We start from the raw sequence: 56713 nt of genomic DNA, 5'->3' as shown, positions 1-56713 counted from the left end.
TGGCAGAGCCGCCACTGACAGACGTGCCGGCGGGTGAGCAGGCCCCTTCTCTCACGCCAGGGCGCGGGCGGCCACCTTCAGGTCCGCGACCAGACCCTCGTACGCCACGTCCCGGTTGTCCGCGCGCAGCACGGCGGACGGGTGGATGGTGGCCAGCAGCTGGGCCTCCGGGGCGTCGGCCACCTTGCCGGCCTGGTCCACCGGCACCCGCTTGAAGTCCTGCGGGCGCTGCGCGGCGTCCGGCCAGGGCAGCAGCTCCCCGCGCTGCTTCGTTACCCGGAACGCCGGCCCGAGCAGCGCCTTGGCGGCCGTGGCGCCGAGCACCACGACGACCTCGGGGCGCAGCCGGGCGAACTCGGCGACCAGCCAGGGCCGGCAGGCGGTGATGTGCACCCGGTCCGGCGTCTGGTGGATCCGCCGTTTTCCGCGCAGCTCGAACCGGAAGTGCTTCACGGCGTTGGTCAGGTAGATGTGGCCCGGGTCGATGCCGGCCTCGTCCACCGCGCTGCGCAGCACCCGCCCGGCCGGGCCGACGAAGGGCAGGCCCTTCTGGTCCTCCATGTCGCCGGGCTGCTCGCCGACGAAGACCACCCGGGCGCTCTCGTCGCCCCGGCCGAAGACCGTCTGGGACGCGTTCCGGTAGAGCTCGCAGCCCTGGCAGCCGGCCGCGGCGGCGCGCAGCTGGTCGATGGTGTCCGCCTGCGGCGGGATGAACTCCTGCGCTCCGGGCGCGCTCTCGGTCTCGGCCATGCCCGACTTTATATACCGGTTTCGTCTTCGACGCCGGATGCCGCCCGCATCAGTAGCCGCCCCCTCCGCCGCCGCCACCGCGCGAGGCCAGCGCGATCGCGATGATCACCAGGATGATCACCAGCACCGCCACCCCGATCCAGACGCCCTTCCGGGACCTGTTCGCCACCGTCACCCACCTCCCGGCCGGGCTCACTGCGTCGTGGTCACTTGCCTGCCCCCGCCGCTTTACCCATGCGCGGCCGCGCCATGCCGCCGGGTTTGTCCGGGCGCGGCTGCTGCGCCGGCGGTCCTGTCCCGGGCGCTCCGCCACGGCGGCCGGGATCAGGCGGTGAACGGGGCCGGCCCGGCGGGACGCACCGCCCGCACCACCGCGTCGGCCAGCGGCGCGAGGTCGGTCTCGTCGAGGGGGCTGACGGTGATCCGGACGCCGGGCGCGGCGGCGATCCGGTTCAGCGCGCCGGGGGCCACCGACCAGCCGGCGTCGCGCAGGGCGGTGACCACCACGGTCTCGTCGGGGACGGGCACCCACACGTTGATCCCGGTCCGCCCGTGGGCGGCCAGCCTCCGCGCGGCCAGCGCGTCGACCAGCCCATCCCGCCGCCGCTCGTAGCTCTCCCCCGCCCGCCGCACCAGCTCCGCCGTGCCCGGGTCGCGCCAGAGCGTCAGGACGAGGCGTTGCAGCACGGTGGAGACCCAGCCGGCGCCCACCCGGGCGCGGCCAGCCACCCGGGCCACGGTGGCCTCGTCGCCGGCGAGCACCGCGAGCCGCAGGTCCGGGCCGTAGGGCTTGCTCACCGACCGGACGAAGGCCCACGCCGAGGTCGCCCCGGCGAGCGGGTGCAGGGGTACGCGGGCCAGCTCGGCGGCGTGGTCGTCCTCGATCAGCAGCAGGTCGGCGCGGCCGGCGAGCAGCGTACGCAGGGCCTCGGCCCGATCGGCGGAGACGGCGGCGCCGGTCGGGTTCTGGGCGCGGCTGGTCACGATCAGCGCGCGCGCCCCGGCGGCGAGGGCGGCCCGGACGCCCGGCTCGGTGGGGCCGTCGTCGTCAACGGGCACCCCGATGGCGCGCAGCCCGAGCGCGGCGAGCAGATCGAGCAGGTTGGCCCAGCCCGGGTCCTCGACCGCGACCGCGTCACCGGGACGCAGGTGGGCGGCGAGCAGCCGCTCGATGCCGTCCAGTGCGCCTCCGGTGACGGTGATCTCCTCGGCCGGCACCCCGTCGGCGGCCAGCCGCTCGCGGGCCGCGGCGGCCAGTTCGGGCAGGACGGCGGTGGTCGCGTACCCGCTGGGCGGGCCGAGCTCGGCGGCGAGCGCGGCCAGGTGCGGGCCGAGCGGCGGCAGCAGCCGGTTGTCGGGCTGGCCGGCGGAGAGGTTGCGGGCACCGGGCAGCGGCGCCGGCATCATCCCGGCGCGACGGGTGGCGACGGGTGGGCGGGGGCGGACCCGGGTGCCGTGCCGGCCGGCGGTGACCACCAGGCCGCGCTGCCGCAGCTCCTGGTACGCCTTGGCGACGGTGGCCGGGCTGACCGCCAGCTCGGTGGCGAGGGCGCGGACGGCCGGCAGGGTGTCGCCCGGGGCCAGGGCGCCGGTGCGGATGCCGGTTTCCACGCTGGCCGAAATGGCCGCCGACGACGACCCGGTGATCTGATAATGTGCTGCCACAGTTTAGGAATTGTACTAGAATAAAGGTGGGACTGCCGCATGTACCCCCCGACCGAACGGACCACCGCCACCCGCATGCGGGACCGGATGAGCTACGACGAGGGCGCCGCGCACGCCGTGCTGGACGAGGCGTACCACTGCGCGCTCGGGTTCACCGTGGACCGCGAGCCGCGCGTGCTGCCCACCCTGCACGTCCGCGTCGGGGACACCCTCTACCTGCACGGCTCCACCGGCAGCCGGCCGCTGCTCGCCGCCCGGGGTGATGCCGGGCTGCCGGTCTGCGTCACGGTGACCCTGCTCGACGGGTTGGTCTTCGCCCGGTCCCAGTTCAACCACAGCGCCAACTACCGGTCCGTGGTCGTGCACGGCACCGCCCGCCTGGTGACCGACGAGCGGGAGAAGGCCGAGGTGCTCACCGCGCTGGTGGAGAAGGTGGCCACCGGCCGCAGCACCGACAGCCGCCCGCCGAGCCGGCGCGAATTGGCGGAGACGGCCGTGCTGGCCGTGCCGCTGCGCGAGGTGTCGGTGCGCGCCCGGGCCGCCGGGGCCAACGACGATCCCGCCGACCTCGACCTGCCGTACTGGGCCGGGGTGGTGCCGCTGCGGCTCACCGCCGGCGTGCCCGAGCCGGCCGCCGGGGTCACCGCGCCGGTGCCGGCGTACCTGCGGCCGGCCCGCTCGGCCTGGCTGGAGCCGGTCGTCCTGCGCGGCGAGCACGTGGTGCTGGAACCGCTCGACCTGTCCCACGCCGAGGAGCTGTACGCCGCCCTCGACGACGAGGAGGTGTGGCGGTACGTCGGCAGCCCGCGGCCGCGCAACGTGGACGAGACAGCCGGCCAGATCCGCGCCGCGCTGGACGCGAACCGGCGGGGCGTCCGGACGCCCTGGGTGCAGCGGTGCGCCGCCACCGGGGCGGTGGTCGGCACCACCTCGTACTACCACCCGGACGCGGACCTGCGCACGGCGGAGATCGGCTTCACCCAGCTCGGCCGCCCGTGGTGGCGCACCGGGATCAACACCGAGGCCAAGCTGCTGCTGCTCACCCGGGCCTTCGAGGAACTGGACGCGATCCGGGTCACCTGGCAGACCAGCACCCTCAACGAGCGCTCGCAGCGGGCCATCGAGCGGCTCGGCGCCACCCGGGAGGGGACGCTGCGGTCCAACCGCCGGCGCTCCGACGGCACCTGGCGGGACTCCGCGCTCTACTCGATGCTCGCCGCGGAGTGGCCCAACGCACAGGCCAGGCTGCGGGAAAGGCTTCGCCCCGCGGCACCGGTGGCGTCATGATGTCCGGCGTGCTGGGCATCACCGACATCTGGACGTACGTGCTGGGGACCGTGGCGATCGTGCTGCTCCCCGGGCCGAACTCGCTCTTCGTGCTCTCCACCGCCGCGCGGCGCGGGGTGCGGGCCGGCTACCGGGCCGCCGGCGGGGTGTTCCTCGGCGACTCGGTGCTGATGTTCCTCTCCGCGGCCGGGGTGGCGTCGCTGCTCAAGGCGTACCCGCCACTCTTCCTGGTGATCAAGTACGCCGGCGCCGCGTACCTGGGTTACGTGGGGTTGACCATGCTGCGTGGCGCCTGGCGGCGCTGGCGCGACCGCAACGACCCGGCGACGCCGCGCCTGATCGACGCGGCGGAGCCGGCCGCGCTGCGCAGCCCGTTCCGGAAGGCGCTGGTGATCAGCCTGCTCAACCCGAAGGCGATCCTCTTCTTCATCTCCTTCTTCATCCAGTTCGTCGACCCCGGGTACGCCTGGCCGGCGCTGTCGTTCGTGCTGCTCGGGCTGATCGCCCAGGTGACCAGCGCGCTCTACCTGACCGCGCTGATCTTCGCGGGCACCTTCCTGGCCGCCCAGTTCCAGCGGCGCCGGCGGCTGGCCGCCGGCGGCACCACCGCCGTGGCCGCTCTCTTCCTCGGCTTCAGCATCAAGCTCGCCACCGCATCGGTGTAAGGAAGGGTCCCCGGTTGACGCCTGGCGTATAGCAGGGCCCCCCTTAACTTGTCGACGCGCGGCGGTACCGGCCCGGCACGGGGGCGGGTCAGGTGCCGTCGCCGCCACCACCGCCGATGCCGCCGCCCCCGCCGGCCGTGCCCTGCAGGCCGAAGCCCGGCTGGACCGGCTCATCCGGGTGGCGGCTGACGTGCGCGGACTCCCGGATCATGGCGGACCAGTCGGCGTGCGCGGCGGCCGCGGCGTGCCGGTCGATCGCGTGCCGCAGCCAGCCGTCCACGGTGGCCACCCAGTCCCGTTGCCCGGCCCCGGCGTGCCAGACCCGGAACCGGCTGATGCTCTGGTGGGTGACTCCGGCCAGGGAGAGCCGCCGGTCCATCCAGAGCAGCACCTCCAGCCCCGCCCCGTTGGTCACGAAGATCACTTCCAGCTCGGTGATCGGGCCGGCGTACAGCGGCGCCGCCCAGTAGCCCAGCCGCTCGTAGAACGGCAGCTTCTGCTCCACGCCGGGCAGCCGGCCGTGCTGGAGGCCCGCCTGCCGCATCACGAATCCGAGGGTGTCCAGCGCGGACAGGACGCCCTGCTGGACGGGGAGCGGGTGGATGAAGACCGGCACCATGGCGCCCTGGTCCAGGTCCGGATCGACGGACACCTCGGTACGCAGCCCGGTGCGCAGGCTCATCAGCGGGACCCCGCCGAACATGGTCACCGGGCTCTCCCAGGGCAGCGGGAAGGCGAAATCCACCGCCCGCCGCCGCCCGGCCGGCACCACGAACCGGCCGGCGACCGGCACCTCGTGGTACTGCACCAACCGGCGCGGCGCGTCCGGATCCTCCGGTTCGAGCTGGGCGACCAGCCCGAGCCGGACGTGCCGGACCGGCACGTCCTCGCCCCCGGCGGTGAGGGTCACCCGGCCGGGTAGCCGCAGCCCCGGTCGGGTGCTGGGATTGGTCACGGTGGTGCTCACCGAGAGCCCGGTCCAGACGGACTCCGACGACACCCCGGTCAGCCGCATGCCGCCGGCATTCCCGCTCGCCGGGCGGGCACTCCTGCCTGACCCACCTGGCCAGCCCGGCCCGCGCCGCCGGGCCCGCGCCGCCCGGGCCCCGCCCGTCCGGGACTCGCTGGCCGGGTCCCCCGCCGGCCGGCGTCCCTCGCCAGGTCGGCGACGTGGGGGTGTCCGGGCGGCCAGATACCGCCACTTCGGCGATGTGGAGCCGCCATGGGGTCCGGAGACGGGTCGGCGGCCGGACACCGCCACTTCGGCGATGTGGAGCCGCCGTGGGGTCCGGAGATGGGTCGGCCGCCGGGTCCGAGGGACCCGGCGGCCGGAAGGGTTGGGACGGGACGGTCAGCGTAGGCGGCGGCCCCGGGGCACCGGGTCGGTCTCGTCGTCGAACTCGCCGATGACCTCCTCCAGCAGGTCCTCCAAGGCGACGAAGCCGAGCGGCCGGGTCGGGCCGCCACCGTTGCGGACCAGCGCCAACTGGGCCTGCCGGCCCCGCATGGCCGCCACCGCCTCGGTGACCGACGCCCCGGCGGGCAGCGTGAACGCCGGGGTCATCAGCTCACCGGCGGTCGCCGGCCGGCCCGTGGTGACTGCCCGGACCGCCTCGCGGACGTGCACGAGGCCGCACACCTCGCCCCCGGCGTCGACCACGGCCAGCCGCGACCGGCCGCTGTCCCGGGAGACGTGCTCGATCCGCTCGGCGGTGTCCTCCCGGCGTACCGTGACGATCCGGTCGAACGGCTCCATCACCTGCGCCACCGTGGTGCCCTGCAGCTCCAGCATGCTGGTCAGCATCTGGTGCTGCTCGGCGCCGAGCAGCCCGTGCTCGCGGGACTGCTCCAGCAGGATGCGCAGCTCGTCCGGGCCGTGCACCTGGGCGAGCTGGTCCTGCTGGCGTACGCCGACCAGCCGCAGGACCGCGTTGGCCAGCGCGTTCAGCGCGGAGAGCACCGGGCGGGCCACCCGCGCGAAGGCCCGGAACGGCAGCGCCAACAGCGTGGCCGAGCGCTCCGCGTCGGTGATCGCCCACGACTTCGGGGCCATCTCGCCGACCACCAGGTGCAGGAAGGTCACCAGGGCGAGCGCGAAGAGCAGCGCCACCAGGTGGCTGGCCGCCAGCGGCAGCCCCACCGCGTGCAGCAGCGGGCTGATCAGGCGCTCGATCGCGGGTTCGGCGAGGGCACCGAGACCCAGGGTGCACAGGGTGATGCCGAGCTGGGCGCCGGCCAGCATCAGGCTCAGCTCGCGGACGCCGTCCAGCGCCGCGCGGGCCGCCCGGCCGCCGCCGGCCGCCATCTGCTCCAAGCGGTAGCGCTTGGCCGCGACCAGGGCGAACTCGGCGGCCACGAAGAAGCCGTTGAGCGCCAGCAGCACCACGGAGAAGAACAGCGCGAACCCCGGGGTCATGCCGCCACCTCCCCGCGCTCGGCGTCGCCATGAGCACCGAACCCCACGATTCGCTCGCTCCGCTCGCTCATGCCGCCTCCTCCCCGCGCTCGGCGACGGCCATCCGGAGCCGGACGGAGTCGGCGACGTGCCGGTCCACGGCCAGCACCTCGACCAGGGCGCGAGGCTCGACGTCGGGCAGCTCGCCGTCGACGGCGAGGCTGATCTCCAGCCGGTCGCCGACCTCGGGCACCCGGCCCAGCTCCCGCATGACCAGCCCGGAGAGCGTGTCGTACTCGGGTGCCTCGGGCAGCGCGATGCCGGTGCTGTCGGCGACCTCGTCGATCCGCCAGCGGGCGGGCACCACCCAGGAGCCGTCGTCCTGCCGCGCCGGGGCCCGCTCCGGCGGGTCGTCCTCGTCGCGGATCGGCCCGACCAGCTCCTCGGCGATGTCCTCCAGCGTGATCACGCCGGCGAAGCCGCCGTACTCGTCGACCACGCAGGCGAGCTGCCGGTGCCCGACCCGGAGCCGGTCCAGCACCGTCGGTAACGGCAGCGTCTCCGGCACCAGCAGCGGGGGTGTGGCCACCGCCTCGACCCGGGTGGTGGCCCGCTCGGCCGGCGGCACCCCCAGCACGTCGGCGATGCCGACCACGCCGACCAGGTCGTCGACGCCCTCGGCGCCCCGGACCGGGAACCGGGAGTGGCCGGTGTCCAGCAGCTCGACGACCCGGCTGACCGGCTCGTCGGCCCGTACGGTGTGCACGTCGACCCGGGGAACCATGGCCTCCCCGGCGGTCAGCTCGCGGAAGTCGAGGCCCCGGTCGAGCAGGTCGGACATCGCGGCGTCGAGGTGCCCCTCCTCCCGGGACTCGGCGATGATCTGCTCCAGGTCCTCCGGGGTGGCGCCGCTGGGCAGCTCCTCGATCGGCTCGATGCCGACCCGGCGCAGCAGTCGTACGGCGGCCCGGTCGAAGAGCGTGATGACCGGTCCGGCCAGCTTGAGGTAGATCAGGGTGGACCGGGCCAGGGCCCGGGCGAGCGGCTCGGCTCGGGCGATGGCCAGGTTCTTCGGGGCCAGCTCACCGAGGACCATCTGCACCACGGTGGCGATGATCAGGGCGAGCGCCACCGACAGCGGCAGCGCGACCGACGTGGAGAGGCCGGCGACGCCGAGCAGGTCGGCCAGCCCGGCACCCAGGTACGGCTCGGCGGCGTAACCGACCAGCAGGGCGGTCACGGTGATGCCGAGCTGGGCGCCGGACAGCATGAACGACAGCCGTCCGGTCACCTCCAGGGCCCGGGCGGCGGCCTGGTCGCCGCCGTCGGCGAGCTGCTTGAGCTTGCCCCGGTCCACGGCGACGTAGCCGAACTCCTGGGCCACGAAGTAACCGGTGGCGGCGGTGAGCACGATGATGAGAACGAGTCCGACGAGGATCAGCACGGGACGCTCAGGGCTCCCGGGGCCGTCGGGACTGGGGATTGCCGGGCATGACCCGGCTGGCTACTGCTGCCCTCCTGGGCAGAGGAGTCGATCATGCGGCCATTTTATCGGCGCCGGCTGTACGTCCGCTGAGGGTGCCGGGAAGCTCCCCGGCGTCCGGTTCACCGGCCGGCCAGGGTCGTCGTGTCCGGTTCACCGGCCAGCCAGCTCGTCGGCGTCGAGCAGGGCCCGGTCGACCCGGCCCGACCGGTACGCGGCCCGCCCGATCATCTGCGCGGCGACCGGCGCGGTGGCCAGTTGGAAGACCGCGACCAGTCCGATCATCCCCAGGTCGGCCGGCGTACGCAGGCGCAACGCCACCCCGGCGAGCAGCAGCAGCACGCCGAGGACCTGCGGTTTGGTGGCGGCGTGCATCCGGTCGAGCACGTCGGGGAAGCGCAGCACGCCGATCCCGGCGGCCAGCCCGAGCAGCGCCCCGGCCAGCAGGAAGGCGGCGCCGAGCCAGTCGGCGACGGCAGCCATCAGGCCACCTCGCGGACGGCGAACCGGACCAGCGAGACCGACCCGACGAAGCCGAGCAGCGAGAGCACCACCAGGACGGGCAGCGTGGTGGCGTGCCGGTTGATCGCCGCCTCCACGGCCACCGCGGCCAGCATGGTGGAGAGCAGCAGGTCGGCGGCGACGACCCGGTCGAGCAGCGACGGTCCGCGGTAGATGCGGGCCAGGGCGAGCAGCGCGGTGACCGAGATCAGCACGGTCAGCGCGACGGCGAGGAAGGCGATCACGGACTGGTCCTCCTGTCGACAGGTTCGACGGTGAGCTGGCGTACTTCCTGGGGGGAGCCGACCGCGCGGACGACGCGCCGCTCGACGGCGAGGACGCGCTCCCGGCTGCCGGTCAGGTCCTCGGGGCCGCGGACGTCGAGGACGTGCACGTAGAGGACGCCGTGGTCGCGGTCCACCTCGAGGATCAGGGTGCCCGGGACCAGGGAGATCAGCTCGGCGGTGAGCGCCAGGTTGAGGTCGGTGCGGATCCGCAGCGGCACCGCGATGATCGCGCCGCGCGGCCGGTAGCCGGGGCGGACCGCGATGGCGGCGACGTGCACGCTGGCGCTGACCAGCTCGCCGACGAAGGTGACCGCGAGGACCAGCAGCGCGCCGGGCCGGAGCCGACCGCCGAAGGTGACCGGCGGGAGCGGGAAGAACATCAGCACGGCCGCGCCAACGAGGATCCCGCCGAGCAGGTTGCCCCAGGAGAGATCCCCCCAGAGCAGCAGCCAGATCGCCACCAGCCAGCCGAGCGCGACGGCCTGGTCGCGGCGCCGCCCGCCGCGCCCGATGGCCGGCGCCGCGGGGCCGTGGTCGCCCGGCGGCGTGCCCTCCGCCGGGCGCCCGTCGCGGCCTTGGGGTCCGGGGGGCGGGTCGCCGGTCACGGGGCGCCCGCCGGCAGCACGGCCCGGACGTACGGGGTGCGTTGCCGCAGGTCGCCGGCGGCGTCCGCGGTGACCCGGAACAGCGGCCCGGCGGCCAGGGTGAGCGCTACGCCGAGCGCCACCAGAGCGGCGGTGGCGCCGACCATCAGCGCGGGCAGCCGGACGGCCGGGGTGGAGGTGGCCAGCCGGGGCGCCCGCCAGAACGCGATGTTCCACACCCGGGAGGCGGCGTAGAGGGTGAGCAGGCTGGTCACCGTCCCCGCGGCGACCAGCACCCCGGGCAGCACCCCGCCGGCCGCCACGCCGGCCTGGAGCAGGCCGAGCTTGCCGAGGAAGCCGGAGAACGGCGGGATGCCGGCCAGGTTCATCGCCGGGACGAAGAAGAGCACGCCGAGCAGCGGGGCGACCCGGGCCAGCCCGCCCAGCCGGCGCAGGTCGGTGCTGCCGGCCCGCTCCTCGACCAGGCCGGCGACCAGGAAGAGGGTGGTCTGGATGGTGATGTGGTGCACCACGTAGAAGATCGCCCCGGTGAGCCCGGCGACGGTGGTCAGCCCCACCCCGTAGATCATGTAGCCGATGTGGCTGAGCAGGGTGAAGGAGAAGAGCCGCTTCATGTCGGACTGGGCGACCGCGCCGAGGATGCCGACCACCATGGTCAGCCCGGCCACCACCATGAGCAGGCCGGAGACCTGACCGCCGGGGAAGAGCAGGGTCTCGGTGCGGATGATCGCGTACACGCCGACCTTGGTGAGCAGGCCGGCGAAGACCGCGGTCACCGGGGCCGGCGCGGTCGGGTAGCTGTCCGGCAGCCAGGCGGAGACCGGGAAGACCGCCGCCTTGATGCCGAACGCGAGCAGCAGGATCAGCTGCAACGCCAGGCGTACGCCGGCCGGCAGGGCGTCCAGCCGCCCGGCGAGCTGGGCCATGTTGACGGTGCCCGTGGCCGCGTACACCAGTCCCACGGCGGCCAGGAAGATCATCGAGGAGAGGATGCTGACCACCACGTACGTCGCGCCGGTCCGGATGCGGGTCTCCGTGCCGCCGAGGGTGATCAGCACGAAGCTGGCGGCCAGCAGGATCTCGAAGCCGACGAAGAGGTTGAACAGGTCCCCGGCGAGGAACGCGTTGGTCACGCCGGCGGTCAACACCAGGTAGGTGGGGTGGTAGATGTTCACCGGGGCGGCCTCGGTGGTCTCCCCGCGCCCCTGGCCGATCGAGTAGAGCAGCACGCAGAGGGTCACCGCCGAGGAGACCACCAGCATCAGCGCGGCCAACTGGTCGGCGACCAGCACGATGCCGACCGGCGGGGGCCAGTCGCCGACCCGGACCACCACCGGCCCGTGCCGGTACGCCTCGACGAGCAGCACCACGGCGACCGCCAGGGTGGTGACGAGGCCGAGCACGCTGACGGTCCGCTGCCAGCGGGGCCGGTTGGCCAGGATCAGGGTGAGCGCGGCGCCGAGCAGCGGCACCACCACCGGCAGCGGCACCAGGGCGGACGTCACGACTCTTCCCCGCGGCGGCGCAGCCGGCGCAGCGCCGGCCCCGGGTCCACCTGCTCCGGGTCATTGTTCGGCCCCTCGCCGCCGAGGTCCGCGGTGGACACCTCGTCGCGCTCGGCGAGCCGGACGATCTGCCGGTCCTCCAGGTCGTCCTGCACCTCGTCGTCGCCGCTGAGGTACCAGCTCCGGTAGGCGACGGCGAGCAGGAACGCGGTCAGCCCGAACGTGATCACCACGGCGGTGAGCACCATGGCCTGCGGCAGGGCGTCGCTCATCCGTCCGGTCGGCCCGGCGCCGATCAGGGGCGGGCCGCCGGGCCGGCCGCCGAGCAGGATCAGCAGGTTCACCCCGTTGCCGAGCAGGATGACGCCGAGCAGGATCCGGGTCAGGCTCCGCTCCAGCAGCAGCGTGACGCCGGTCGCGACGAGCACTCCGACGGCGACCACCAGCACCAGGGTCGGCCCCGCCCCGGCGTCCGTCATGGCCGCTCCCCGTCCCGCTGGACGGCCAGCCCCGGGGTGGACTCGCCGGCGGCCTCGATGTGCCGGTCCACCTCGGCGCCGAGGCTGCGCAGGATGTCCAGCACCAGGCCGACCACGATCAGGTAGACGCCGATGTCGAAGAAGAGCGACGTGACCAGGTGGACGTGGCCGACCACGGGGAGCCAGAGGTTCACCTTGACGCTGTGCAGCACGGCGCCGGTGACCAGCAGCGAGAGCACGCCGCCGCCGACTGACACGGCCAGTCCAGCGCCGAGCACGGTGCCGGCTCCGATCGGGGCGGCCTCGGCCAGCTCGTACCGGCCGCCGGCCAGGTAGCGGAGGGCCAGCGCGAGGCTGGCGACCAGCCCGCCCGCGAAGCCGCCGCCGGGGGCGTTGTGCCCGGAGAAGAGCAGGAACAGGGAGAACAGCACCACGGTGTGGAAGATCAGCCGGGTGACCACCTCGAAGACGATCGACCGGCGGCGCTCATGCAGGGTGGCCCCGCCGCGCAGCCAGACGGTGCGCCGGTCCCGCCGGGGCGCGGACGGGCGGGGGCGGCGCGGCCGGGGCCCGGTGCGGGACCGCTCGAAGATCAGGCTGGCCACCCCCGTCGCGGTCACCACCAGCACCGAGATCTCGCCCATGGTGTCCCAGGCCCGGATGTCCACCAGGGTCACGTTGACCACGTTGCGGCCGTGGCCCTCGGTGACCGCCAGGTGCGGGAAGGCCAGTGAGATCGACGGTGCCCGCCGGGCCCCGGCGGCGGCGAGGGCGAGGCCCGCCATCACCAGCCCGGCGGCCGCCCCGATCCCCCGGCGTACCCAGCGGCTGCGCCGCAGCGGGCGGGCCGAGAAGCGTTCCGGCAGCCGCCGCAACACCAGCACGAACACCGCGATGGTGGCCGTCTCCACCAGGAACTGGGTGAGCGCCAGGTCGGGTGCGCCGTAGAGGACGAACATCATCGCCGTGCCGTAGCCGGTGACGCCGACCAGCAGCATGGCGGTGAGCCGCCGCCGGGCGCCGACCGCGAGCACTGCCGCGACCGCGATCACCGCGCAGACCACGAGCTGGGCGGGGTTGGCCCAGCCGACGACGTCGTTCCGCCAGGGCCGGGTGACCAGCATCGCCGTGCCGGGCACCAGCACCAGGGCGAGCAGCACGGTGCCGAGGTACTGCGGCAGGGAGCCGCGCTGGGTGGCGCTGGTGACCTCGATGGCGAGCCGGTCAAACCGGTGGGTGATCCACTCGTACCCCTGGTTGCCGCCGACCGGGAAGCGCAGCCGGGCCAGCGCGGGCGCCAGCCGGCCGCGGACCAGGTGCAGCACCACCCCGCCGCCGATGGCGACGGCGGAGAGGCCCAGCGCGACGGTCGGTCCGTGCCAGAGCGCCAGGTGCTCCTCCGCCGGGCCGAAGCGCGCGGCGTACGGGTGGAGCAGCGCGCCGACCCCGCCGGCCGCCGGCCCGGCGGCGAGCCCGGCCACGGCGAGCAGGGCCGGCGGTACGAGCATCGCGGCGGGGGGCCGCTCCAGCTCGGTGTCCGGGACGCCGCGCCGGGCGGCGAAGGCCCCCCACAGGAAGCGGATGCTGTACGCGGCGGTCAGCGCGCTGCCCGCGACCAGCCCGGCGAGCACCAGCGGCTGGCCGGTGAACGCGGTGAGGACGGCCTCCTTGGCGACGAAGCCGAGCAGCGGCGGCACGCCGGCCATCGAGGCGGCGGCCAGCGCGGCGATCCCGGCGAGCATCGGCGCGCTGCGTCCCACCCCCGACAGTTCGCGCAGGTCCCGGCCGCCCGCGCTGTGGTCGAGGATGCCCACGACGAGGAACAGTCCCGCCTTGAACAGCGCGTGTGCCAGCAGCATCGCCGTGCCGGCCAGCGCCGCCTCGGGGGTGCCCGCGCCGAGCGCCACGGTGAGCAGGCCGAGCTGGCTGACCGTCCCGTACGCCAGCAGCAGCTTGAGGTCGTCCTGCCGCAGCGCCGCCCAGCCTCCGGCGACCAGGGTGACCAGCCCGGCGACCACGGTGACCGGCCGCCACGGGCCGGTCGGGGCGAGCGCCGGGCCGAGCAGCGCGATCAGGAACACTCCGGCCTTCACCATCGCCGCCGCGTGCAGGTACGCGCTAACCGGTGTGGGCGCCGCCATGGCCACCGGCAGCCAGGAGCTGAACGGGAACACGGCGGACTTGGCGAGCGCCCCGACGAGGATGAGCAGCACGGCCGTGACGAGGTACCCGCCGCCGGGCAGCGGCACGGACGTGATCAGGGACCAGCGGTAGCCGCCGGCGTGCCGGCCGAGCAGCAGGAAGCCGACCAGCATGGCCAGTCCGCCCAGCGTGGTGACGATCAGCGCCTGGGCGGCCGCCCAGCGGCTGGACCGCCGCTCGGTGCTGTGCCCGATCAGCAGGTAGGAGAAGACCGTGGTGAGTTCCCAGAAGACGTAGAGCAGCAGCAGGTCGTCGGAGACGACCAGGCCGACCATCGCCCCGGCGAAGGCGACCATGACGGCGGCGAACCGGGCCAGCCCCGCGGAGCCGGCGTGGAAGTAGCGGGCGGAGTAGATCAGCACCAGCGCGCCGACGCCGCCGACCAGCAGCAGCATCAGCCAGGACAGGGTGGTGACCCGCAGCGCCACGTCGAGCTGCAGCTCCGCGATCCACGGGTACGTCTCGACCAGCGCGCCGCCGTCGCGGACCGCCCCGGTGTGCGCGACGGCCCAGCCGAAGGCGGCGGCCGGGGCGAGGGCGAGCGGGTAGCAGGCGCGCGGACCCCACCACCGCACCAGCAGCGGCGCGAGCAGTGCCGCCAGCAGGTGCAGGATGAGCAGGACGAGCACGCGCACTCCAGGTCGAGGTGGCAGCGCGCGTCGGCACACTGCGGCCACGACCGATCAGACGTCACAGCAGCACCCACTCGGGCGGTTTTCCGGAAAACCACCCCACCCCGGCCACCTGCCCCGGCCCGCCTGACCGGACCCTCGCCCGGTTGGGTACTGGCTGGGGACGTTGATTGAGTCTCGGCGTCGTGAGTCCACGATCACCGGCGGTGGATGAATCAGGGCAGGTGACTCTTCGCCTTCTGTCGGGCGTAGTAGGCGCGGGCGCGGTTGCGGTCGCCACAGTCCTTCGTGTTGCACCAGCGGCGGTTCCGCCGTGGTGATGTGTCGAGATAAACCCAGCCGCACTTGGCGTCTTCGCACTGGTGGAGGCGGTCGAGGTCGTCGCGCTGGGTGAGAGCCACGAGCCCGCGGACGATGCGATTGCGGGGCAGGCGGAGGTCGGTTTCCCGGTCTCGCCACTGCCAGCGGTCGCCGGTGCGGACCAGGTCGGCTGCGGCGATCGCCGCCCGGTACATGCCCGCGAGGTCTGCGGCGGCTTCGGGGTCATCCTCGAAGAGAGCTGCGTAGACCCTCTCGCGCGCTTCGATGACCTGTTGCCGTTCCCGCTCGGCCCGGGCGTCGTCCTGGCGGGCGAGGTCGCGCAGGGCCACGGCCTCGTCTCCGCTGATCAGGTCGGACTCGCGGCACCAGTCGACGACGTCGGAGAAGGTCTTCAGCTTCTCCGTGCGTTCGCCCCCGCCGAGGCGCCAGGCAACGGTGTTCACCAGGTCGAGCATGCGGTCGCCCGCGATGTGGCCGAACCTCACCATCAGCTCCTCTCATGGTTAAAAGCATTGTTGCATGTGAGGCTCCCCTACTGGCATGCTCACCCCCAATCAGCCAATCACCCATGAGAACACCACCAGGAGACTGCTCGTGCCTGTCGCCGCCCCACGCAGATCGTTCAGGGCACTGTGGGCGTCCCAAGCGTCCTCAAACCTCGCTGACGGGCTGCTGCAGGCCGCGGCGCCGCTGCTCGTCGCCACGCTGAGCCGTGACCCGCTCGTGGTGGCGGGCATGACGGTGGTGCAGTTCCTGCCCTGGCTGATCGCAACCCTTCCGGCCGGCGCGCTGGCCGACCGGGTGGACCGACGTCGGATACTCACCGCTGGCAACTGGCTGCGGGCGGCCGGGTTCGCGCTGCTCGCCGTGGCCCTGGCGAACGGATGGCGCCACGTCGCACTGCTCTACGCCGCAGTGTTCCTGGCCGGTTGCGCCGAGACGATGGTCGACAACGCCGCCCTGGCCATCCCGCCCCGTCTCCTGCCACGCGAGCAGCTCGAGCGCGCCAACGGCCGGTTGTTCGCGACCCAGTCCGTCATCAACACCTTCATCGGTCCGCCGGCCGGGGCGGCGTTGTTCGCCCTGGCAGCATCAGCGGCCTTCTACACCGGCGCGGCCGCGTTCGCCCTCGCCGGCCTGGCCGCTCTGCTGCTGCCCGCGCTGCGCCCCACCAGCGAGGAGCAGGAGCGCCGCCGTTCGACCCCGACCACCGTCACTCAGGACATCCGCTCCGGATGGGCCCACTTCTGGCGGCACGACCTGCTGCGCCGAGTCGCGTTCATCTCGGCGGCGATCAACTTCTTCGGCTCGGTCACCGGCGGGTTGCTCGTTCTGCTGGTCACCGGTCCGTACCAAATGCCCATGTCGCGCTACGGCCTGTTCGTCGCCGTTCCCGCCGCCGGTGCGATCGCCGGGTCACTGCTCGCCGAGCACATCGTGCCCCGCATCGGCGGTGGCCCCACCACCTGGCTCGCCGCCCTCGTCCCGGCCGCCAGCTACGCCATCCTCGGCCTGGGTCACCACACACCGCTCGCCCTTGCCGGCATGTTCTGCGCTGCCGTTGCCGCCTCGCTGAACCAGATCGTCGTCAGCACCCTGCGCCAGGCCGCAGTCCCCGACGAACTCCTCGGCCGCGTCACCGCCGCCTACCGCCTGGTCGTCCTGGGTGTCATCCCCCTCGGAGCCCTCGCCGGCGGCTTGCTCGGACGCAGCCTGGGGATCCGCGCCCCCTTCATCGCCGCAGCCGTCGGGCTCGTGCTCGCCGCGCTCCTGCTCGCCTCCCGGGTCACCACCCAAGCCCTCCGTGACGCCGAAACAACCCGCCCAGCAGAAATCACGCCCAGGATCGGTACGCCTAGTTGATCAAGAGGTTTGGGCCAGGATCCAGGCCCAGGGCGACGCAAACTTCTTGGTCAACGGTGCCGGGCGTCGAGCGGTGGGCCAGGCGGACGGGCGGTCAGCGGAGGGCGGGGTCGCCGGCGGGCACGGCCGGCTCGCGGGCGGGGCGATCCCGGCGGGTCTCCACCAGCAGGTCCGGGCGGCCGAGCTGGCGGACGGCCTTGTTGACCACCCGCTGCGCGGCGGCCAGGGAGCGCACCGGCAGCAGCTTGCCGCGGCTCTCCCGGCGCAGCACGAAGTAGTGCACGGCCGCGCGGACCAGACCCCGGTCGGCGGCGCTGGAGTGGGCGGTGGCGACGACCAGCTCGCGCAGGCACCGGGCGAGCTCCTCGGCGAGCTCCAGCTCGGGGGCGTGCAGCCCGGCGCGGAGCGCGGCGAGATGGCTGTCGACCTTGCGGATCAACACGTCGGTCCCGGGCCCGGAGCCTCGCTCCTCGACGGTCATCCCAGCCCTCCCCACGCTGCGTTGCGAGTGAAGTTACTTTACGTTGCACCCCACAAGCAAGCAGTTAAGTAAGACTTAACGGATGCAAAGTCGCATCCGACACGTAAGCGTCTGACCCGGACAGAACAGCGTCCCGCGCGGGCCGAATGTCACATCGGCGAGGCAGGATGGAAGGCGTGGCGGACGAGGTGACCGGCGGGGACGCGACGGTGCTGGCGGATTTCGGCGCGGCGACCCGCGAGTGGTTCACCGCCGCCTTCGCGCAACCCACCGCCGCCCAGGCCGGCGCGTGGCGGTCGGTCGCGGCCGGGCGCAACGCCCTGGTCGTGGCCCCGACCGGCTCCGGCAAGACCCTGGCCGCGTTCCTCTGGTCGCTGGACCGGCTGGCCAAGGAGCCGCCGCCCGCCGAGCCGCGGCAGCGCTGCCGGGTGCTCTACGTCAGCCCGCTCAAGGCGCTCGCCGTCGACGTGGAACGCAACCTGCGCGCCCCGCTGGCCGGCATCCGGCAGGCCGCCACCCGGCTCGGTCTCGTCCCGCCGGAGATCACCGTCGGCATGCGCACCGGCGACACCCCGGCCGACGAGCGCCGGGCCTTCGCGCGTACCCCGCCGGACATCCTCATCACCACACCGGAGTCGCTGTTCCTGCTGCTCACCTCCGCCGCCCGGGACTCGCTGCGCGGCGTCAAGACGGTCATCGTCGACGAGGTGCACGCGGTCGCCGGCACCAAACGCGGCGCCCACCTGGCCCTCTCCCTGGAGCGGCTCGACGCGCTGCTGGAGACGCCGGCGCAGCGGATCGGTCTGTCCGCCACCGTCCGGCCGGTCGACGGCTGCGCCCGCTTCCTCGGCGGGGCCCGTCCGGTCGACGTGGTGCAGCCGGCCAGCAGCAAGACCATCGAGGTCAGCGTGCAGGTGCCGGTGGAGGACATGACACGCCTCGACGAGCAGGAGCCGCCGGAGGACGATCTCGGCGGCCCCGGCCCACGCCGGGCGTCGATCTGGCCGGCCGTCGAGGAACGGGTCTTCGCGCTGGTCCGGTCGCACCGGTCCACCATCGTCTTCACCAACTCCCGGCGCAGCGCCGAACGGCTCTGCGCCCGACTCAACGAACTCGCCGCCGAAAAGCTGGCCGCGTCGGTCGCCCCGGACGGCGGTCGCGTGGCCCAGGGCGGCGGGCCGGTGGGCGTATCCGATCCGCCCGGGTGGGACGACGGCCCGGCGGCCGCCGACGGTGGCCCGCGACGCGGCCCGCTGCGCGCGCCCCGCCAGCCGGCCGAGGTGATGGCGCAATCCGGGGCAGCGGCCGGCGCGCCACCGGTGATCGCCCGGGCGCACCACGGCAGCGTCTCCCGGGAGGAGCGCAAGCACATCGAGGAGGCGCTCAAGTCCGGGCAGCTGCCCGCCGTGGTGGCCACCTCCAGCCTGGAGCTCGGCATCGACATGGGCGCGGTCGACCTCGTGGTGCAGATCGAGGCCCCGCCAAGCGTCGCCGCCGGCCTGCAACGGGTCGGTCGGGCCGGGCACCAGGTGGGCGCGGTGTCCCGGGGCGTGGTCTTCCCGAAGCACCGCGGCGACCTCCTCTCCTGCACCGTGGTCGCCGAACGGATGGGCCAGGGCGCGATCGAGGAGCTGCACTACCCGCGCAACCCGCTGGACGTGCTGGCCCAGCAGATCGTGGCGATGGTGGCCCTGGAGCCGTGGCGGCTCGGCGACCTGGCCGTGCTGGTCCGCCGGGCGGCCCCCTTCGCCGAGCTGCCCGACTCGGCGCTGCACGCCGTGCTCGACATGCTCTCCGGGCGCTACCCCTCGACCGCCTTCGCCGAGCTGCGACCCCGGCTGGTCTGGGACCGGGCCACCGACGTGCTGACCGGCCGCCCCGGCGCCCAGCGACTCGCCGTGACCAGCGGCGGCACCATCCCCGACCGGGGGCTGTTCGGGGTCTTCCTGGCCGGCGCCGAACGGGCCGCCCGAGTCGGCGAGCTGGACGAGGAGATGGTCTACGAGTCCCGGGTCGGCGACGTGTTCCTGCTCGGCTCATCGTCCTGGCGGATCGAGGAGATCACCCCCGACCGGGTGCTGGTCTCCCCCGCCCCCGGGCAGGCCGCCCGGATGCCGTTCTGGAAGGGCGACCAGCTCGGCCGCCCGGTCGAGCTGGGCCGGGCGATCGGCGCCCGGGTGCGGGCGCTGCTGCGGCAGAGCGACTCCGACGCCGTCGCCGCACTGCGCGCCGGCGGGCTGGACGACTGGGCCGCCGGCAACCTCATGGCCTACCTGCGGGAGCAGAAGGAGGCCACCCGGGCGCTGCCCGACGACCGGACGGTGGTGGTCGAGCGGTTCCGCGACGAGCTGGGCGACTGGCGGCTGGCCGTGCACTCGGTGCTCGGCGCCCGGGTCAACGGCCCGTGGGCGCTCGCCATCGGTCGCCGCCTCGCCGAGCGCTACGGGGTGGACGCCCAGGTGATGCCCGCCGACGACGGCATCGTGGTACGGCTGCCAGACACCGCCGACGAGCCACCCGGCGCCGACGTGGTGGTCTTCGAGCCCGACGAGATCGCCCAGCTCGTGGAGGAGACCGTCGGCACCTCCGCGCTGTTCGCGTCCCGGTTCCGCGAGTGCGCGGCCCGGTCGCTGCTCCTGCCCCGCCGCGACCCGCGCCGCCGGCAGCCGCTGTGGCAGCAGCGCCAGCGGGCCGCCCAGCTCCTCGACGTCGCCCGGGAGTACGCCGACTTCCCGGTCACCCTCGAAGCCGCCCGGGAATGCCTGCAGGACGTCTTCGACCAGCCGGCGCTGGCCGAACTGATGCGCGACCTGGCCGCCCGCAAGGTGCGCCTGGTCGAGGTGGAGTCCGAGCGCCCGTCCCCGTTCGCCCGCTCCCTGCTCTTCGGATACGTCGGCGCGTTCCTCTACGAGGGCGACGCCCCCCTCGCGGAGCGCCGGGCCGCCGCGCTGGCCCTCGACTCCGGGCTCCTCGGCGAGCTGCTCGGCCGGGTCGACCTGCGCGAACTGCTCGACCCGACGGTCCTCGCCGAGACCGAGCGGCAGCTGCGCTGGCTCACCGAGCAGCGCCGCCCCCGCGACGCCGAGGACGTGGTCGAGCTGCTCCGGGTGGTCGGCGACCTGAGCGACGCCGAGCTGGCCGAGCGGGGCATACCGGCCGGATGGCTGACCGAGCTGGCGGCGGCCCGCCGGGTGCTGCGGGTCCGGATCGCCGGCGAGGAACGCTGGGTGGGCGTGGAGGACGCGGCCCGGCTGCGGGACGCCCTCGGCGTCGCGCTGCCGGTCGGGGTGGCCGAGGCCTACCTGGCACCGGTGGCCGATCCGCTCGGCGACCTGGTCGCCCGGTACGCGAAGACCCACGGCCCGTTCGCGGCGGCCACCTGCGCCGCCCGGTTCGGGCTCGGCGCGTTCGTCGTCGAGCAGGCGCTGCGCCGACTCGGCGCCACCGGGCGGGTGGTCTCCGGCGAGTTCGCCCCGGACAGCGTCGGCACCCAGTGGTGCGACGCCGAGGTGCTGCGGCTGCTACGCCGACGTTCGCTCGCCGCGCTGCGCCGGGAGATCGAGCCGGTGCCGCCGCGAGCCCTCGCCGCGTTCCTGCCGCGCTGGCAGCAGGTCGGCTCGTCGGCCCGGGGCGTGGAAGCGGTCGCCGCCACCGTCGAGCAGTTGCAGGGGGTCGCCGTGCCGGCGTCCGCGCTGGAACGTCTAGTGCTGCCCGCCCGGGTCGCCGACTACTCCCCCGCCCAGCTCGACGAGCTCTGCGCGAGCGGGGAGGTGGTCTGGGCCGGGTCCGGGGCGATCTCCGGCGGCGACGGCTGGGTCACCCTGGCGTACGCGGACGCCGCGCCGCTGCTGCTCCCGCCGCCGGACGAGGCGCTGACCCGCACCCCGCTGCACGAGGCAGTGCTGGACGCGCTCGCCAACGGGGAGGCACTCTTCTTCCGTTCCCTGTCCGACCGGGTCGGCTCGACCGACGACGCCGCACTGACAGCGGCGATCTGGGATCTGGTCTGGGCCGGTCACCTCACCAACGACACGCTCGCCCCGCTGCGGACGGTGCTCGGCGGGGGCGGAGCGCACCGGTCCCGGCCGTCCGCGCCGCGCACCCGCTACCGCCGGCCCGGCCGGGTCGCCCTGCCCAGCCGCGGCGGCCCGCCCACCGTCGCCGGGCGCTGGTCCCGGCTGCCCGATCGCGACCTGGACCCGACCCGCCGGGCCGCCGCCCTCGCCGACCTGCTGCTGGAACGACACGGCGTGGTCACCCGGGGCGCGGTCATGGCCGAGCAGGTCACCGGCGGCTTCGCCGCGGTCTACCCCGTGCTGTCCGCGCTCGAGGAGCGCGGCGCCGCCCGCCGCGGCTACTTCGTCGAAGGGCTGGGCGCGGCCCAGTTCGCCGTGCCCGGGGCGGTGGACCGGATCCGCGCCCTAGCCGACCCGACCGACGACGCCCGCGGCCCGGGCGGGCCGACCGTGGTGCTCGCCGCCACCGACCCGGCCAACCCCTACGGCGCGGCGCTGCCCTGGCCGGACCGGGTGGTCGACTCCGGCGACGGCACCACCCCGGCCACCGGGCACCGGGCCGGCCGCAAGGCCGGCGCGCTGGTCGTGCTGGTCGGCGGGGACCTGGTGCTCTACGTGGAGCGAGGCGGACGGACCCTCCTGTCGTTCACCGACGACGCGGACCGGCTCGCCGCCGCCGGCAAGGCGCTGGCCGACGCGGTGCACTCCGGCGCCCTCGGGGCCATCTCGGTGGAACGCGCCGACGGCGAGGCCGTGCACTCCTCGCCGCTGCGCGACGCGCTGACCGCCGCCGGTTTCCGGGCCACCCCGCGCGGCCTGCGCCTGCGCGGCTGATCCGCACCGCACCGCGCCCGTCGCTGTGCGGGCCGCGGCCGGCGGCGAAGATCGTGCTCGATCCTGGCACGAGTGGCCCCAGAGCGTGGGCGAGGCCACTACTTCCTGGATCGAGCACGATCCTGCCGGCGGGACGCACGGCAGAAACCGCGCGGGCCACGGGGTGCGCGATCGGTAGGGTGTCCCCGCCCGGCAGCGACGGAGGGAACGGTCCGGTGACCTCGATCCAGGTACGACCCGCGGAACCGCGCGACCACGCCGACGTGGCGATCCTGCACCACCGCGAGTGGGGTGGCCCGTACGTGGTGGTCCACGACACCCGCTACGACCTGCGGGAGCTGCCGACGCTCGTGGCGGTGGACGGCGCGGGCGAGTTCGCCGGGGCGCTGGTGCACCGGCTCGCCGACGACGGGCTGGAGGTGGTCAGCCTGGCCGCGACCAGTCCGGGGATCGGGGCCGGCAGCGCCCTCCTCGCCGCCGCCGAGGCAGTCGCGCTGGCCGCCGGGGCGGACCGGCTCTGGCTGGTCACCACCAACGACAACCTGTCGGCGCTGCGCTTCTACCAGCGACGCGGGCTGCGGATCGTGGCGGTCGACGCGGGCGCGGTGGACCGGGCCCGGCGGCTGAAGCCGACCATCCCGTACGTCGGCGAGGACGACATCCCACTGCACGACGAACTGCTCCTGGAACGCCGGCTGGAGACGACAGCAGGACCGCGCCGGTCCGGACTGCCCGGATAGCGTCCCTGATCAGCTTAGCGATCCTGAGTCGGATTTAGTTTCTGGGATCGTTTCCCACCGTGGTGGGGTCGCGTGGGCGTGGAAGTGGAATCCCGCGCCCAGGGCGGCTCCTCGCGGCTGGTGGCCGGTGGTGGGTGTGCTGATCGTTGTCACGCCCTGGTGTCGGTGGGCTGCGCGGGGCAGTCTCCGGTCCGTTGGTGCGTGTCCCTCCGGACGCTTGCCCGCCTGACCGTGGGGTCGGGTGGGGGAGGGTGCCCTGCGTCGCCTGGGCGCGGGGCGTGGTGGCTTGCGCCGGGTGGGACCGGTCTCCCCGGCAGGTCTCCCCGGCAGGTCTTGGTGATGACCGCTGCCGTTTCGAGTTTGTCGACCACGGCGCGGATGACCATGTGCCCGCTGGCCTTGTCGACGGCGGTCTTGGCCTGATGGGCCAGGCCGCGGGCGGCGATCCGCCGCCAGGCGCCCTGGTCGCGGTCGCCCTGCCAGCGGCAGGACTGGTGGGGGCAGATCGCCCACTTCCAGCCTGGGGTGGTGGGGCGGTCGGGGGCCTTACAGTGCCGTAGCGGGGGCAAGCATTGCGGGCAGTGCTTTGAGGTGTTGCGGGCGGGGACGGTGACCACGGCGATACCGGTCTCGGCGGCGAGGTGCCGCATCCGGTCGACGATCTGCCCGCGGACCTGCTGGGACAGGCGGGTGTTGAGGGTGGCGCCCATGCCCTTGGCTTCCAACGACCGCAGGTCTTCGACGTAGATCACGCTCGCCGCGGCGGCGATCGCCTGGTCCACGGCCCATCTGGCGGCAGCCCACGCGAGGGCGGCGTTCAGGTTTGTTCGGCGGTCGGAGACGTGGCGGATCTCGGCGCGTAGGACCGCCAGTTTGCCGACGAGTTGATGCCGCTCGTCACGGCCGGTGAGGCGTTGGTAGTGGTCGGCTTTGGCGTGCAGCCGCTCACTGTGCCGGCGTAGCCGGTGCTGTTTCGCGAGGATGCCGGCGGCCCGGAACTGGCCACCGGCCCCCAAGGCGGTGATCCGCCCATCCTCGTGGAGCCGCAGGGCCCCGGCGCTGAGGAGGGTGTTCAGGCCCCAGTCCACGCCGACCGCCACCGTGTGACCGGTGCGCCGGGCCTTCGGCACGGCGTGCGTGTACGCGACATCGACGCGCACCTGCCGGCCGGTGACACGCAGGGTGGGCAGGTGCAGCACCGCCGAGGCGGGGACCGTGGGCGGCAGGCTGATCGGACAGGCCACCCACGTCCAATCCGCATAGGCTCGCGGATCCGGACGGGTGGGCAACTGCAAGCGCAGCAACACCCTCCTGGGGTCGGTCCCGCTGCGTTCGATGGTGGCCTGCTGCCGGTCACACGCGGCCAACAGCAGCATCCGCGCGACTCTCGGGACGCCTTCCAGCTCGAACACGTCCACCGGCAGCCGGCCGTGCGCGGCACGGAACCTGGCGGCCTGCCGGGTGCGGGACTTGATGACGCTCGACGGCAGATGCTCACCGCCCGGAACCGCCTTGCGTACCTGCTCCCACTCCTGCGCGGTGCGCTTACGCGGATCGGCCGGCCACGTCGCGAGCACCCCGGCGGTCAGATCAGCACGCCACGACGCCGAACGAAGTGCCCGCCCCGCCTGCTCCTGCGCCATGCGCACGATCCGGTCATTGACCCTCACCACCTCAGGCGGGGCAGCAGTCCACCCCAGACGCCGCAGCGCCATCCACGCGTTCGACGGAAGCTTCCGGCCACCCGCGTCGTGTCCGGAGGCCAACACCTCCACATCCGCGCAGTTCCACCGCTCAACCAACAGGCCGGACACCATCCCCGCCACCAGATCGGCACACCAGCCGATCCGTTGCGCCAGCACCGCCTGCGACAGAACCTCACCGCTCTCCTCGTCCACCCCCGACCGGAGCAAAACGCGGGCGCAAGCGGTACGGGAGATCTCACCCCCGGCCAGCGGCAGCTTTCCGGTCACCGACTCATCGCCTCAACATCGATCCAGGAGAACCCGCGATCACGACCGGCCCACCTCACCGGAATCTCCCCCGAACCAGCCCAAAAGCGAAACGCCACCGTCCACACGGCTAACCTAGGATCACCGACGATTCCTAATCAAGTTGGTTAGCCTTCCCGCATGGCCCCGACCGCCTGGATCTCGCTGACCACCGACTACGGCCTCGCCGACGGGTTCGTCGCGGCGTGTCACGGAGTCCTCGCCCGGCTCGCCCCGGCCGCCCGGGTGATCGACGTGACCCACCTCGTGCCACCGGCGGACGTCCGGCGGGGTGCCGCGGTGCTCGCGCAGACCGTGCCGCACCTGCCCGAAGGGGTGCACGTGGCGGTGGTCGACCCGGGCGTGGGCACCGACCGCCGCGGGATCGGCCTGGCCACCCCGGGCGGGCTGCTCGTCGGGCCGGACAACGGTCTGCTCCTCGACGCCGCCGCGGCGCTCGGCGGGATCACCGCCGCGGTCGAGCTGGCCAACCCGGACTGGCTGGCGCCCGCGGTCTCCCGCACCTTCCACGGCCGGGACGTCTTCGCGCCGGTCGCCGCCCGGCTCGCGCTCGGCGCGCCGCTCGCCGACGCCGGCCCAGCGCTGGACCCGGGGGCGCTGGTCCGGCTGCCCGCGCCGGTGGTCCGCCGCACCGCCGACGGGTTCGCCGCCGAGGTCCTCACCCTGGACCACTTCGGCAACGTCCAGCTCGCCGCCCCCGGGGACCTCCTCGACGGGCTGCCAGCACGGGTCCGGGTGGCCAGCGAGGGCCTCGGCGCGCCCGACGCCGCGCCGCGACCCGAGGCCGCCGCTGGCGTCCTCGCGGTGCGCGGGCGCACCTTCGGCGACGCCCCGCTCGGGGAGCTGGTGGTGTACCCGGATTCCGCCGGCCTGGTCGCCGTCGCCGTGAACACTGGCCGGGCGGTGGACCGGCTCGGGGTACGCCCGGGGGACGTGCTGACCGTGACTCACGGCTGAGCCACCGGGTGCGGGCCGGGCGGGGCGAGGGAGGATGGAGGGGTGCCCGAAGGTGACACCGTCTGGAACACCGCCCGCGTCCTCCAGCGCGCCCTGGCCGGTGCCCGGCTCACCGGTTCCGACTTCCGGGTGCCGCAGCTCGCCGCGACCGACCTGACCGGCTGGACCGTCCGCGAATCGGCCAGCCGGGGCAAGCACCTGCTGCTCCGGCTCACCGCACCCGAGGGGCACACCGGCGGGCGGGACTGGACGCTGCACTCGCATCTGCGGATGGACGGCGCCTGGCGCGCGTACGCCCCGGGCGAGCGGTGGGCGGCCCGGCCGGCGCACCTGATCCGGGTGGTGCTCCGCTCCCCCGGCGCGGTCGCGGTCGGCTACCACCTGCACGAGCTGGCCCTGATCCCGACCGCGGCGGAGGAGTCGCTGGTCGGCCATCTCGGGCCGGACCTGCTCGGGCCGGACTGGGACCCGGACGAGGCCGTCCGCCGGCTGGCCGCCCGCCCCGACGAGACCATCGGCGAGGCGCTGCTGGACCAGCGCAACCTGGCCGGCGTAGGCAACCTGTACAAGTGCGAGGTGCTCTTCCTGCGCGGCATCTCGCCGTGGACGCGGGTCGGCGCGGTGCCCGACCTGGCCGGCACGGTCGTGCTCGCGCAGCGGTTGCTCGCCGCGAACCGGGGCCGCTGGACGCAGAGCACCACCGGCTCACTGCGGCGGGGGCAGACCAGCTACGTGTACGGCCGCCGGGCCCAGCCCTGCCGGCGCTGCGGCACCGCCGTCCAGCAGGCGGAACTGGGCGAGCGGGTCACCTACTGGTGCCCCGCCTGCCAGCCGGACCGCTCCTGACCTCCCGGCTGGCCGGGGTCACCGAGCAACTCCATGCGGAGATCCACTTCGACCGCTGACCCCGGCCGCGGGTTCGTGGAACTTCCATGAATCACCAAGATCGCCCGAGATAGGGACGATTGGGTACTTCCCTCCCCGGCTTCCGAGTCGCATGCTGCGGTTGACTGCTCACCGATCGTCAGCAGCGGGTACGCCCGCCACGTCGGCGTGGCGCGTACCCGCCCCGATCCCGGGGAGAGCCATGGCCCTGTTCCGCAGATTCCGGCCGGGCTGGGCGGACCGTGCCGTCCGGGCCGCCGAGGACGACACGCCGACGGTGCCCGCCGCCCGGGTCCCCGAGGAGGAGACCGGGCCGGCGCCGGCCAGCCTCGACCCGGCCGCCGTGCCCCGCTGCTTCGGCCCGGTGCCGAACTTCGCCGGCAGTCCGCTGCCGATCCTCGACCGGACCGGCCGGCCGGTGCCCGGAACGGGCATCCGCAAGTTCGTCGACGCGCTGCCGGTGCCGGACGGATTCGACAACTCCAGCTCGGCTGGCGGCCATAATTCGGCCTCCGCGCCGCCAGGCGGCGCTCCGGACCGAACGAAGGCCGGGCGGCCACACAATCCGGCCTCCGCGCCGGCAAGCGGCGCTCCGGACCGAATGAAGGCCGGTCTGGCGCCGCGCAGCGACCTGAAGCCGTCGCTGGAGCCGTCGCCGGCCACCGCTGGGCTGGGCGCCCGGCTGCCGGTGGCGGTGCCCGACACCATCACCTGGCCCGGCTGCGACTACTACGAGATCGGGCTCCAGGAGTACGCGCAGCGGCTGCACCGGGACCTGCCCGCCACCCGGCTGCGCGGCTACCGCCAGCTCAACCTGGGCACCGACCCGTCCGGGCACAACACGCTCAGCCCGCCGGACCGGCCCTGGCACCTCGGGCCGCTGATCCGGGCGCGCCGCGGCCGGCCGGTGCGGATCAAGTTCATCAACCAGCTTCCGACCGGGCGGGCCGGTGAGCTCTTCCTGCCGGTGGACGTGACCGTCGACGGGGCCGGGGCCGGGCCGCGGGACGGCCCGGCGCCGTACCCGCAGAACCGGGCGGTGCCGCACCTGGCCGGCGTGCAGACGGCCTGGATCAGCGCGGGCAACCCGTGGCAGTGGGTCACCCCGGCGGGCGAGATCACCCCGTACCCCGTCGGGGTGGGGGTCGTGCCGGTGCCGGACATGCCGCCGCCGGGCGCCGGCGCCACCACGCTCTACTTCCCGAACGACCAGAGCGGGCGGCTGATGTGGCTGCACGACAACACCCTCGGCCTGGCCCGGCTCACCGTCTACTCCGGGCAGCTCGCGCTCTATCTGCTCACCGATCCCGCCGAGGAGGGGCTGGTCGAGGAGGGGGTGCTCCCCGCCGACGAGCTGCCGCTGGTGATCCAGGACAAGACCTTCGTGCCGGACGACGCGCAGCTCGCCGCCCAGGACCCGACCTGGGACCGGGACCGCTGGGGCGCCAAGGGCAGCCTCTGGCACCCGCACGTCTACCAGCCGCGGCAGAACCCCTACCGGAGCACCGGCAGCAACCCCACCGGCCGCTGGGACTACGGGCCGTGGACGCACGACCCGGACGGCGGCGGCAGCCCGTGGGTGGCTCCGGTGCCGAACCCGCACCACGACCCGGTCGCCGAACCGGAGGAGCCGCCGCTGGCGCCGGGGGTGCCGCACCCGTCAGCCGTTCCCGAGGCGTACGGTGACACCCCGCTGGTGAACGGGGTGGCCTACCCGTACCTGGAGGTGGCACCGCGGGCGTACCGGTTCCGGATCCTCAACGCCTGCGCGGACCGTAGCCTCCACCTCCAGCTCTACCGGGCGTGCTCGGACGAGCCGATGTGGACCGACGACGGCGACCCGGGCGAGCTGGAGGCCGGCGAGGTGCCGATGGTCGACGCGGTTCGGGCGCCCGGGCGGCCGGCGTACTGGCCCACCGACGGGCGCGAGGGCGGGGTGCCGGACCACCGCGCGGCCGGCCCGGACCTGATCCAGATCGGCAACGAGTGCGGCCTGCTGCCCGCCCCGGCGGTGCTGGTGAACCGGCCGATCGGCTACCGGTACGACCGCCAGGACCCGACCGTGCTCAACGTGGACGGGCACACGCTGCTGCTCGCGCCCGGCGAGCGGGCCGACGTGGTGGTGGACTTCTCCGCCGTCCCTTCGGGCAGCACGCTGATCCTCTACAACGACTGCCCGGCCCCGCTGCCCCGGTTCGACGCCCGCTACGACCACTACACCGACTCCCCGGACCGCACCGCGACCGGCGGGCTCCCCGCCGCCCTGCCCGGCTACGGCCCGAACACCCGGACGCTGCTCCAGTTCCGCGTGGCGGGCACCCCGGCGCCGCCGTACGACCTGGCCAGGCTGGCCGCCCGCCTGCCCGGCGCGTACGCGGCGAGCCAGCGGCCGCCGATCGTGCCGCAACCGGCGTACGACGCCGCCTTCGGCACCCGGACGCCCCGGGAGACGCTGGTCCCGGCGCGCACCACCTCGGTGACCTTCACCCCGGTCGGCGCGATCGCCTCGGTGACGCTGCCGTTGGCGGTGAAGTCGGTCGGGCAGGTCTTCGAGCCCCGGCACGGCCGGGCGGTGGGCCGGCTCGGCGTCGGCCACCCGCACGCCGGGCCGCTGGCCCCGGCCGCCCTGCCGCTCGGGCCGGTCGACCCGGCCACCGAGGTGCTGTACGCGACCGACCCCACCGTGCCGGTCGGCACCCCGGCCGACGGCACCCAGCTCTGGCGGATCGTCGGGGACGCGCCGGTCACCCAGCCGGTGCACGTCGAGGGCTGCGACCTGCAACTGGTCAACCGGGTCGGCTGGGACGGCACGCTCCGCCCGCCCGACCCGAACGAGCTGGGCTGGAAGGAGACCGTGCGGGTCAACCCGCGGGAGGACGTGATCGTGGCGCTGCGCCCGGTCCCGCCCAGCCTGCCGTTCAAGATCGGCGACAGCGTACGGCTGCTCGACCCCACCCGGCCGGCCGGCGTCCGCCTCGACGCCAGCCCGGTGAGTCCGGTCGACGGGCGACCCGCCACCGTGGTCAACCAGCTGGTCAACCTGGGCTGGGAGTACCGCTGGCAGACCCGGTCGGCGGGGCTGCGCGACCAGGGCATGAGCCGCCCCCTGGTGCTGCGGGTCGCCCCCAAGGCGCCCACCGGGCTGACCGCCACCCCGGCACCCGGGTCGGCCACCGCCCTACCGGCCATCGCGCTGGCCTGGACGGGCAACGGCAGCCGCCCGCCGGCGACCAGTCACCTGCTGCAGCGGGCCACCGACGCCACCTTCACCGCCGGGCTCACCGAGATCACCGTGGCGGCCACCGCCACCCGGTACACCGACGCGACGGTGACGCCGGGGGTCACGTACCACTACCGGATCCGGGCGGAGAACGCGGTGAGCTGCTCGACCTGGTCGAACAGCGTCCCGGCGTCGGTGCAGCTCACCTCCCCGGCGAAGCTGACCGCGGCGGTGCCACCGGCCGCACCGCTGCGGGTCGCGCTGCGTTGGGTCAACCGCTCCTTCGCCACCGGGGTGGACGTGCAGCGGGCCACCAACCCGACGTTCACCAGCGGGCCGGGGACCACCGCCATCGCGGTCGACGACGCGCACCTCGACGCGGTGGTCGCCCCGAACACCACGTACTACTACCGGGTACGCACCACGTACCTGGGCGCCGCCTCACCCTGGTCGACGGTGGCGACGGTGACCACCCCACCCCGGCCCGGGGTGCCGACCGGGGTGTGCGCCACCACGACCGCACCCGCCCCGGACACCGCCACGGTGATCCTGAGCTGGTCCGCCAGCACGCCCACCGGACCCGGGTCCGGGTTCGTGGTGCAGCGCGCCCTCGACCCCGGGTTCACCCGTGAGCTGGCCGCCTTCGGCGTCACCGGCCGCGGCTTCACCAACACCGGGCTGGCCCGGGGCGTCACCTACCACTACCGGATCCGGTCGTTCAACGTCGTCGGCACGTCCGCCTGGACCGGCCCCATCCCCATCACCACCCCCGACTGACCACCCGCGGCGTTGATCAAGAGGTTCACGTCAGGAATTCGCCCGCAAACTTCTTGGTCAACACAGGTCGGTCAGGGGGTGCGGAGCGGGGGGTTGGCGGTGCGCAGTTCGGCCAGGGCCGAGGCGACGCCGTGCAGCAGGTCGGTCGCCTCGGTGAGGCGGCCGGCGGCCGGGTGCTCGGTGCTGGGCCGGGCGTCCTCGGCGACGTAGCCGGCGGCGGCCACCACCAGCCGCTCGTACGCGGAAACCCCGCTCTCCAACTGGGCGGCCAGGGTGCCGTGGGCCTCGGCGAGCGGCCCCTGGGCCTCGCCGGGGGCGAGCTTGAGGGCCCGCTCCACGCTGGCCACCCGGTGGGCCAGGTCGCGCAGGGAGCGGTCGGCCTCGGCGGCCTCCTGGACCGCCGGCTCGGCCAGCCCGGTCAGCCGCCCGGTCATCCCGGCCAGCGTCAGCGCCGCCCGGTCCAGCCGGGCCCATGCGTTGGCCGCCGAGGTGCCGCGCAGCGCCAGGCGGGAGCGGACCCGGCGTACCTCGGACAGGACGCCGGGGCCGGCGGGCAGCCGCTCCACGGCGGCGACCAGCCGGGCGCGGGAGCGGGCGGCGGCCTCGGCCGGATCGAGGGCCGGCGGCGCCGGCACGGCGGCCAGCGCGCGGAGGTCCGCCCAACGCCAGGCGGCGACGGCGATGGCGCTGCCGGCGGCACCGGCCCAGGCGGCGTCCGGCAGGCCGAGCCCGGCGTACGGGGTCAGCACCGCCGCCGCCCCGCCGAGCCCGCCGGCCAGGACGCTCCACCGCCGGGCGGACCGCCGCAACCGGCGCAGCCGGCGGAAGTGTCGCGTCCGCTCATCCACCATCGGTCTCCCCCGCCCCTCAGCTCGTGGTGCTCTCCCCGGTGCCGCGCTCCCGGCTCATGCTGGCCCGGATCTGGTCCAGCCGGGCGGCGGCGGCCGGGTCGGCGGCGGGCGTGGGCTGCGCCTCCCCCACCGCCGGGGACTCCTGCCGGCCGGTGAGCCGCTCGCCGGCCATGCTCGACCGGATCTGCTCCAGTCTCGCCGTCCCGGCCGAGTCGAGCGTGGCCTTCTGGATCTCCAGCATCCGGCCCTCGACGGAGTTGCCGGCCAACTCGGCCCGGCCCATCGCGGTGGCGTACCGGCGCTCGATCCGGTCTCGGACCTCGTCCAGGGAGGGGGTGGTGCCGGGCGCGGTCAGCGCGGACATGGACTCCAGCGAGCGGGCCACGCTCTCCTGCATCTTGGCCTGCTCGAGCTGGCTGAGCAGCTTGGTCCGCTCGGCCAGCTTCTGCTGGAGGATCATCGAGTTGTTCTCGACCGCCTTGCGGGCCTGCGCGGCCGCGCCGAGCGCCTGGTCGTGCAACGTCTTGAGGTCCTCGGCGGCCTGCTCGGCGGAGACCAGCTGGGTGGCGAGCAGCTGCGCGGACTGCTCGTATCGCCCCGCCTCGGTCTCGTCGCCCCGGGTCCGGGCCTGGTCGGCCAGGACCAGGGCCTGCCGGGCGTTGGCCTGGAGCTGCTCGACCTCGGACATCTGCCGGGACAGCTTCATCTCGAGCTGGCGCTGGTTACCGATCACCGCGGCCGCCTGCTGGACCAGCGCCTGGTGCTGCCGCTGGGCCTCCTCGATGGCCTGCTGGATCTGCACCTTCGGGTCGGCGTGCTCGTCGATCTTCGAGCCGAAGAGCGCCATCAGGTATTTCCAACCCTTGACGAACGGGTTCGCCATCTCCGCGTTGTCCCCTCAGTAGCGTCGCGCCGCTTGGACCAGGCCGGGCGGGGTCGGCCGGCAGGCCGGACGGTGTGCCTCCATCGTCCCAGCCCGACGCCAGCGTGGCACCCGGACAACTCTGATCAACAGTACGCGGCGGTCGCCACCGGCGGCCATGGCGCGGCGCGGCGGATCAGGCTGCGCAGACCACGTCCCGGTCCGCGGAGCGGACCCGGGTGCTGCGCAGCGTCGCCTTGAGCGGCGAGTCCTGGCGGACCTGGACGGCCACCGACCCGTCGGAGGAAACCTGACGGACGCTCCGGTTGGTCGCCTTGCGGACGGCGGGCGGGGCGACCGGAGTCGACTCGACCGGCTGGTCGGCCACCGGGACCAGCACCCCTGGCATCTGCTCGGCCAGGGCGACCGTGTCGCTGACCTCGCGGAGCAGCTCGGAGAGGCGGGCGCCGAGCGCGTCGCAGATCGCGGCCAGCAGCTCGCTGGAGGGCTCCTTCTGGCCGCGCTCGATCTCGGAGAGGTAACCGAGGCTCACGTTGGCGGCGGAGGAGACTTCGCGGAGGGTGCGGTGTTGCCCCTGCCGGCGCGCCCGCAGAGCGTCACCGATCACCCGGCGTAGCAGGACCATCGCACCTCCCCCTGACGGGACCACCATCTCCGGCCGGTCGTGCCACGCCGGGCGCGGCGGACCGGCCCGGCGCCGACGTCGTCCGTCGGAGCCTTCCCGCAACCGTACCCGTTGGCCGCCTCGCCGACATCCCGCCCCGCCCCTTGAATCGCGCGGAGCCGGCCGGGAGGGTCGGTCGGCCGCCCGCGGCCCGACGGCTCACCGGTGGCCCGCCCCGGCCCGGTCGGCGTCGTCCGTCCCACCGGCGGCGGCGTCGGCGTCCCGCTCGTTGGCGGCGTGCAAACGGTCGGCGAGCAACCGCAGCGCCTCGATCACCGCGGCGGACCGGATGTGTGCGCGGCCGCCGTCGAGGTCGAGCTGGCGTACCTGGGTGCCGTCGGGGCCGGCGACCGCGACGTACACCAGGCCGACCGGCTTGCCGTCCTGCGGTTCCGGCCCGGCCACCCCGGTGGTGGCCAGCCCCCAGTCGGCGCCGCAGCGGCGCCGCCCGCCCTCGGCGAGGGCCACGGCCACGTCCGGGTCGACCGGTCCGCGCTCCGCCAGCAGGTCCTCGGGTACGCCGGCCAGCTGCGCCTTCAGCTCGGTGGCGTAGACCACCAGCCCGCCCCGGTACGTCCCGCTCACCCCGGCGATCTCCACGATCGAGGCGGAGAGCAGCCCACCGGTGAGGGACTCGACGGTGGCCAACGTCTCGTGCCGCTCCGACAGGCTGTGCACCACCCCGGCCGCCGGACTGCCGACGGGCCGTTCCCCCTGCGCGTCCCGATCATCCATGCCCCAGAACCTTCCCCTTCCCGCCTCGGCCTATCCATCCTCCCGCTCGGCGGGGCGGCGGAGGCGGAGAGCCTGGGCGATGTAGTCGAAACCGGTCAGCACGGTGACGACGACCGCGGCGCCCATGATCCACGGCCCCACGACGGCCAGCGGGTCCGGCATCGGCCAGAGGTACCAGGTGATGGCGAGGATCTGCAGCGCTGTCTTGATCTTGCCGCCCCGGCTGGCCGCGATCACCCCGTGCCGGATCACCCAGAAGCGCAGCGCCGTGATGCCCAGCTCCCGGACCAGGATCACCACGGTGACCCACCAGGGCAGCCGGTCGTACCAGGAGAGCAGCACCAGGGCGGCGCCGGTGAGCGCCTTGTCGGCGATCGGGTCGGCGACCTTGCCGAGCGAGGTCACCAGCGCGAACCGGCGCGCGATCCAGCCGTCCACGAGATCGGTCGCCGAGGCGACCACGAAGATCAGGCAGGCGGCCATCCGCCAGCCCGCGTCGATCATGTCGGAGGCGACCACCGAGGCGGCGAAGACCGGCACCAGCACCAGCCGCACCCCGGTGAGCACGTTCGCCGCGTTGAGCAGCGGTACCGGGCCCACGGTCGACTCCGCCCCGGTCATCGCCGTGCCCCGCTCCGGCCGCCGTGGCGTACCTGGCACCGCAACACCTGGCTCCCCCGCTCCGTCCGGGCCCGTCGTCACCGTGCCGCGCCGGGCGCCGCCGAGATCATCTCATCCGGTACGGCGACCAGGTCGACACCCTCGGTCGCGGTCACCGTGGCCCGGACCAGGTCGCCGGGGCGCAGCGCAGCCAGGTCGACCCCGCCGCCCGCCGGCGCCACCAGGGTGGTCGAGCCGTCCACCTCGGGTGCCTGGTGCGCCGCCCGCCCCTCGACCACGCCGTCGGCGACCGAGTCGACCAGCACCTCGACCGTCGAGCCGAGCCGCTCCTCGGCCCGCTGCGAGCAGAGCTCGTCGGCGAGCGCGCTGAGCTTGTCGTAGCGCCGCTTCACGGTGGCGGCGGAGACCTTGCCCGGCAGGCCGGCGGCCTCGGTGCCGTCCTCGTCGCTGTAGTCGAACACGCCGATCGCGTCGAGGCGCGCCTCGGTCAGGAACCGGACCAGCTCGGCCACGTCCTGCCGGGTCTCGCCCGGGAAACCGACGATGAAGTTGCTCCGGGCGCCCGCCTCGGGGGCGAGGGCGCGGGCGGAGGCCAGCAGCTCCAAAAAGCGGTCGGTGGAGCCGAAACGGCGCATCCGGCGCAGCACCGGCTCGCTGGAGTGCTGGAACGACAGGTCGAAGTAGGGCGCCACGCCGGGCGTGGTGGCGATCACCTCGACCAGGCCGGGCCGGGTCTCGGCGGGCTGGAGGTAGCTGGCCCGCACCCGGACGATCCCGTCGATCGCGGCGAGCTGCGGCAGCAGCTTCTCCAACGCCCGGGGGTCGCCCAGGTCCTTGCCGTACGAGGTGGAGTTCTCGCTGACCAGCACCAGCTCGCGGACGCCGGTCTTGGCCAGCCACTCCGCCTCGGCGAGCAGCTCGTCGGGGGTACGCGAGACGAACGCGCCGCGGAACGCCGGGATGGCGCAGAACGCGCAGCGGCGGTCGCAGCCGCTGGCCAGCTTGAGCGAGGCGACCGGCCCGGTGTCGAGCCGGTGCCGCAGCACCTGCCGCAAATGGGCCGGAGTGTGCTCGTCGGTCTCCGCGAGGGCCCGGGCCGGGGTCCCGTGGCCGGGCAGCGAGACCGCCGCGTCGCGCCGCTTAACCGGGGTGAGCGGCAGCAGCTCCCGCCGGTCCCGGGGGGTGTGCGCGTCGATGGCCTCGCCGGCCATGACGGCGCCCAACCGGGCCGAGATGTCCGGGTAGTCGTCGAAGCTGAGCACGGCCTGCGCCTCGGGCAGGCTGTCGGCCAGCTCACGGCCGTACCGCTCGGCCATGCAGCCGGCGGCGACCACCTTGGCGCCGGTGTCGGCCGCGGCGAGCAGCGTCTGGATCGAGTCCTGCTTGGCCTTCTCCACGAAGCCGCACGTGTTCACGACCACCACGTCGGCACCCTCGCCGTCGGTGGTCACCTGCCAGCCATCGGCGTGCAGCCGCGCGGCCAACTCCTCCGAGTCGACCTCGTTACGGGCGCAGCCCAGGGTCAGCAGGGCGACGCGACGGCCGTCGGGGGCGGACGACAGCTCCAGGTCGCGGCGCGGCGCGTCGGAAGGGGAGGTGGCAGACACCACCCGAGGGTACCGGGCCACGCCGGGAACCCCACGACGGCGGGCCGCCCGCATCGGCCGGCTCACAGTGCGCCCGACCGCCCGGCCGTCAGCGGGCCGCGGCGCCGACCCGGGCCAGCCGGTCCAGCAGGAAGACCTCGGTGCCCGCCAGGCCGGTGGAGCAGAAGACCGAGATCTGGTCCGCCCCGGTCCGACCCGGGACCGCCCCCGCCAGCACCGCACCCAGGTCGCGCAGCCGGCCGGCGTACGGCTCGACAGCGGTGAGCATCGGCGGGACGTACGCGGCGGCCTGCGCCGGCGAGTCGGTGACCAGCAGGTCGGCGGCGTCCAGCAGGTCGGTGCCGAACTCGTGCCGGTTGACCTGCTTGAAGCCGACGGTGTTGACGTGGGTGCCCGGGGCGAGGTCGCGGGCGTCGAGCACCGGCGTGGTGCTGGTGGTGGCGAGCAGCACCACGTCCCGGTCACGGACCGCCTCGGCGGCGGAGGCGACCGCGCGGGCCGCTACGCCCAACTCTGCCCGGACCCGGGCGGCGAACGCCTCCCGCCGGGCCGCCGAGCGGCTGTGCACGGTCACCTCGCGCAGCGGCCGGACCGCGGCGGCGGCCCAGACCTGGGTCCACGCCTGGCGGCCGGAGCCGATCACCCCGACCCTGGCGGCGTCCGGGCGGGCGAGGGCGTCGACGGCCACCCCGCCCAGCCCGCCGGTACGCCGGGAGCCCAGCTCGTCACCGACCGCGATCGCCCGTACCGCCCCGGTCCGCGCGTCGTGCAGCACGACCAACTGCCCGCTCTCCGGGTGCCCGAAGGTGTCGTAGGAGCGGAAGCCGTACCACTCGCCGGTGAGGTGACCGGCGGTGAGCACCATCCGGCCGCCGCCCAGCGGGGCGGACGCCCGGGGCGGGGCGATCAGCCGGCCCTCGTACGCGGCCAGCAGGGCGTCCCGCATGGCGGCGACGGTGAGCGGCGCGTCCACCGCGGCGGCGACGTCCTCGTCGGAGAAGAGCAGGGTCATGCGCCCCATGGTGCAACCTGAAGTTAACTTGAGATCCACCGTTGGTGGGCTTTCTCACCGCCTGGTGACCGCACCCCGGTGCTACCGTCGGCCGCGGCGGCCCCGTGCCGCCCCGGACGAGTGGTGGCGTACCCGGTCAGGCCAAGACGCCCCGTGTGACCGCCCCGTCCCGGCCCCGGTGGCCGGGCACTCGTCAGAGGTGATCTCATGGCCTGGATCGTGCTGGTGCTCTCCGGACTGCTGGAGACCGTGTGGGCGATCGCCCTCGACCGCAGCGCCGGCTTCAGCCGCCCCCTCCCCTCGCTCGTCTTCGGCGTCTCGCTGGTGGCGAGCATGGCCGGCCTGGCGTACGCCATGCGCGACATCCCCGTCGGCACCGGCTACGCGGTCTGGGTGGGGATCGGGGCGGTGGGCACCGCCCTGGTCGGCATGCTCGCGCTGCACGAGCCGGCCACCCTGCCCCGGATCGGCTGCCTGCTGCTGGTCGTCGCCGGCGTGGTGGGCCTCAAGTTCTTCCACTGAGGCCCGGAAGCGCCGACGTCCGGTTTGGCGGCCGGTGGATAGCGGGTAGTGCTCCCTCACCTCGCCCGAGGGCCTATCTGACGGAGGACACCATGGCCGACATGCCTGCCACCGCCCGCCCACGCAGCAGTGCGGCGCGCGTCTGCACCATCCTCGCGTTCGTCTTCGCGGTCATCGCGATCTTCTTCCTGCCGCCGCTGTTCGGCCTGGTCGGGCTGATCCTCGGCATCGTCGGCGCGGTGCTGGGCGACAAGCCGCTCGGCTGGTACGCCGCCGCCGCCAGCGTCGTCGGCGCCGTGCTCGGCATGGTGATCGCCGCAGCGCTGTTGAACTCCTGAGCACCCCCCGTCCCCTCCGCGGGCCCGCCGCTCGGCCGGCGGGCCCGCGGGCATGCCGGGCGCCACTCGCCGAGCGATGGCGGCGCGGGCCTCGGGACCGGGGGTCCAGTTGCGACCTGATCAGCGCCCGCTCGGGGCGGGGTGAAGCCGTGGGAGGTCAGCCGCGGTCGGCGAGCATGACCTGATTGCCGTCCGGATCGAGGACCACCGCCATGCGCTCCCCCCACGGCTGGTCCACCGGCGCGGCGAGGACCGTCACCCCGGCGTCGCGCAGTCGCTCGTGGGCGGCGTCGCAGTCCGGCACGTACGCCCACAGCCGGACCCGGTTGTTGGTGAGCGCCTCCGGCTCGTCCGACACGCCGAGGCCGAGGGAGCTCACGCCGAGCCGGAGGGCGACGAACTCCACCTCGCCGGACGCCGGATAACGGTAGGTCTCCACGCCGCCGAGCAGGTCCCGGTAGAAGCGTAGGGCGGCCGGCAGATCGACGGTGACCAGGATCGGGAAGAGTTCCTGGGCGCCGGGCGGCTCAGTCATCGCCGCCGCGCAGGCCGGCCAGGACCTCCTCCAGCTCGTCCGGCTTGACCAGCACGTCGCGGGCCTTGGAGCCCTCGGATGGCCCGACCACACCCCGGGTCTCCATCAGGTCCATCAGCCGGCCCGCCTTGGCGAAACCGACCCGCAGTTTGCGCTGGAGCATCGAGGTGGACCCGAACTGCGAGGTGACCACCAGCTCCACCGCCTGCACCAGCAGGTCCAGGTCGTCGCCGATGTCCTCGTCGATCTTCTTCTTGCTGTCCTGCGCGGCGGTCAGCACGTCCGCGCGGAACTCCGGCTCGCGCTGGTTCTTGCAGAACTTCACCACGTCGTGGATCTCGCGCTCGGTCACCCAGGCGCCCTGGATGCGCACCGGCTTCGAGGCGCCCATCGGCAGGAAGAGCCCGTCACCGCGACCCAGCAGCTTCTCCGCGCCGGGCTGGTCGAGGATGACCCGCGAGTCGGCCAGCGAGGAGGTGGCGAAGGCCAGCCGGGACGGCACGTTCGCCTTGATCAGGCCGGTGACCACGTCGACCGAGGGACGCTGGGTGGCGAGCACCAGGTGGATGCCGGCGGCCCGGGCGAGCTGGGTGATCCGGACGATCGAGTCCTCCACGTCGCGCGGCGCGACCATCATCAGGTCGGCCAGCTCGTCCACGATCACCAGCAGGTACGGGTACGGCCGCAGCTCCCGCTCGCTGCCCGGCGGGGCCTTGATCTCGCCGTTGCGGACCTTGCGGTTGAAGTCGTCGATGTGCCGGACCCCGTTGGCGGCGAGGTCGTCGTAGCGCATGTCCATCTCGCGGACGACCCACTCCAGCGAGTCGGCCGCCTTCTTCGGGTTGGTCACGATCGGCGTGACCAGGTGCGGGATGCCCTCGTAGCCGGTCAGCTCGACCCGCTTCGGGTCGATGAGCAGCAGTCGCACCTCGTCCGGGGTGGCCCGGGTCAAAATGGACACAAGCAGGGTGTTCAGGCAACTCGACTTGCCGGCGCCGGTGGCCCCCGCGATGAGGATGTGCGGCATCTTCGCGAGGTTGGCCACCACGTAGCCGCCCTCGATGTCCTTGCCGAGCGCGACCACCATCGGATGGTGGTCGCTCTTCGCGGCGCGCGAGCGGAGCACGTCGCCCAGCGCGACGTTCTCCGGGTCGGTGTTCGGGATCTCCACGCCGACCGCGCTCTTGCCCGGGATCGGGCTGAGGATCCGCACGTCCGGCGACTTCACCGCGTACGCGATGTTGCGGGAGAGCTGGGTGATCCGCTCCACCTTGACGCCCGGGCCCAGCTCCACCTCGTAGCGGGTGACCGTCGGGCCGCGGGTGAAACCGGTGACCGCAGCGTCCACGTCGAACTGTTCGAAGACGCCCGTCAGCGCGGCGATCACCTCGTCGTTGGCCTTGCTCCGGCTCTTCGGCGCGGCGCCGCTGCCCAGGATGTTGGCCGGCGGCAGGGTGTAGTCGCCGGCCAGCCCGGTGAGGGCGAGCTGCTCGGCCCGGGTGGGCAGCGGCGAGTGCTCCGGCGGCTCCACCGGCTTGCGGCTCGCCGGCACCTTCGCCGGCGGCTTGCGCGGCAGCACCAGCGTGTCCTGCAGGTCGACCCCGTCGAGGTCGTCGTCCGGGTCCGCCGGGTCCAACGGCGGCGGGAGGCGCTTGGCCGGTCGCTTGCGGGCCGGCTTGGCCGACGCCTCGGTCTCGGCGTCCGCCGCCTCCGGCGGCGCGACCAGGGAGCCGGCGAGCAGCCCGAGCCGCTCCGGGATCTTGTTGATCGGGGTCGCGGTGACCACCAGCAGGCCGAAGACCAGCAGCAGGATGAGCAGCGGCACCGCCACCCAGGGGGTGATCGCGGCCGCCAGCAGGTCGCCGAGGCCGGCGCCGATCAGGCCGCCCGCGTAGTCGCGCTGCACCGCGTCGACCGGATCCTGTCCGATGTGCAGCATCGCCGCGGTGGCGAGCAGCATGGAACCCCAGCCGACCAGGCCGCGCCCGCGGTGGGCCGGGTCCCCCGGCGTGCGCAACAGCCGCCAGGCGCCGATCATCAGCAGCACCGGCACGACAATCGCGATCGCGCCGAGGAAGAGCCGGACGGTGTCGGCCAGGCGCGCGCCGACCGGCCCGGCGCCGCCGAACCAGATGGCCACTGCGCTGAGGATGGCCAGGCCGAACAGGAGCAGCCCGGCACCGTCGCGGCGATGCTCCGGGTCGAGGTCGCGGGCGGAGGCAGCCTGCCGGCCGGCGGCGCGGACCGCCCAGCCCAAACCGTGCGCCACGCCCATCCACATCGCACCGACCGCGCGGCCCAGGTAGGCGGCCGGGCTCGGCCGCGCCGCCGGTCGCCGCCGCGGGGTGGCCCGGGTGGCCTTCTTCGCGGGCTGACGGGCACGGCTGTTCGTGGTACCGCGCGGCGACGCGACGCGCCGCCGGCTCGCCTGAGAGGTACGGCCCGCCATACAGTCACGGTAACGGCGGGACCCGGCAGATCGCCGCTTTTCCGGGTCGTGTCCGCGCGTCGCAGCGCGGGCCGCGCCGTCCGTTGTGTTATTCGCCTCAGAAGGGATGCCCTCATGGCGTCGCCGGAGATCGAGGACGGTCCGGACGGCCCCCTGGCCGGACACCCGCAGGCGCTGCGGCCGCTGACCCGCGAGCTGATCGCCGCCGTGCTGGCCAACCGGGGGTACGCGGTGGCCGAGGACGCCGACGGCGACCTGGTGGGGCGCTGGGACGAGAGCCTCATCTGGTTCTACCGGCGCGGCGCAGCCGGGGAGGTGCTCCAGGTACGCACCGTCGCCGGCCACCGCTTCGGCATCGAGCACGTCCCCGACCTGTACGCGTTCTGCAACTCCTGGAACCACGACCGGCTCTGGCCCAAGGCGTTCGTGCACGTGGCCGACGACGGGCTGGCCCAGGTCTGCGGTGAGGTGACCACCGACCTGGAACGCGGGGTCACCCCGCACCAGCTCGACCAGCTCATCGACTGCGGCATCGCCACCGGCTGCCAGCTCGCCGCCGAAGTGGGCCGCCTGCCCGGCGGGTCGCTGCGGTGACCACCTTCCGCGACCGGGGCCTGGCCGACGCCCTCGCCGATGCGAGGGACCTGCCCGACGGCGAGGCCCGCTGCGCCGAGCTGGACCGGATCGCCGCGCGGGCCGACGCGATCGGCGATCCGCGGACCGCGCTGGCGGCGCGGTTCGCGCTGATGGAGGCGTACCTGCAGCTCGGGGAGCGGTGGCGGTTGGTGGAGCCGGTGCGCCGCTGCCTCGCCGCGCTCGACCGGGCGCCCGGGCTGCTGGCCGGCCGCCCCGGCGACGCCGAGCGGCTGCACCGGCACCAGCGGCAGGCGGTGGAGGCGCTGTTCGCCACCCCCCGGATCGGCCTCGACCAGGCCCGGTCCCTGTTGGACGATCTCGCCGACCGGCTGGGCCCGGACGCCGAGCCGGTGGCCGAGCTGCGCTGCCGGCTCGCCGACCACCTCGGCGACGAGCCGACTGCCCGGCGGGAGTACGCCGGCTGGAACGACGACCGCGAGCCGGAGCGGGCGTACGACCATTCCGGCTCGACGAGCCCGACGCCGCGCCGCGACCCGGAAGGGTCATCGGCAGCCGACCCGGTCGCCGGTTGCCCCGGATGCGCCCCGGCGCGGCGGGCCGAGCTGCTGGCCGGCTGGGGCGAGCCGGTGGCGGCCCTGGCGGCGCTGCGTCCGGTGCTCGACGGCGAGGTGGGGTGCACCGACCAGCCGGAACGGGCGCTGGCGGTGGCGCTGCTGCCGTGGCTGCACACCGGCGACGCGGCCCGCGCCGCCCGCGCGCACGTGCGGGCGTACCGCCGGCACCGCCGGGAGCGGGGCGCGTTCCCGCTGCTCGCCGCGCACCTGCGGTTCTGCGCGCTGGGCGGGCACCTCGCCCATGGGCTGGACATCCTCGCCGAGCAGCTGCCCGGGTTGGACCGGGCCGCCGACGACCTGGCCGCGATGGAGTTCGCGGCGGCCGGCGCGCTGCTCTGCGGGCTGGCGGTCGAGGCCGGCCTCGGCGGGCGGCGGCTGCACCGCCCCGGGCACGGGCCACGGCCGGCCGCGGAGGTGGACCTGACCACGCTCGGCGGGCAGCTCCAGACGCTCGCCACCACGCTGGCCGGCAGCTTCGACGCCCGCAACGGCACTGGCCACCAGTCCGGGCGGATCGCCGCCTGGTTGGCCGAGCGCCCGCTCGCCGAGCCGGTTCCGCTGCCCACCGAGGACGACGCCGCCGAGTGGCCGGACGACGACCCGGCCAAACCTGACCCACCGGGCGAGGAGGAGCCGGCCCCGCTGAGCCTGGCGCTGCTCACCGCCGCCCTCGACGTACGCGGGGACGGGTACGCGGTGGAGCCGGACGGCACGGTGGTGGGGCGTTGGGGCGAGGCGGTCATCGAGTTCCGCCGGCTCGGGCGGCGCGGGGAGATCCTGCACGCGCGGGTGGTGGCGACCCGGCGGCTGCCGGCCGCGCGGCGCGCCGAGGCGTACGCGTTCTGCAACGCGTGGAACCACGACCGGCTGCTGCCGGCGGCGTACGTGCACGACCCGGGCGACGGGACCGTGGCGCTGGCCGCCGACGTCACCACCGACCTGACGCACGGGGTGGCCCCGGCGCAGCTCGTGGTGCTGGTCACCGCCGCCGTCAGCACCGGGGCAGCGTACGCCGAGGCGGTCGCCGCGCTGCCCTGACCGGGACGTGGCGCGGCGGCCTGGGCGGTGGCGGCCGGGACCCGGTCCCGGCCGCCGACGGAGTCGCCCGGCGTACCCGGAAACGGCAGCGCCGGTCCACCGCGGACGGTGGACCGGCGCCGGGAGCCGGTGGCGTCAGACCTCGACGACCGTCGGGACGATCATCGGCCGGCGCCGGTACGCGTCGTTGACCCAGCGCCCGACGGTGCGCCGGACGATCTGCTGGAGCTGGTGCGGGTCGGTGATGCCGTCCGCGGCGGCCCGGTTCAGCGCCTCGGTGACCAGCGGGATCACCGGGCTGAACGCCTCCGGGTCCTCGGAGAAGCCCTTCGCCGAGACGGTCGGCCCGCCGACCACCTTGCCGGTGACCGAGTCGACCACCACGGTGGCGGCGATGAAGCCGCCGTCGCCGAGGATCCGGCGCTCGGTGAGCAGCGACTCGCTGACGTCGCCGACGGCGAGGCCGTCGACGTAGACGTAGCGGCTCTTCACGTGGCCGACCAGGCTGGCCCGCCCGTCGACCAGGTCGACCACGTCGCCGTCCTCGCAGAGCACCACCCGGTCCGGCGCGACGCCGGACTCGATGCCGAGCCGGGCGTGCGCCCGCAGGTGCCGCCACTCGCCGTGCACCGGCATCAGGTTGCTGGGGCGGGTGACGTTGAGCAGGTAGAGCAGTTCGCCGGCCGGGGCGTGGCCGGAGACGTGCACCTTGGCCACGTCCTTGTGCACCACCACCGCGCCGGCCCGGGCCAGCCGGTTGATCACCCGGTAGACCGACGTCTCGTTGCCGGGCACCAGCGACGAGGCGAGCACCACGGTGTCGCCCGGGGCGATGGTGATGTGCCGGTGGTCGCCGCTGGCCATCCGGCCCAGCGCGCTCATCGGCTCGCCCTGCGAGCCGGTGGACATCAGCACGATCTGCTCCGGCGGCAGGGCGGTGGCCTCCTCCAGGCCGACCACCAGCCCCGGCGGGATGTTGAGCAGGCCGAGGTCGCGGGCGATGCCCATGTTGCGGACCATCGAGCGGCCGATCAGCGCCACCTTGCGGCCGTGCTCGGCCGCGGAGTCCATCACCTGCTGCACCCGGTGCACGTGCGAGGCGAACGAGGCGACGATGATCCGGCCGCGCGCCTTCTGGAAGATCGAGTCCAGGACCGGCCCGATCTCCCGCTCTGGGTTGACGAAGCCGGGGATCTCCGCGTTGGTGGAGTCCGACAGCAGCAGGTCCACGCCCTCGGCGCCGAGCCGGGCGAAGCCGGCCAGGTCGGTGATCCGGCCGTCCAGCGGGAGCTGGTCCATCTTGAAGTCGCCGGTGTGCAGTACCAGGCCGGCCCCGGTCCGGATGGCCACCGCGAGCGCGTCCGGGATCGAGTGGTTGACGGCGAAGAACTCGCACGCGAACGGGCCGAGGCGCTCCCGCTGCCCCTCCCGCACGGTCAGCGTGTAGGGCTGGATCCGCCGCTCGGCCAGCTTCGCCTCGACCAGAGCCAGGGTGAACTGCGAGCCCACCAGCGGGATGTCCGCCTTGTGGGCGAGCAGGTACGGCACCGCGCCGATGTGGTCCTCGTGGCCGTGGGTGAGCACGATCGCCTGGATGTCGTCGAGCCGGTCCAGGATCGGGCCGAAGTCGGGCAGGATGAGATCCACGCCCGGCTGCTCGACGTCGGGGAAGAGCACCCCGCAGTCGACGATCAGCAGCTTGCCGTCGTACTCGAAGACGGTCATGTTCCGGCCGATGGCGCCGAGTCCGCCGAGCGGGATGATCCGCAGGCCGCCTTCCGGCAGTGGCGGGGGCAGTTCGCCCTCGATGTGCGCCTCGGTCACGCGTCCACCTCATTCTGCGACGCCGTCAGCCGGCGTCCGTCGTGTCGTTCGATCATTCGGGAAGGGGCAGGCCGGCCGCCGCGCAGTCGGCGCGCAGCTGGGCCAGTTCGGCCGCGGTGGCGTCCACCAGCGGCGGGCGTACCGGGCCGGCCGGCAGGCCCTTGGCCGCCAGGCCCGCCTTGACCAGGATCACGCCCTGGGTACGGAAGACGCCGGTGAACAGGGGCAGCAGCCGGCGGTGCAGCGCCAGGGCGGTGTTGACGTCCCCCGCCTCGTACGCCTCGATCATCTGCTTGGTCGGCACCCCGGTGAAGTGCGTCGAGGTGCCCACCACGCCGACCGCGCCGACCGCGAGGGCGGGCAGGGTCAGCGAGTCCTCGCCGCAGTAGAAGGCGAGATCGCTGCGACTGAGCACCTCCGAGGTGGCGGTGAGGTCGCCCTTGGCGTCCTTGACCGCGACGATCCGGCCGTGCTCGGCCAGCTTCAGCAGCGTGTCGGTGGCGATCGCGGTGCCGGCCCGGTGCGGGATGTCGTACAGCATGATCGGCAGCCCGGTGGCGTCGGCGACCGCGGTGAAGTGCCGCAGCAGGCCGCTCTGCGGCGGCTTGTTGTAGTACGGCGTGACCACCAGCAGGCCGTGCGCGCCGGCCTTCTCCGCCTGCACCGCCAGCTCGATGGTGTGCCGGGTGTCGTTGGTGCCGACCCCGGCGACGATCCGGGCCCGGTCGCCGACCGCCTCCGCGACGGCGCGGATCAGGCTCTCCTTCTCCGCGTCGGTGGTGGTCGGCGACTCGCCCGTGGTGCCGTTGAGCACCAGCGCGTCGTTGCCCTGCTCGTCCACGAGGTGCTGGGCGAGCCGTACGGCGCCGTCCAGGTCGAGCGACCCGTCGGCGGTGAACGGCGTCACCATGGCCGTGAGCAGTCGCCCGAACGGGCGCGACGCGCCCCGGGCCGGGGCGGCAGGGTGGTCGTGCGTCATGTTCACAACCTAGCGGACGAGCACCGGAGCCCCGGTGGGGAAGGGCACAGGAGTCACTCGGCGAGCGGGCTGGCCGCCACCTCGGTGCCGTCGGGCAGGGTGGTGATCACGAAGTCGGCGAAGACGTTCGGCGCGACGCCCTGGAGCTGCCGCAGGCACTCCACGGCCAGCTCGCGGATCTCCACGTCGGCCTGCTCGGTCGCGCGCATCTTGATGAAGTGCCGCCAGGCCCGGTAGTTGCCGGTGACCACGATCCGGGTCTCGGTGGCGTTGGGCAGCACCGCGCGGGCCGCCTGCCGGGCCTGCTTGCGGCGCAGCGTCGGGTTGGGCTCGTCGGCGAAGCGCGCCTCCAGGCCCTCCAGCAGCTCGTTGTACGCCCGCACGCTCGCCTCGGCCGCCTCGACGAACTTCTTGTGCAGCTCCGGGTCCTCGGCGATCACCCTCGGCTCGACCATCGCGGCGTCCCGCTCCGGGACGTAGCGCTGGGAGAGCTGGGAGTACGAGAAGTGCCGGTGCCGGATCAGCTCGTGGGTGAAGGACCGGGACACCCCGCTGAAGTAGAAGCTCACCGAGCCGTGCTCCAGCACGGACAGGTGCCCGACCTCGAGGATGTGCGCCAGGTAGCCGGCGTTGGTGGCGGTGGCCGGGTTCGGCTTCTTCCAGCTCTGGTAGCAGGCCCGACCGGCGAATTCGGCGAGGGCCTGGCCCCCCTCGGCGTCGGTCGACCACGGCACGTCGTCGGGGGCCTGGAACTGGGTCCACGCGATGAGCTTGACCTGGGGCTGCACCATGTCCGGCATTCCTGCGACTGTAGTGGCCGGTGGGCCCGCGGGGAAACTTGGGCGCGCGGACGTGAACCGGCGCACGCCGGACCGCGGATCAGACGTAGAGGGCGGTGAACGGTGCCCAGGGGAGATTGCGCAGCACCGAGAAGGCCAGCCAGAACGCCAGGAAGCCGCCGAGCACCTTCGGGCTGAGCCGCAGCTCCGGCAGCCGCCAGCCGAACGCGCGGTTCCCGGCCCAGGTGACGAAGAGGTAGGCCAGGAAGGGCAGCGAGAAGACGAAGAGGAAGTGGTGCCGGGCCGCGGCCGGCAGGTCGCCGTGCAGCACGTACCAGAGGGCCCGGGTGCCGCCGCAGCCCGGGCAGTCCAGCCCGGTGGTGAGCTTGAGCAGGCAGGTGGGCCGGGCGTCCGGATCGCTGTGCGTGGGGTCACTGAGCAGGGCGTACGCCATGCCGAGCCCGACGCAGCCGACCGCGGCGAGGGGCACCGCCCAGCGCGGGGCGCGGGCGTGCAGCCGCAGCACGAGGCGGGTGATCCGGTCCGGCTCGACGGGAGCGTACGCCACTCCGGCGGGCCAGTGCGCCGACTCCGGAACGGGGACCGTCTGCGGGTCGGGCGGAGAGGCCGGCCGGTCAACGCTCGTCACGCGCTCACCGTACACCCGCCACGCCCACCAGCGCGGCGGCCAGCGGGGCCGCCAGGTCGCCGGCCGCCGGCGGAGCGACCGCGTCCAGGCCGAGCCAACCGGCGAGCCGGTACAGCTCGGCGGCGAGGGCCACCGCGGTCTCCCCCGGGTCCGCCCCCGGCTCCACCCACGCGGCCGGCACCAGCAGCACCCCCGCCCTGCGGTCGGCCTTGAGGTCGACCCGGGCGGTGAACCGCTCGCCCTGCAGGAAGGGCAGCACGTAGTAGCCGTGGACCCGCTGCGGGGCGGGCACGTAGATCTCGATCCGGTAGGAGAAGCCGAACAGCCGCTCGGTGCGGGCCCGCTCCCAGACCAGCGGGTCGAACGGGCTGACCAGGGTGTTGCCCCGGACCCAGCGGGGCAGCCGGGCCGAGCCGTGCAGGTAGGCGGTCTGCCGCCAGCCCGGCACCGTGACCGGGGTCAGCTCGCCCGCCTCGACCAGCTCGGCGATCGCCCGCCGCGCCCCGGCCACCGGCAGCCGGAAGTAGTCGCGCAGCTCCGGCTCGGCCGCCACGCTCAGCGACCGGGCGGCGATCGCCACCAGCGTGCGGTGGGCGTCGGCGTCGCTCAGGGTGGGCGCGTCGAGCGCCGCGGCCGGCAGCACCCGCTCCGGCAGGTCGTAGCGGCGGGCGAAGGAGCTGGTGCGCTCGGCGGCGGTCACCTCGCCGGACCAGAACAGGAACTCCAGCGCCCGCTTGACCGCCGACCAGTTCCAGCCCCAGTTGCCGGTCTCCCGGGGCGCGTCGTGCTCGATCTCGGCGGCGGTGAGCGGCCCCCGGGCGGCCACCTCGTCACGCACCCAGGCGACCAACTCGGGCTGCTCCTGGGCGATCCGGCGCATCCCGCCCCAGGCCTCGTCGCGGGCCTTGGCCATCCGCCAGCGCAGCGCCGGGTGCAGGCCGACCGGGATCAGCGACGCCTCGTGCCCCCAGTATTCGAACAGCTCCCGGGGGCGCCGGTAGGCGGCGGCGTCGAGCAGGGTGGTCGGGTAGGGCCCGAGCCGGCTGTAGAGCGGCAGGTAGTGGGCGCGTTGCAGGACGTTGACCGAGTCCATCTGGATCAGCCCGACCCGGTCCAGCACCCGGCGCAGGTGCCGGCGGGTCGGCACCCCGGTCGGCGCCGGGTCGGCGAAGCCCTGGGCGGCGAGGGCCACGCGGCGGGCCTGGGCGAGCGAGAGCGATTCCGGTGCGGCCATCGTCCGCCGACCCTAGTCCACGGGTACGACAGCCTTCGTTCGGACGGAGCGCCGCCTAGCGGCGCGGAGGCCGAATTATGGCCGCCACGCGGCGGCGGGCGCTGGACCGACCGCCGGTCGAGGCATAGAACGGACCCATGCTGACCATCCGCCGGGAGGAGCCGGACGACGCGGCGGCGATCGCCGGGGTGCACGTGCGCGGCTGGCAGGCCGGGTACGCCGGGATCATGCCGGACGAGGTGCTGCGCCGGCTGAACCCAGCCGCCTGGGCGCAGCGCCGCCGGGACCTGGGCACGGCCGACCCGGCGCACCCGTTCACCACCCTGCTCGCCGAGGTCGACGGGGCGGTCGCCGGGTTCGCCACCTTCGGGCCGTACCGGAACAACCAAGACCGGGGCGACCTCGACCCGGCGTACGGGGAGATCCTGGCGATGTACGTCGAGCCCACCCATTGGGGCGCCGGAACCGGCCGGGCGCTGCTGGCGGCGGCCCGGGCCGGCCTGGCCGAGCGGGGCTGGACGGAGTATCGGCTCTGGGTGCTCAGTGACAACGCCCGGGCCCGGCGCTTCTACGAGCGGGCCGGGCTGTCACCGGACGGCACCGAGTCCGTCTACCGGCTGCCGCTCTCCGGCGGGCAAGACCCCGCTCTGCTGCGGGAGGTGCGCTACACCGCCCGCCTCGACGGCTGACCCGGACGGGCCACCCCGGTCGGCGGCCCCGCCGTCGGCCGACGCGGCCCAGTGCCGGATCGGCAGGCCGAGCAGCAGCGCCAGGCTGATCCAGACGTACGTGTTGCTGCCGAGGAAGCCGGTCACGCCGCTGAAGTCGCGCTCGAACCGCCAGACGATCCGGCTGATCAGGAAGGCGTACCCGACGAGCGCGGCGGCCAGCAGGAGACGGCGCCGGCGGCTGCGCGCGGGCGCCGCCATGCCGTTGTCGACCAGCAGGATCAGCCCCGGCAGCAGCCAGACCAGGTGGTGCACCCAGGTCACCGGGCTGACCAGGCACATCACCGCGCCGGTCAGGGCCAGCCCGCTCGCTTCGTCATCGGCGGTCACCGCGGCGCGCGAGCGCCAGCCCCAGACCGCCAGCGTGGCGAGCACCAGCACCAGCCAGGCGAGGGTGCTCGGGTGCTCCGGGTTCAGCCGGGCCACCACCCCGCGCAGCGACTGGTTCGAGACGAAGGCGAGTTCGCCCACCCGGTCGGTGTTCCACAGCGCCTCGGTCCAGAATTCGCGGGAGGCGTCGGGGAAGAGCGCGCCGGCCAGCAGGGTGGCCCCGGCCGCCGCGCCCATCGCGGTGAACGCGGCCCGCCAGCGCCCGGTGACCAGCAGATAGACGATGAAGATGCCCGGGGTCAGCTTGATCGCGGTGGCCAGGCCGACACCCACCCCGGCCCACCGGCTGCCGGCCGGCAGCAGCCGCAGCAGGTCCACCGCCACCAGGAAGAGCAGCAGCATGTTGACCTGGCCGAAGTTGACCGTCTCGCGCATCGGCTCGAACGCGGCGGCCAGGCAGACCGCCACCGCGAGGGCGAACCAGCGGGTCCACCCGGCGCGGCGGGCGATCGGGTCGACCAGCCACCAGATGACCACCGTGCTGGCCACCACGGTGGCGGCCACGCTCACCGTGATCGCCGCGTGCCACGACAGGTACGCCATCGGCAGCATCACCAGGGCGGCGAACGGCGGGTAGGTGAACCCGTACTGGGTCCTGGCGCGGAGGAAGTCGTAGATCTCCCCGCCGTCGTGCACCCAGTAGTTCAGCGCGCCCCGGTAGACGTTGAGGTCGAAGAAGCCGTGCCGCACGGCCGCCTCCGACAGGAAGGCGGTCACCGCGACGGCGAGCACCACCACGGCGACGACCTGCGCGATCGTCCGCCTGGCACCCTGCGCCACCGTCGCCTCCCTCGCCCTGCGTAGGCTCACGTGCCATGGCTCTCGGGTACGTCCGCCCCGCGCGTCCGGAAGACGCCGGCGAGATCGCACGCATCCAGCTCGCGACCTGGCGGGTCGCGTACCGCCGGATCCTGCCCCGGCACGTGCTCGACAACCTGGACGAGGCGTACCTCGCCCGGCGGTGGAGCGTGGCGGTGCAGGAGCCGCCCTCGGGCGCGCACCGCGTGCTCGTCGCCGTCGAACAGGCCGAGCAATCGTATCTGGTGGGGTTCGCCGCTTCCGGTCCGGCCGATGCCGAGGCGCTCGCCCCGGGCGAGCCGGCCGACGCGCTCGGCGAGGGCGTGGCGGCGGTGACCGACCTGCTGGTCGAGCCGCGCTGGGGTCGGCGCGGGCACGGCAGCCGGCTGCTCGCTGCCGCCGTCGACGGGTGGCGGTCCGACGGCTTCACCCGGGCGGTGGCCTGGGCGTTCGACGGGGATGCGGCGACCCGGAAGTTCCTCACCTCGACCGGTTGGGAGCCGGACGGCGCGGCCCGTGCGTTGGACGTGGACGACATGCTCGTCCCGCAGCTGCGGCTGCACGTCGCCGTGCCCACCGAGCCGGTCGCGACGGACTGAACAGATTGGTGGCGGTTCCCCGCGGCGCGGGGAACTGCCACCAATCTCGATCGAACCCGTCGCTCAGCCCTTGTCGGCGCCCTCGTTGGCGCCCCGCACGAAGTAGCGTTGGAAGATCACGAACAGCACCGCCACCGGGATGGTGGCCAGCAACGCCGCACCCAGCTTGAGCGGATACTGCGTGCCCTTGCCGAGCGAGCCGCTGACCAGGTCGGCCAGGCCGCGGGGCAGGGTGAACAGGTGCGGGTCCTGGACCGAGACCAGGCTGTGCGGGAACTCGTTCCAGGAGCCCTGGAACGACAGGATGGTCAGCGTGATCAACGCGGGCCGCGCCATCGGCAGCACCACCGACCAGAAGGTGCGGAACACTCCGGCGCCGTCGATCCGGGCCGCCTCCTCCACGCTGACCGGGACCGACTCGAAGAACTGCTTCATGATGAACACCCCGGCCGCGTCCGCCAGCAGCGGCACCACCAGGCCCGCGTAGCTGTCGTAGAGGCCGAGCTGCTTGAGCACCAGGAACTTCGGGATCAGCAGCACCACGCCGGGCACCGCCATCACCGCGATGACCGCGGCGAAGAGCCCGGCCCGGCCCCGGAAGCGCAGCCGGGCCAGGGCGTACCCGGCGAGCGAGTCGAAGAAGACCCGGCCGAGCGTGACCAGCACGGTGACCAGCAGCGAGTTACCCAGCCAGAGCGGGAAGTTGGTGCCCGCGAAGATCCGCTCGAAGCCGGCCAGCGTCACCGGGTCGGGCACCGGCGAGAGCGGGTTCGCCGCCGCGTCCGGCTCGGTCTTGAACGAGTTGCCGAGCTGGATCACGAACGGGTAGATGAAGACCAGCCCGAAGAAGATCAGGACCGCGTACCCCAGGATGCGGTTGACCTGGGCGCGGGGCCCGCGGTCGGCGCGCGGCGCGACGGGCGCCGCCGGCCGGTCGGTCAGCACGGCCATGTCAGGACCCTTCCGGTACGCGTCGCCGCCACCACCGGCCGCGCCGGGATCCGTCCCGGTCGGCCATCACCCGGCGCTGGAGCAGGGTGAACAGGATGATGATCAGGAACAGCACGAACGAGATCGCCGCCCCCGAGCCGTAGTCGAAGTCCCGGAACGCGGTGCGGTACGACAGGTACGCCGGGGTGAGGGTGGTCTTGGCCGGGTCGCCCTGGCTCATCACGTACACCTGGTCGAAGACCTGCCAGCAGCCGATCAGGCCGAGGGTGAGCACCAGGAAGGTGGCCGGCTTGATCATCGGCAGGGTGACGTAGCGGAACCGCTGCCAGCGGCTCGCCCCGTCGAGCGTGCTGGCCTCATCCAGGGCCACTGGCACGTTCTGCAGGGCGGCGAGGAAAATCAGCATGAACGTGCCCGAGGTGGTCCAGATCACCAGGCAGATGATCGAGGTCATGGCGACGCTCGGCCCGGAGAGCCAGTCCCACCAGGTCAGCCCGAGCGGGCCGCCGGAGGTGAGCGCGGCGGGCGGGGAGTCCACCCCGACGGCGCCGAACAGCAGGTGCAGCACGCCCCGGGAGTCCGCGAACCACTCCGGCCCGCCGATGCCGAACAGGGCGAGCAGCCTGTTGACCGCGCCGGAGTTGGCGAACAGGAACAGGAACACCACGCTGATCGCCACCGAGCTGGTGACCGAGGGGAAATAGAAGGCGCTGCGGAAGAAGCCCTTCCCCTTGAGCATCCGGTTGTTCACGATCAACGCGAGGCCGAGGGCGAGCGCGGTCTGCACCGGCACCACGATCCCGACGTAGTACATGTTGTTGCGGATGCTGGTCATGAAGTCGCGGCGGTCGAGCCCGTCTTCGACGAACAGCCGGGTGTAGTTTTTCGCACCGACGAACGGCACGTCGCTGGTGAACGGGCTGCCCTGGCCGTTCCAGTCGGTGAGGCTCACCCAGAGCGCCATCAGGATCGGCAGCAGCATGAAGAGCCCGAGGATCACGATCACCGGCGCGACGAAGAGCCAGCCGGCGATGTTCTCGTTGCCGCGGATGCCCCTGCGGCGGCGGCGCGACGGGCCGGCCGGTGTGGTGGCCGGGGCGGTGAGCGCCTCCGTAGCCATCTCCCCTCCCTCCTTCGAGTGGGAGCCGACACGGAGGGACCCGCGACGCGGGCCCCTCCGGTCACGCTCAGCCGCCGAGCGCCGCCTTGGCGTTCTTGTCGAAGTTCGCCAGGATGCTCTTCGGGTCGCCGGTGGCCAGGCCCTGCAGGCCGGCCTCGAGGTCGCGCAGCACGCTGTCCATCTTCGGCGCGTTCACCGGGCCCTGGGCGTACGCGGCGCCGTCGATGAACGGCTTGTCCGCCGGGAAGGCGCTGGTGTACTGGTCGCGGACGGACTGCCGGGACGGCATCACGCCGAACGCGTTGGCGAAGGCGATCTGCTGGTCGCCGGCGGTCATCGCCTCGACGAACTTGATCGCCTGGTCCTTGAACTTCGACTTCGCGGCGATGCCCCAGCACTGCGTGAAGGAGAGGGTGCCCTGGCCCTTCGGGCCGGCCGGCAGCGGGACGACCTTGTACTTCACGTTCGGGAAGTCGTTCTTCAGGGCACCCTTGATCCAGTTGCCCTCGATGGTCATCACGGCCTTGCCCTTGCCGAACGCCTCACCGGACCAGCCGGCGTCGAGCTGCTTCGGGAACTTCGCGTAGCCGTTCGTGAGCAGGCCCTTGACGTACTCGAGGGCCTGGAGGTTCTCCGGGGTGTCGGCGGTCGGCTGCTTGCCGTCCTTGCTCATCAGCCAGCCGCCGTTCTGCACCATGAACGCGCCGATCCGGTCCCGGGTGTCGCCGAGGGCGAGCGCCACCATGCCCTTCGCCTTGATCTTCTGGCTGGCGGCGGTGAGCTGGTCCCAGGTGGTCGGCACGTCGGCGTCGGTCAGGCCGGCCTTGGCCCACAGGTCGGTGTTGATCTCGAGCGCCAGGGTGGAGAAGTCCTTCGGCGCGCAGTAGAGCTTGCCGTCGTAGGTGAAGGTGTTGCGCAGGCTCTCGTAGAAGTCGTCCTTGTTGCTGACCTTGTCGCCGTACGGCTCCAGCGCGCCGACGCTGGCGTAGTCGGCGAACCGGGACGCGTCGACATAGAAGACGTCCGGCGGGGTGCCGCCGGCGAGGGCCTGGCCGAGCTGCTGGGTGAGGTCCTGGGCGGGGGTGACGGTCGCGGTGTTGCCGGAGGAGGAGGCCCACTTCGCGGCGGCGTCCTGCACCGCCTTGGTCTCGGCGTCACCGGAGGAGCCGATCATGATCTGCAGGTTGGCCGGACCGCTGGACTGCTTGGTGTCCTTCGCGGAGTCGTCGAACCCGCTGCCGCAGGCGGCGGTGCCGAACAGCGCGGCGGCCGTGAGGCCGGCCAGCGCCGCCCGGGTGAGGGTGCGAGGTGTCATCTCATTCTCCTGGTGGGGATGGGGGATCACGCGGTGTGCCGGAGCACGAGCGTGGGGCTGAGTAGCACGTGTGGGTCGGTGGGCTGACCGTCGAGCAGGCCGGTGAGCAGCTCGAAGCAGCGGGCGGCGGCAGCCGCGAGCGGCTGGCTGACGCTGGTCAGCCCGACCACGGCGGCCACCGGGGTGTCGTCGAAGCCGACGACGGCGACGGAGGCGGCCACCGCGCGTACCGCCTGGAGAGCGCCGAGGGCGAGCGAGTCGCTGACGCAGACCACCGCGGTGGGCGGTTCGTCGGCGGCGAGCAGCGCCCGCATCTCCCGCTCGCCGTGGGCGATGCCGTCCTCCGTCTCGCGGTGCGGTGCGGCGGCGCCGTCCAGGCCGGCGGCGGCCATGACGGTACGCCAGCCGGAACGCCGGTCGTCGCCGACGCCGGAACCCGCCGGCCAGCCGATGAAGCCGATCCGGCGGTGGCCGGTGTCGAGCAGTCGCTGGGTGGCCTGCGCGGTGCCGGCCGCGCCGTCGACGTCGACCCAGGGATGGGCCTCGGCGGCGTCCCAGGGTCGGCCGAAGGTCACGAACGGCACGTTCCGCTCGGCCAGCCAGGCGGTCCGCGGGTCACCGTGGTCGGTGCCGGTGAGCACGAAACCGTCCAGGTCGTACGCGCCGAGCAGGTCGTCGTAGGTGTCGATCTCGTGTCCGTCGTCGCGGGCGGTGTAGAGCAGGACCCGATAGCCGGCGGCGTCGGCGGTCTCGGTGAGGCCGTGCAGGAACCGGTCGAGCACCGAGCCGTTGATCCCGTCCCGGGTGGGCTCGATCCGGACCGCGACGAGCCGGGAGCGACCGGTCCGCATCTGCCGGGCGGCCTGGTTGGCCCGGTAGCCCAGCGCGGCGATCGCCTCCTCCACCCGGCGCCGGGTCTCGTCCCGGACGATGTGCGGCGCGTTGAGGACGTTGGAGACCGTCTGCCGGCTCACCTGGGCATGCCGGGCCACCGTCGAGATGGTCACCTTTTCAGCCATTGAGTCCCTCTCGCCGCCTTGAACGTTCCAACGTGGATACGGCAGTATTAGATCGTTCAAAGTTTCTGGAATGTTTCGCACTCTGCACCGGGCCGGAGCCAGTTGTCAAGACACGCTCCGGCCACCCGATCAGCACCAGGAGTTCCCCGTGTCCGAACGCCACCTGCAACCCCTGCTGCACGAGCTGGTCGGGGCGGTCCACGCCCCCACCAGCGCGCTGGGCGACGCGGCGGGTCAGATCCGGCCGAGCGGCGTCCAGGGCGTGTTCCACGCCGACGCCCGCGTACTCTCCCGCGCCGAGCTGCGCGTCGACGACCGGGAACCGGAGGCGGTTGCCCATGGGGCGGCCGGGCCCCACGGGGTCCGCTTCGTCGCCCTGGCCCGCTGGCTCGGCGACCCCGGCCCCGACCCGACCGTCCGGATCGACCGCATCCGGGAGGCCGGCCCGCACGGCGTCACCGAGGAGATCCGGGTCACCTCCACCGCCGCGGCCCCCGTCCGCGCCACGGTCAGCGTCGACCTGGGCTGCGACCTCGCCCCGATCGAGCTGGTCAAGTCCGGCGGGAACGGGGCGCCGCTGGAGGCGAAGTCCGGCGAGCCCGGCCGGGTCCAGTGGGCCGCCGAGGGCGTCACCGTCACGGTGACCGGCGAGGCGGCGACTGTCGACGCCACCGGCGACCGGGCCCTCGCGCCCCGGCTGAGCTGGCCGGTTGACCTCGCCCCCGGCGACGCCGTGACGCTGCGCTGGCGGCTCGCCGTCACCGACCCGAAGGCCGTGGTGGTCGCCCCGCCGGCCGGCCCCGAGTGGTCCGTCCCGCAGGTACGTGCCGACGACCGCCGGCTGGTCCGGCTGCTCGACCGCTCCCTGGCCGACCTGCGCGGGCTGCGGCTGGCCGACCCGGCCCACCCCGGGGACGTCTTCCTCGGCGCGGGTGTGCCCTGGTTCCTCACCCTCTTCGGCCGGGACAGCCTCTGGGCCGCCCGGATGATGCTGCCGCTCGGCACCGAACTGGCCGCCGGGACGCTGCGCGTCCTCGCGCGCCGGCAGGGCACCAGGGTCGACCCGGCCACCGGCGAGGCGCCCGGCAAGATCCTGCACGAGCTGCGCCGGCACGAGTTCAGCCTGCCCGCCCACGAGCTGCGGCTGCCGCCGGCCTACTACGGCACGGTCGACGCCACCATGCTCTGGGTCGGCCTGCTGCACGACGCCTGGCGCTGGGGTCTCGCCGCCGGCCAGGTCGAGCCGCTGCTCCCGCATTTGGAGGCGGCGCTCGGCTGGCTCGGCGAGCACGCCGACGCC

At 74.1% G+C, this 56713-nt stretch carries 49 protein-coding genes and 1 riboswitch (2 of these 50 only partly in view); of the genes, 16 read left to right on the top strand and 33 right to left on the bottom strand.

Translation table 11 applies throughout. From position 1 onward, the window contains the following. On the top strand, positions 1-18 hold the final stretch of the coding sequence (locus ACY34I_RS11035; RefSeq protein ID WP_462754551.1) for a 4a-hydroxytetrahydrobiopterin dehydratase. Its footprint begins 636 nt before the window's first position; 18 of the gene's 654 nt are visible here — the last part of the coding sequence; the start codon falls outside the window, past its left edge; its stop codon occupies positions 16-18. A 33-nt stretch (positions 19-51) separates the two neighbouring features. Here ACY34I_RS11035 and ACY34I_RS11030 read toward each other — a convergent pair whose 3' ends face one another. Both ACY34I_RS11030 and ACY34I_RS11025 read right to left on the bottom strand, forming a co-directional pair. Continuing rightward, positions 52-750 (bottom strand): UdgX family uracil-DNA binding protein, encoded by a 699-nt coding sequence (locus ACY34I_RS11030; protein ID WP_462754550.1) that lies wholly within the window; start codon positions 748-750, stop codon positions 52-54. 324 nt (positions 751-1074) lie between these two features. After that, on the bottom strand, positions 1075-2415 hold the full coding sequence (locus ACY34I_RS11025) for an aminotransferase class I/II-fold pyridoxal phosphate-dependent enzyme (RefSeq protein ID WP_462754549.1): 1341 nt from the start codon (positions 2413-2415) through the stop codon (positions 1075-1077). Positions 2416-2454: 39 nt separating this feature from the next. On the opposite strand from ACY34I_RS11025, the gene ACY34I_RS11020 reads away from it, so the two are divergent. After that, positions 2455-3702, top strand: a complete 1248-nt coding sequence (locus ACY34I_RS11020) for a bifunctional pyridoxamine 5'-phosphate oxidase family protein/GNAT family N-acetyltransferase (protein ID WP_462754548.1) — start codon at positions 2455-2457, stop codon at positions 3700-3702. Beyond that, positions 3699-4367: a leucine efflux protein LeuE gene (gene leuE / locus ACY34I_RS11015; protein ID WP_462754546.1), complete on the top strand. Its 669-nt coding sequence runs from the start codon at positions 3699-3701 to the stop codon at positions 4365-4367. Before ACY34I_RS11020 ends, leuE begins: the two co-directional genes overlap by 4 nt. 88 nt (positions 4368-4455) lie before the next feature. Here leuE and ACY34I_RS11010 read toward each other — a convergent pair whose 3' ends face one another. The 10 genes from ACY34I_RS11010 to ACY34I_RS10965 form a co-directional block, all read right to left on the bottom strand. Further along, a complete protein-coding gene (locus ACY34I_RS11010; protein ID WP_462754545.1) occupies positions 4456-5382 on the bottom strand; it encodes a sporulation protein in 927 nt (308 codons plus the stop codon). A gap of 336 nt (positions 5383-5718) precedes the next feature. Beyond that, positions 5719-6783: a hemolysin family protein gene (locus tag ACY34I_RS11005; protein ID WP_148795141.1), complete on the bottom strand. Its 1065-nt coding sequence runs from the start codon at positions 6781-6783 to the stop codon at positions 5719-5721. A gap of 67 nt (positions 6784-6850) precedes the next feature. Next, positions 6851-8206 carry a hemolysin family protein gene (locus ACY34I_RS11000; RefSeq protein ID WP_462754543.1) on the bottom strand — a complete coding sequence of 452 codons (1356 nt, stop codon included), beginning with the start codon at positions 8204-8206 and terminating at the stop codon, positions 6851-6853. A gap of 192 nt (positions 8207-8398) precedes the next feature. Beyond that, the gene (mnhG, locus tag ACY34I_RS10995; protein ID WP_462754541.1) at positions 8399-8728 is read right to left on the bottom strand and encodes a monovalent cation/H(+) antiporter subunit G; all 330 of its coding nucleotides are present in this window, start codon (positions 8726-8728) and stop codon (positions 8399-8401) included. After that, positions 8728-8991 carry a monovalent cation/H+ antiporter complex subunit F gene (locus ACY34I_RS10990; protein WP_462754539.1) on the bottom strand — a complete coding sequence of 88 codons (264 nt, stop codon included), beginning with the start codon at positions 8989-8991 and terminating at the stop codon, positions 8728-8730. The genes mnhG and ACY34I_RS10990 overlap by 1 nt, the downstream gene beginning before the upstream one ends. Further along, on the bottom strand, positions 8988-9638 hold the full coding sequence (locus ACY34I_RS10985) for a Na+/H+ antiporter subunit E (protein ID WP_462754538.1): 651 nt from the start codon (positions 9636-9638) through the stop codon (positions 8988-8990). Before ACY34I_RS10985 ends, ACY34I_RS10990 begins: the two co-directional genes overlap by 4 nt. Beyond that, positions 9635-11143 (bottom strand): Na+/H+ antiporter subunit D, encoded by a 1509-nt coding sequence (locus ACY34I_RS10980; protein WP_462754536.1) that lies wholly within the window; start codon positions 11141-11143, stop codon positions 9635-9637. The genes ACY34I_RS10985 and ACY34I_RS10980 overlap by 4 nt, the downstream gene beginning before the upstream one ends. Then, a complete protein-coding gene (locus ACY34I_RS10975; protein ID WP_462754534.1) occupies positions 11140-11622 on the bottom strand; it encodes a Na(+)/H(+) antiporter subunit C in 483 nt (160 codons plus the stop codon). The genes ACY34I_RS10980 and ACY34I_RS10975 overlap by 4 nt, the downstream gene beginning before the upstream one ends. Next, positions 11619-14453, bottom strand: coding sequence for a Na+/H+ antiporter subunit A (locus ACY34I_RS10970; RefSeq protein WP_462754532.1), 2835 nt, complete (start codon positions 14451-14453; stop codon positions 11619-11621). The genes ACY34I_RS10975 and ACY34I_RS10970 overlap by 4 nt, the downstream gene beginning before the upstream one ends. Before the next feature lie 218 nt (positions 14454-14671). After that, positions 14672-15265 (bottom strand): CGNR zinc finger domain-containing protein, encoded by a 594-nt coding sequence (locus ACY34I_RS10965; RefSeq protein WP_462754531.1) that lies wholly within the window; start codon positions 15263-15265, stop codon positions 14672-14674. Positions 15266-15317: 52 nt separating this feature from the next. On the opposite strand from ACY34I_RS10965, the gene ACY34I_RS10960 reads away from it, so the two are divergent. Further along, positions 15318-16640 (top strand): MFS transporter, encoded by a 1323-nt coding sequence (locus ACY34I_RS10960; RefSeq protein ID WP_462754529.1) that lies wholly within the window; start codon positions 15318-15320, stop codon positions 16638-16640. Between the two features lie 94 nt (positions 16641-16734). Here the strand turns inward: ACY34I_RS10960 and ACY34I_RS10955 are convergent, their stop codons facing one another. Then, complete coding sequence (locus ACY34I_RS10955) at positions 16735-17121, bottom strand: hypothetical protein (protein WP_462754527.1); 387 nt, start codon at positions 17119-17121, stop codon at positions 16735-16737. Between the two features lie 167 nt (positions 17122-17288). Between ACY34I_RS10955 and ACY34I_RS10950 the strand changes: the two genes are divergently transcribed. Together ACY34I_RS10950 and ACY34I_RS10945 are read left to right on the top strand one after the other, a co-directional pair. Further along, on the top strand, positions 17289-21971 hold the full coding sequence (locus ACY34I_RS10950; RefSeq protein ID WP_462754525.1) for an Lhr family helicase: 4683 nt from the start codon (positions 17289-17291) through the stop codon (positions 21969-21971). Between the two features lie 215 nt (positions 21972-22186). Then, entirely contained in the window at positions 22187-22711 is a 525-nt protein-coding gene (locus ACY34I_RS10945) for a GNAT family N-acetyltransferase (RefSeq protein WP_187413386.1), read from the top strand. A 149-nt stretch (positions 22712-22860) separates the two neighbouring features. On the opposite strand, the gene ACY34I_RS10940 is transcribed toward ACY34I_RS10945, so the two are convergent. Further along, positions 22861-24684 carry a zinc ribbon domain-containing protein gene (locus ACY34I_RS10940; RefSeq protein WP_462754524.1) on the bottom strand — a complete coding sequence of 608 codons (1824 nt, stop codon included), beginning with the start codon at positions 24682-24684 and terminating at the stop codon, positions 22861-22863. A 159-nt stretch (positions 24685-24843) separates the two neighbouring features. On the opposite strand from ACY34I_RS10940, the gene ACY34I_RS10935 reads away from it, so the two are divergent. From ACY34I_RS10935 to ACY34I_RS10925, 3 genes are all read left to right on the top strand, one after another. Next, a complete protein-coding gene (locus ACY34I_RS10935) occupies positions 24844-25680 on the top strand; it encodes an SAM hydrolase/SAM-dependent halogenase family protein (RefSeq protein ID WP_462754523.1) in 837 nt (278 codons plus the stop codon). Positions 25681-25722: 42 nt separating this feature from the next. Continuing rightward, on the top strand, positions 25723-26526 hold the full coding sequence (locus ACY34I_RS10930; protein WP_462754522.1) for a DNA-formamidopyrimidine glycosylase family protein: 804 nt from the start codon (positions 25723-25725) through the stop codon (positions 26524-26526). 241 nt (positions 26527-26767) lie between these two features. After that, on the top strand, positions 26768-30562 hold the full coding sequence (locus tag ACY34I_RS10925; protein WP_462754521.1) for a hypothetical protein: 3795 nt from the start codon (positions 26768-26770) through the stop codon (positions 30560-30562). A gap of 71 nt (positions 30563-30633) precedes the next feature. On the opposite strand, the gene pspM is transcribed toward ACY34I_RS10925, so the two are convergent. The 7 genes from pspM to ACY34I_RS10890 form a co-directional block, all read right to left on the bottom strand. Beyond that, on the bottom strand, positions 30634-31413 hold the full coding sequence (pspM, locus tag ACY34I_RS10920) for a phage shock envelope stress response protein PspM (RefSeq protein ID WP_462754520.1): 780 nt from the start codon (positions 31411-31413) through the stop codon (positions 30634-30636). 16 nt (positions 31414-31429) lie between these two features. Further along, positions 31430-32296, bottom strand: a complete 867-nt coding sequence (locus ACY34I_RS10915; RefSeq protein WP_462754519.1) for a PspA/IM30 family protein — start codon at positions 32294-32296, stop codon at positions 31430-31432. 175 nt (positions 32297-32471) lie between these two features. Continuing rightward, positions 32472-32921 (bottom strand): helix-turn-helix domain-containing protein, encoded by a 450-nt coding sequence (locus ACY34I_RS10910; RefSeq protein ID WP_148795106.1) that lies wholly within the window; start codon positions 32919-32921, stop codon positions 32472-32474. Between the two features lie 198 nt (positions 32922-33119). Then, positions 33120-33695: a CinA family protein gene (locus ACY34I_RS10905; RefSeq protein ID WP_462754517.1), complete on the bottom strand. Its 576-nt coding sequence runs from the start codon at positions 33693-33695 to the stop codon at positions 33120-33122. Between the two features lie 30 nt (positions 33696-33725). Next, positions 33726-34316 (bottom strand): CDP-diacylglycerol--glycerol-3-phosphate 3-phosphatidyltransferase, encoded by a 591-nt coding sequence (gene pgsA / locus ACY34I_RS10900; protein WP_462754618.1) that lies wholly within the window; start codon positions 34314-34316, stop codon positions 33726-33728. Positions 34317-34393: 77 nt separating this feature from the next. Then, complete coding sequence (gene rimO, locus ACY34I_RS10895) at positions 34394-35926, bottom strand: 30S ribosomal protein S12 methylthiotransferase RimO (RefSeq protein ID WP_462754515.1); 1533 nt, start codon at positions 35924-35926, stop codon at positions 34394-34396. Between the two features lie 85 nt (positions 35927-36011). Beyond that, entirely contained in the window at positions 36012-36935 is a 924-nt protein-coding gene (locus ACY34I_RS10890; RefSeq protein ID WP_462754513.1) for an ornithine cyclodeaminase family protein, read from the bottom strand. Positions 36936-37026: 91 nt separating this feature from the next. Continuing rightward, positions 37027-37091, top strand: a riboswitch (guanidine-III (ykkC-III) riboswitch). Positions 37092-37142: 51 nt separating this feature from the next. Here ACY34I_RS10890 and ACY34I_RS10885 point away from each other — a divergent pair. Both ACY34I_RS10885 and ACY34I_RS10880 read left to right on the top strand, forming a co-directional pair. Beyond that, complete coding sequence (locus ACY34I_RS10885; protein WP_148795100.1) at positions 37143-37457, top strand: DMT family transporter; 315 nt, start codon at positions 37143-37145, stop codon at positions 37455-37457. Between the two features lie 92 nt (positions 37458-37549). Next, the gene (locus ACY34I_RS10880; RefSeq protein WP_148795098.1) at positions 37550-37795 is read left to right on the top strand and encodes a hypothetical protein; all 246 of its coding nucleotides are present in this window, start codon (positions 37550-37552) and stop codon (positions 37793-37795) included. Between the two features lie 157 nt (positions 37796-37952). On the opposite strand, the gene ACY34I_RS10875 is transcribed toward ACY34I_RS10880, so the two are convergent. Together ACY34I_RS10875 and ACY34I_RS10870 are read right to left on the bottom strand one after the other, a co-directional pair. Further along, a complete protein-coding gene (locus ACY34I_RS10875) occupies positions 37953-38330 on the bottom strand; it encodes a VOC family protein (protein WP_462754511.1) in 378 nt (125 codons plus the stop codon). Then, a complete protein-coding gene (locus ACY34I_RS10870) occupies positions 38323-40779 on the bottom strand; it encodes a DNA translocase FtsK 4TM domain-containing protein (protein WP_462754510.1) in 2457 nt (818 codons plus the stop codon). The genes ACY34I_RS10875 and ACY34I_RS10870 overlap by 8 nt, the downstream gene beginning before the upstream one ends. A gap of 114 nt (positions 40780-40893) precedes the next feature. Between ACY34I_RS10870 and ACY34I_RS10865 the strand changes: the two genes are divergently transcribed. Beyond that, a complete protein-coding gene (locus ACY34I_RS10865) occupies positions 40894-41373 on the top strand; it encodes a YbjN domain-containing protein (RefSeq protein WP_148795092.1) in 480 nt (159 codons plus the stop codon). Continuing rightward, complete coding sequence (locus ACY34I_RS10860; RefSeq protein ID WP_462754509.1) at positions 41370-43028, top strand: type III secretion system chaperone family protein; 1659 nt, start codon at positions 41370-41372, stop codon at positions 43026-43028. The genes ACY34I_RS10865 and ACY34I_RS10860 overlap by 4 nt, the downstream gene beginning before the upstream one ends. A gap of 135 nt (positions 43029-43163) precedes the next feature. On the opposite strand, the gene ACY34I_RS10855 is transcribed toward ACY34I_RS10860, so the two are convergent. From ACY34I_RS10855 to ACY34I_RS10835, 5 genes are all read right to left on the bottom strand, one after another. Next, a complete protein-coding gene (locus ACY34I_RS10855; RefSeq protein WP_462754508.1) occupies positions 43164-44852 on the bottom strand; it encodes a ribonuclease J in 1689 nt (562 codons plus the stop codon). A 52-nt stretch (positions 44853-44904) separates the two neighbouring features. Beyond that, entirely contained in the window at positions 44905-45831 is a 927-nt protein-coding gene (dapA, locus tag ACY34I_RS10850; protein WP_462754506.1) for a 4-hydroxy-tetrahydrodipicolinate synthase, read from the bottom strand. 53 nt (positions 45832-45884) lie between these two features. Beyond that, on the bottom strand, positions 45885-46622 hold the full coding sequence (thyX, locus tag ACY34I_RS10845; protein ID WP_148795165.1) for an FAD-dependent thymidylate synthase: 738 nt from the start codon (positions 46620-46622) through the stop codon (positions 45885-45887). A gap of 88 nt (positions 46623-46710) precedes the next feature. Beyond that, a complete protein-coding gene (locus ACY34I_RS10840) occupies positions 46711-47274 on the bottom strand; it encodes a DUF2752 domain-containing protein (protein ID WP_462754504.1) in 564 nt (187 codons plus the stop codon). After that, on the bottom strand, positions 47264-48493 hold the full coding sequence (locus ACY34I_RS10835) for a winged helix-turn-helix domain-containing protein (RefSeq protein ID WP_462754503.1): 1230 nt from the start codon (positions 48491-48493) through the stop codon (positions 47264-47266). The genes ACY34I_RS10840 and ACY34I_RS10835 overlap by 11 nt, the downstream gene beginning before the upstream one ends. 137 nt (positions 48494-48630) lie before the next feature. On the opposite strand from ACY34I_RS10835, the gene ACY34I_RS10830 reads away from it, so the two are divergent. After that, positions 48631-49182 (top strand): N-acetyltransferase family protein, encoded by a 552-nt coding sequence (locus ACY34I_RS10830; RefSeq protein ID WP_462754501.1) that lies wholly within the window; start codon positions 48631-48633, stop codon positions 49180-49182. Here ACY34I_RS10830 and ACY34I_RS10825 read toward each other — a convergent pair. Then, the gene (locus tag ACY34I_RS10825; RefSeq protein WP_462754499.1) at positions 49081-50391 is read right to left on the bottom strand and encodes a glycosyltransferase family 87 protein; all 1311 of its coding nucleotides are present in this window, start codon (positions 50389-50391) and stop codon (positions 49081-49083) included. The genes ACY34I_RS10830 and ACY34I_RS10825 overlap by 102 nt on opposite strands. A 35-nt stretch (positions 50392-50426) precedes the next feature. Here ACY34I_RS10825 and ACY34I_RS10820 point away from each other — a divergent pair, with 35 nt between their 5' ends. Then, a complete protein-coding gene (locus ACY34I_RS10820; RefSeq protein ID WP_462754497.1) occupies positions 50427-51008 on the top strand; it encodes an N-acetyltransferase family protein in 582 nt (193 codons plus the stop codon). Between the two features lie 63 nt (positions 51009-51071). Here ACY34I_RS10820 and ACY34I_RS10815 read toward each other — a convergent pair whose 3' ends face one another. The 4 genes from ACY34I_RS10815 to ACY34I_RS10800 all read right to left on the bottom strand — a co-directional run bounded on the left by ACY34I_RS10815 (position 51072) and on the right by ACY34I_RS10800 (position 55413). Continuing rightward, a complete protein-coding gene (locus tag ACY34I_RS10815) occupies positions 51072-51959 on the bottom strand; it encodes a carbohydrate ABC transporter permease (protein WP_462754496.1) in 888 nt (295 codons plus the stop codon). A 1-nt stretch (position 51960) separates the two neighbouring features. Further along, positions 51961-53079 carry a carbohydrate ABC transporter permease gene (locus tag ACY34I_RS10810; protein WP_462754495.1) on the bottom strand — a complete coding sequence of 373 codons (1119 nt, stop codon included), beginning with the start codon at positions 53077-53079 and terminating at the stop codon, positions 51961-51963. 67 nt (positions 53080-53146) lie between these two features. Further along, positions 53147-54394 carry a sugar ABC transporter substrate-binding protein gene (locus ACY34I_RS10805; protein WP_462754493.1) on the bottom strand — a complete coding sequence of 416 codons (1248 nt, stop codon included), beginning with the start codon at positions 54392-54394 and terminating at the stop codon, positions 53147-53149. 26 nt (positions 54395-54420) lie between these two features. Further along, the gene (locus tag ACY34I_RS10800; RefSeq protein WP_462754492.1) at positions 54421-55413 is read right to left on the bottom strand and encodes a LacI family DNA-binding transcriptional regulator; all 993 of its coding nucleotides are present in this window, start codon (positions 55411-55413) and stop codon (positions 54421-54423) included. Between the two features lie 148 nt (positions 55414-55561). On the opposite strand from ACY34I_RS10800, the gene ACY34I_RS10795 reads away from it, so the two are divergent. After that, on the top strand, positions 55562-56713 hold the 5' portion of the coding sequence (locus ACY34I_RS10795) for an amylo-alpha-1,6-glucosidase (RefSeq protein ID WP_462754491.1). It continues 966 nt past the right edge of the window; 1152 of the gene's 2118 nt are visible here — the first part of the coding sequence; it begins with the start codon at positions 55562-55564; its stop codon lies off the right edge, out of view.

This window comes from Micromonospora sp. RTBAU3-60 (assembly GCF_054963695.1).
Note: the sequence above shows the minus strand (reverse complement) of the source record. Positions and strands in the feature narration are given on the sequence as shown.

What these genes read in the sequence shown, in the direction of transcription:
- ACY34I_RS10820 (WP_462754497.1), top strand. Translation starts at nt 50,427, where the DNA reads ATGGCTCTCGGGTACGTCCGCCCCGCGCGTCCGGAAGACGCCGGCGAG.
- thyX (WP_148795165.1), bottom strand. Translation starts at nt 46,622, where the DNA reads ATGGTGCAGCCCCAGGTCAAGCTCATCGCGTGGACCCAGTTCCAGGCC.
- leuE (WP_462754546.1), top strand. Translation starts at nt 3,699, where the DNA reads ATGATGTCCGGCGTGCTGGGCATCACCGACATCTGGACGTACGTGCTG.
- ACY34I_RS10835 (WP_462754503.1), bottom strand. Translation starts at nt 48,493, where the DNA reads ATGGCCGCACCGGAATCGCTCTCGCTCGCCCAGGCCCGCCGCGTGGCC.
- ACY34I_RS10950 (WP_462754525.1), top strand. Translation starts at nt 17,289, where the DNA reads ATGGAAGGCGTGGCGGACGAGGTGACCGGCGGGGACGCGACGGTGCTG.
- ACY34I_RS11020 (WP_462754548.1), top strand. Translation starts at nt 2,455, where the DNA reads ATGTACCCCCCGACCGAACGGACCACCGCCACCCGCATGCGGGACCGG.
- dapA (WP_462754506.1), bottom strand. Translation starts at nt 45,831, where the DNA reads ATGACGCACGACCACCCTGCCGCCCCGGCCCGGGGCGCGTCGCGCCCG.
- ACY34I_RS10805 (WP_462754493.1), bottom strand. Translation starts at nt 54,394, where the DNA reads ATGACACCTCGCACCCTCACCCGGGCGGCGCTGGCCGGCCTCACGGCC.
- ACY34I_RS10810 (WP_462754495.1), bottom strand. Translation starts at nt 53,079, where the DNA reads ATGGCTACGGAGGCGCTCACCGCCCCGGCCACCACACCGGCCGGCCCG.
- ACY34I_RS10955 (WP_462754527.1), bottom strand. Translation starts at nt 17,121, where the DNA reads ATGACCGTCGAGGAGCGAGGCTCCGGGCCCGGGACCGACGTGTTGATC.
- ACY34I_RS10800 (WP_462754492.1), bottom strand. Translation starts at nt 55,413, where the DNA reads ATGGCTGAAAAGGTGACCATCTCGACGGTGGCCCGGCATGCCCAGGTG.
- ACY34I_RS10960 (WP_462754529.1), top strand. Translation starts at nt 15,318, where the DNA reads ATGCTCACCCCCAATCAGCCAATCACCCATGAGAACACCACCAGGAGA.
- ACY34I_RS10965 (WP_462754531.1), bottom strand. Translation starts at nt 15,265, where the DNA reads ATGGTGAGGTTCGGCCACATCGCGGGCGACCGCATGCTCGACCTGGTG.
- ACY34I_RS11010 (WP_462754545.1), bottom strand. Translation starts at nt 5,382, where the DNA reads ATGCGGCTGACCGGGGTGTCGTCGGAGTCCGTCTGGACCGGGCTCTCG.
- ACY34I_RS10880 (WP_148795098.1), top strand. Translation starts at nt 37,550, where the DNA reads ATGGCCGACATGCCTGCCACCGCCCGCCCACGCAGCAGTGCGGCGCGC.
- ACY34I_RS10865 (WP_148795092.1), top strand. Translation starts at nt 40,894, where the DNA reads ATGGCGTCGCCGGAGATCGAGGACGGTCCGGACGGCCCCCTGGCCGGA.
- ACY34I_RS11005 (WP_148795141.1), bottom strand. Translation starts at nt 6,783, where the DNA reads ATGACCCCGGGGTTCGCGCTGTTCTTCTCCGTGGTGCTGCTGGCGCTC.
- ACY34I_RS10975 (WP_462754534.1), bottom strand. Translation starts at nt 11,622, where the DNA reads ATGACGGACGCCGGGGCGGGGCCGACCCTGGTGCTGGTGGTCGCCGTC.
- ACY34I_RS10905 (WP_462754517.1), bottom strand. Translation starts at nt 33,695, where the DNA reads ATGGATGATCGGGACGCGCAGGGGGAACGGCCCGTCGGCAGTCCGGCG.
- ACY34I_RS10885 (WP_148795100.1), top strand. Translation starts at nt 37,143, where the DNA reads ATGGCCTGGATCGTGCTGGTGCTCTCCGGACTGCTGGAGACCGTGTGG.
- ACY34I_RS10925 (WP_462754521.1), top strand. Translation starts at nt 26,768, where the DNA reads ATGGCCCTGTTCCGCAGATTCCGGCCGGGCTGGGCGGACCGTGCCGTC.
- ACY34I_RS10910 (WP_148795106.1), bottom strand. Translation starts at nt 32,921, where the DNA reads ATGGTCCTGCTACGCCGGGTGATCGGTGACGCTCTGCGGGCGCGCCGG.
- ACY34I_RS10935 (WP_462754523.1), top strand. Translation starts at nt 24,844, where the DNA reads ATGGCCCCGACCGCCTGGATCTCGCTGACCACCGACTACGGCCTCGCC.
- ACY34I_RS10870 (WP_462754510.1), bottom strand. Translation starts at nt 40,779, where the DNA reads ATGGCGGGCCGTACCTCTCAGGCGAGCCGGCGGCGCGTCGCGTCGCCG.
- ACY34I_RS10915 (WP_462754519.1), bottom strand. Translation starts at nt 32,296, where the DNA reads ATGGCGAACCCGTTCGTCAAGGGTTGGAAATACCTGATGGCGCTCTTC.
- ACY34I_RS10815 (WP_462754496.1), bottom strand. Translation starts at nt 51,959, where the DNA reads ATGGCCGTGCTGACCGACCGGCCGGCGGCGCCCGTCGCGCCGCGCGCC.
- pspM (WP_462754520.1), bottom strand. Translation starts at nt 31,413, where the DNA reads ATGGTGGATGAGCGGACGCGACACTTCCGCCGGCTGCGCCGGTTGCGG.
- ACY34I_RS10875 (WP_462754511.1), bottom strand. Translation starts at nt 38,330, where the DNA reads ATGACTGAGCCGCCCGGCGCCCAGGAACTCTTCCCGATCCTGGTCACC.
- mnhG (WP_462754541.1), bottom strand. Translation starts at nt 8,728, where the DNA reads ATGGCTGCCGTCGCCGACTGGCTCGGCGCCGCCTTCCTGCTGGCCGGG.
- pgsA (WP_462754618.1), bottom strand. Translation starts at nt 34,316, where the DNA reads ATGACCGGGGCGGAGTCGACCGTGGGCCCGGTACCGCTGCTCAACGCG.
- ACY34I_RS10830 (WP_462754501.1), top strand. Translation starts at nt 48,631, where the DNA reads ATGCTGACCATCCGCCGGGAGGAGCCGGACGACGCGGCGGCGATCGCC.
- ACY34I_RS10890 (WP_462754513.1), bottom strand. Translation starts at nt 36,935, where the DNA reads ATGACCCTGCTCTTCTCCGACGAGGACGTCGCCGCCGCGGTGGACGCG.
- ACY34I_RS11030 (WP_462754550.1), bottom strand. Translation starts at nt 750, where the DNA reads ATGGCCGAGACCGAGAGCGCGCCCGGAGCGCAGGAGTTCATCCCGCCG.